The 54,265-nt window shown below is 65.7% G+C and carries 62 protein-coding genes and 1 tRNA gene (2 of these 63 cut by a window edge); 20 read left to right on the top strand and 43 right to left on the bottom strand.

The window, feature by feature from the left end; genetic code table 11:
* From mmsB to H536_RS0114065, 4 genes are all read right to left on the bottom strand, one after another.
* Window positions 1-274, bottom strand: the start of a protein-coding gene (gene mmsB / locus H536_RS0114080; RefSeq protein ID WP_024351089.1) for a multiple monosaccharide ABC transporter permease. It extends 938 nt beyond the left edge of the window; 274 of the gene's 1,212 nt are visible here — the first part of the coding sequence; it begins with the start codon at window positions 272-274; the stop codon falls past the left edge of the window.
* Window positions 267-1,817, bottom strand: a complete 1,551-nt coding sequence (mmsA, locus tag H536_RS0114075; protein ID WP_024351088.1) for a multiple monosaccharide ABC transporter ATP-binding protein — start codon at window positions 1,815-1,817, stop codon at window positions 267-269. The genes mmsB and mmsA overlap by 8 nt, the downstream gene beginning before the upstream one ends.
* Window positions 1,818-1,972: 155 nt before the next feature.
* Entirely contained in the window at window positions 1,973-3,046 is a 1,074-nt protein-coding gene (gene chvE, locus H536_RS0114070) for a multiple monosaccharide ABC transporter substrate-binding protein (RefSeq protein WP_024351087.1), read from the bottom strand.
* A 56-nt stretch (window positions 3,047-3,102) separates the two neighbouring features.
* The gene (locus tag H536_RS0114065; RefSeq protein WP_029703280.1) at window positions 3,103-3,915 is read right to left on the bottom strand and encodes a FadR/GntR family transcriptional regulator; all 813 of its coding nucleotides are present in this window, start codon (window positions 3,913-3,915) and stop codon (window positions 3,103-3,105) included.
* A 319-nt stretch (window positions 3,916-4,234) separates the two neighbouring features.
* Here H536_RS0114065 and H536_RS0114060 point away from each other — a divergent pair, with 319 nt between their 5' ends.
* Both H536_RS0114060 and H536_RS0114055 read left to right on the top strand, forming a co-directional pair.
* The gene (locus H536_RS0114060) at window positions 4,235-4,981 is read left to right on the top strand and encodes an SDR family NAD(P)-dependent oxidoreductase (RefSeq protein ID WP_024351085.1); all 747 of its coding nucleotides are present in this window, start codon (window positions 4,235-4,237) and stop codon (window positions 4,979-4,981) included.
* A 38-nt stretch (window positions 4,982-5,019) separates the two neighbouring features.
* Window positions 5,020-5,862, top strand: coding sequence for a fumarylacetoacetate hydrolase family protein (locus tag H536_RS0114055; RefSeq protein ID WP_024351084.1), 843 nt, complete (start codon window positions 5,020-5,022; stop codon window positions 5,860-5,862).
* 116 nt (window positions 5,863-5,978) lie between these two features.
* On the opposite strand, the gene H536_RS0114050 is transcribed toward H536_RS0114055, so the two are convergent.
* From H536_RS0114050 to H536_RS0114035, 4 genes are all read right to left on the bottom strand, one after another.
* On the bottom strand, window positions 5,979-6,563 hold the full coding sequence (locus tag H536_RS0114050) for an ABC-type transport auxiliary lipoprotein family protein (protein WP_024351083.1): 585 nt from the start codon (window positions 6,561-6,563) through the stop codon (window positions 5,979-5,981).
* A gap of 94 nt (window positions 6,564-6,657) precedes the next feature.
* On the bottom strand, window positions 6,658-8,607 hold the full coding sequence (locus tag H536_RS23345) for an MlaD family protein (RefSeq protein WP_024351082.1): 1,950 nt from the start codon (window positions 8,605-8,607) through the stop codon (window positions 6,658-6,660).
* Window positions 8,607-9,455, bottom strand: a complete 849-nt coding sequence (locus H536_RS0114040; protein ID WP_024351081.1) for an ABC transporter ATP-binding protein — start codon at window positions 9,453-9,455, stop codon at window positions 8,607-8,609. The genes H536_RS23345 and H536_RS0114040 overlap by 1 nt, the downstream gene beginning before the upstream one ends.
* The gene (locus tag H536_RS0114035) at window positions 9,436-10,569 is read right to left on the bottom strand and encodes an ABC transporter permease (RefSeq protein ID WP_035695022.1); all 1,134 of its coding nucleotides are present in this window, start codon (window positions 10,567-10,569) and stop codon (window positions 9,436-9,438) included. The genes H536_RS0114040 and H536_RS0114035 overlap by 20 nt, the downstream gene beginning before the upstream one ends.
* A 251-nt stretch (window positions 10,570-10,820) precedes the next feature.
* Here H536_RS0114035 and dgcA point away from each other — a divergent pair, with 251 nt between their 5' ends.
* Window positions 10,821-11,801, top strand: coding sequence for an N-acetyl-D-Glu racemase DgcA (dgcA, locus tag H536_RS0114030; protein ID WP_024351079.1), 981 nt, complete (start codon window positions 10,821-10,823; stop codon window positions 11,799-11,801).
* 54 nt (window positions 11,802-11,855) lie between these two features.
* Here dgcA and H536_RS0114025 read toward each other — a convergent pair whose 3' ends face one another.
* The gene (locus tag H536_RS0114025; RefSeq protein ID WP_024351078.1) at window positions 11,856-12,884 is read right to left on the bottom strand and encodes a glycosyltransferase family 4 protein; all 1,029 of its coding nucleotides are present in this window, start codon (window positions 12,882-12,884) and stop codon (window positions 11,856-11,858) included.
* Between the two features lies 1 nt (window position 12,885).
* Window positions 12,886-13,728, bottom strand: coding sequence for a UDP-2,3-diacylglucosamine diphosphatase (locus tag H536_RS0114020; RefSeq protein WP_024351077.1), 843 nt, complete (start codon window positions 13,726-13,728; stop codon window positions 12,886-12,888).
* A 203-nt stretch (window positions 13,729-13,931) separates the two neighbouring features.
* On the opposite strand from H536_RS0114020, the gene H536_RS0114015 reads away from it, so the two are divergent.
* Window positions 13,932-16,238: an NADP-dependent malic enzyme gene (locus H536_RS0114015; protein ID WP_024351076.1), complete on the top strand. Its 2,307-nt coding sequence runs from the start codon at window positions 13,932-13,934 to the stop codon at window positions 16,236-16,238.
* Between the two features lie 37 nt (window positions 16,239-16,275).
* Here H536_RS0114015 and gltX read toward each other — a convergent pair whose 3' ends face one another.
* The 4 genes from gltX to H536_RS0113995 form a co-directional block, all read right to left on the bottom strand.
* Window positions 16,276-17,649: a glutamate--tRNA ligase gene (gene gltX, locus H536_RS0114010; RefSeq protein WP_024351075.1), complete on the bottom strand. Its 1,374-nt coding sequence runs from the start codon at window positions 17,647-17,649 to the stop codon at window positions 16,276-16,278.
* A 59-nt stretch (window positions 17,650-17,708) separates the two neighbouring features.
* A complete protein-coding gene (locus H536_RS0114005) occupies window positions 17,709-18,989 on the bottom strand; it encodes an MFS transporter (RefSeq protein WP_024351074.1) in 1,281 nt (426 codons plus the stop codon).
* Between the two features lie 148 nt (window positions 18,990-19,137).
* A complete protein-coding gene (locus H536_RS0114000; RefSeq protein WP_024351073.1) occupies window positions 19,138-19,434 on the bottom strand; it encodes a hypothetical protein in 297 nt (98 codons plus the stop codon).
* Between the two features lie 38 nt (window positions 19,435-19,472).
* Window positions 19,473-21,089, bottom strand: a complete 1,617-nt coding sequence (locus H536_RS0113995) for a nitrilase-related carbon-nitrogen hydrolase (protein ID WP_024351072.1) — start codon at window positions 21,087-21,089, stop codon at window positions 19,473-19,475.
* 277 nt (window positions 21,090-21,366) lie between these two features.
* On the opposite strand from H536_RS0113995, the gene H536_RS0113990 reads away from it, so the two are divergent.
* Complete coding sequence (locus H536_RS0113990) at window positions 21,367-22,047, top strand: DedA family protein (protein ID WP_009209888.1); 681 nt, start codon at window positions 21,367-21,369, stop codon at window positions 22,045-22,047.
* On the opposite strand, the gene H536_RS0113985 is transcribed toward H536_RS0113990, so the two are convergent.
* The 4 genes from H536_RS0113985 to H536_RS0113970 form a co-directional block, all read right to left on the bottom strand.
* The gene (locus tag H536_RS0113985) at window positions 22,001-22,591 is read right to left on the bottom strand and encodes a hemerythrin domain-containing protein (protein WP_024351071.1); all 591 of its coding nucleotides are present in this window, start codon (window positions 22,589-22,591) and stop codon (window positions 22,001-22,003) included. The two genes, H536_RS0113990 and H536_RS0113985, sit on opposite strands and share 47 nt — an antisense overlap.
* A gap of 37 nt (window positions 22,592-22,628) precedes the next feature.
* On the bottom strand, window positions 22,629-23,426 hold the full coding sequence (locus tag H536_RS0113980) for a dioxygenase family protein (protein WP_024351070.1): 798 nt from the start codon (window positions 23,424-23,426) through the stop codon (window positions 22,629-22,631).
* 173 nt (window positions 23,427-23,599) lie between these two features.
* Window positions 23,600-24,979 (bottom strand): class II 3-deoxy-7-phosphoheptulonate synthase, encoded by a 1,380-nt coding sequence (locus tag H536_RS0113975; RefSeq protein WP_024351069.1) that lies wholly within the window; start codon window positions 24,977-24,979, stop codon window positions 23,600-23,602.
* 155 nt (window positions 24,980-25,134) lie between these two features.
* Entirely contained in the window at window positions 25,135-25,779 is a 645-nt protein-coding gene (locus H536_RS0113970; RefSeq protein ID WP_024351068.1) for a gamma-glutamylcyclotransferase family protein, read from the bottom strand.
* Window positions 25,780-25,913: 134 nt separating this feature from the next.
* Between H536_RS0113970 and H536_RS0113965 the strand changes: the two genes are divergently transcribed.
* Entirely contained in the window at window positions 25,914-26,828 is a 915-nt protein-coding gene (locus H536_RS0113965) for an alpha/beta hydrolase family protein (protein ID WP_024351067.1), read from the top strand.
* A gap of 10 nt (window positions 26,829-26,838) precedes the next feature.
* Here the strand turns inward: H536_RS0113965 and gor are convergent, their stop codons facing one another.
* From gor to rpiA, 3 genes are all read right to left on the bottom strand, one after another.
* The gene (gene gor, locus H536_RS0113960) at window positions 26,839-28,239 is read right to left on the bottom strand and encodes a glutathione-disulfide reductase (RefSeq protein ID WP_024351066.1); all 1,401 of its coding nucleotides are present in this window, start codon (window positions 28,237-28,239) and stop codon (window positions 26,839-26,841) included.
* 181 nt (window positions 28,240-28,420) lie between these two features.
* Entirely contained in the window at window positions 28,421-28,999 is a 579-nt protein-coding gene (locus tag H536_RS22670) for a DUF2059 domain-containing protein (protein ID WP_024351065.1), read from the bottom strand.
* 126 nt (window positions 29,000-29,125) lie between these two features.
* Window positions 29,126-29,821: a ribose-5-phosphate isomerase RpiA gene (gene rpiA, locus H536_RS0113950; RefSeq protein WP_024351064.1), complete on the bottom strand. Its 696-nt coding sequence runs from the start codon at window positions 29,819-29,821 to the stop codon at window positions 29,126-29,128.
* A gap of 172 nt (window positions 29,822-29,993) precedes the next feature.
* Between rpiA and H536_RS0113945 the strand changes: the two genes are divergently transcribed.
* Entirely contained in the window at window positions 29,994-30,692 is a 699-nt protein-coding gene (locus H536_RS0113945; protein WP_035695020.1) for an HAD-IA family hydrolase, read from the top strand.
* A gap of 71 nt (window positions 30,693-30,763) precedes the next feature.
* A tRNA-Val gene (locus H536_RS0113940) sits at window positions 30,764-30,838 on the top strand.
* Between the two features lie 89 nt (window positions 30,839-30,927).
* Here H536_RS0113940 and H536_RS0113935 read toward each other — a convergent pair.
* From H536_RS0113935 to H536_RS0113920, 5 genes are all read right to left on the bottom strand, one after another.
* The gene (locus tag H536_RS0113935; RefSeq protein ID WP_024351062.1) at window positions 30,928-31,824 is read right to left on the bottom strand and encodes a site-specific integrase; all 897 of its coding nucleotides are present in this window, start codon (window positions 31,822-31,824) and stop codon (window positions 30,928-30,930) included.
* A 65-nt stretch (window positions 31,825-31,889) separates the two neighbouring features.
* Window positions 31,890-32,297, bottom strand: a complete 408-nt coding sequence (locus tag H536_RS24785; RefSeq protein WP_024351061.1) for a MerR family transcriptional regulator — start codon at window positions 32,295-32,297, stop codon at window positions 31,890-31,892.
* Window positions 32,298-32,480: 183 nt separating this feature from the next.
* Window positions 32,481-33,074, bottom strand: a complete 594-nt coding sequence (locus H536_RS0113930; protein WP_024351060.1) for a GIY-YIG nuclease family protein — start codon at window positions 33,072-33,074, stop codon at window positions 32,481-32,483.
* Window positions 33,074-33,949: a hypothetical protein gene (locus tag H536_RS0113925; RefSeq protein ID WP_244495441.1), complete on the bottom strand. Its 876-nt coding sequence runs from the start codon at window positions 33,947-33,949 to the stop codon at window positions 33,074-33,076. Before H536_RS0113925 ends, H536_RS0113930 begins: the two co-directional genes overlap by 1 nt.
* Window positions 33,900-35,087: a DNA cytosine methyltransferase gene (locus tag H536_RS0113920; RefSeq protein ID WP_024351058.1), complete on the bottom strand. Its 1,188-nt coding sequence runs from the start codon at window positions 35,085-35,087 to the stop codon at window positions 33,900-33,902. Before H536_RS0113920 ends, H536_RS0113925 begins: the two co-directional genes overlap by 50 nt.
* Here H536_RS0113920 and H536_RS0113915 point away from each other — a divergent pair.
* The gene (locus H536_RS0113915) at window positions 35,086-35,580 is read left to right on the top strand and encodes a very short patch repair endonuclease (RefSeq protein ID WP_244877512.1); all 495 of its coding nucleotides are present in this window, start codon (window positions 35,086-35,088) and stop codon (window positions 35,578-35,580) included. The genes H536_RS0113920 and H536_RS0113915 overlap by 2 nt on opposite strands.
* Here the strand turns inward: H536_RS0113915 and H536_RS0113910 are convergent.
* The 15 genes from H536_RS0113910 to H536_RS0113830 form a co-directional block, all read right to left on the bottom strand.
* On the bottom strand, window positions 35,558-36,163 hold the full coding sequence (locus H536_RS0113910) for a hypothetical protein (RefSeq protein WP_024351056.1): 606 nt from the start codon (window positions 36,161-36,163) through the stop codon (window positions 35,558-35,560). The genes H536_RS0113915 and H536_RS0113910 overlap by 23 nt on opposite strands.
* Window positions 36,163-37,425, bottom strand: coding sequence for an HAD domain-containing protein (locus H536_RS24780; protein ID WP_024351055.1), 1,263 nt, complete (start codon window positions 37,423-37,425; stop codon window positions 36,163-36,165). Before H536_RS24780 ends, H536_RS0113910 begins: the two co-directional genes overlap by 1 nt.
* 3 nt (window positions 37,426-37,428) lie before the next feature.
* Window positions 37,429-37,617 carry a hypothetical protein gene (locus tag H536_RS0113900; protein WP_024351054.1) on the bottom strand — a complete coding sequence of 63 codons (189 nt, stop codon included), beginning with the start codon at window positions 37,615-37,617 and terminating at the stop codon, window positions 37,429-37,431.
* Window positions 37,617-37,958, bottom strand: a complete 342-nt coding sequence (locus H536_RS0113895; protein WP_024351053.1) for a hypothetical protein — start codon at window positions 37,956-37,958, stop codon at window positions 37,617-37,619. The genes H536_RS0113900 and H536_RS0113895 overlap by 1 nt, the downstream gene beginning before the upstream one ends.
* The gene (locus H536_RS0113890) at window positions 37,958-38,299 is read right to left on the bottom strand and encodes a hypothetical protein (RefSeq protein WP_024351052.1); all 342 of its coding nucleotides are present in this window, start codon (window positions 38,297-38,299) and stop codon (window positions 37,958-37,960) included. The genes H536_RS0113895 and H536_RS0113890 overlap by 1 nt, the downstream gene beginning before the upstream one ends.
* Window positions 38,296-38,598 (bottom strand): hypothetical protein, encoded by a 303-nt coding sequence (locus H536_RS0113885; RefSeq protein WP_024351051.1) that lies wholly within the window; start codon window positions 38,596-38,598, stop codon window positions 38,296-38,298. Before H536_RS0113885 ends, H536_RS0113890 begins: the two co-directional genes overlap by 4 nt.
* Window positions 38,599-38,727: 129 nt before the next feature.
* Window positions 38,728-39,018, bottom strand: coding sequence for a hypothetical protein (locus H536_RS0113880; RefSeq protein ID WP_024351050.1), 291 nt, complete (start codon window positions 39,016-39,018; stop codon window positions 38,728-38,730).
* A 27-nt stretch (window positions 39,019-39,045) separates the two neighbouring features.
* A complete protein-coding gene (locus H536_RS22665) occupies window positions 39,046-39,252 on the bottom strand; it encodes a helix-turn-helix domain-containing protein (protein WP_024351049.1) in 207 nt (68 codons plus the stop codon).
* The gene (locus tag H536_RS0113870) at window positions 39,249-39,470 is read right to left on the bottom strand and encodes a hypothetical protein (RefSeq protein WP_024351048.1); all 222 of its coding nucleotides are present in this window, start codon (window positions 39,468-39,470) and stop codon (window positions 39,249-39,251) included. Before H536_RS0113870 ends, H536_RS22665 begins: the two co-directional genes overlap by 4 nt.
* Window positions 39,471-39,669: 199 nt before the next feature.
* Entirely contained in the window at window positions 39,670-40,563 is an 894-nt protein-coding gene (locus tag H536_RS0113860) for a 3'-5' exonuclease family protein (protein WP_024351046.1), read from the bottom strand.
* Window positions 40,560-40,796, bottom strand: a complete 237-nt coding sequence (locus tag H536_RS0113855; protein ID WP_024351045.1) for a hypothetical protein — start codon at window positions 40,794-40,796, stop codon at window positions 40,560-40,562. Before H536_RS0113855 ends, H536_RS0113860 begins: the two co-directional genes overlap by 4 nt.
* Window positions 40,797-40,862: 66 nt before the next feature.
* Entirely contained in the window at window positions 40,863-41,114 is a 252-nt protein-coding gene (locus H536_RS0113850; protein ID WP_024351044.1) for a helix-turn-helix domain-containing protein, read from the bottom strand.
* On the bottom strand, window positions 41,111-41,590 hold the full coding sequence (locus H536_RS0113845) for a helix-turn-helix domain-containing protein (RefSeq protein ID WP_024351043.1): 480 nt from the start codon (window positions 41,588-41,590) through the stop codon (window positions 41,111-41,113). The genes H536_RS0113850 and H536_RS0113845 overlap by 4 nt, the downstream gene beginning before the upstream one ends.
* Window positions 41,587-41,976 (bottom strand): hypothetical protein, encoded by a 390-nt coding sequence (locus tag H536_RS0113840; protein WP_155898495.1) that lies wholly within the window; start codon window positions 41,974-41,976, stop codon window positions 41,587-41,589. The genes H536_RS0113845 and H536_RS0113840 overlap by 4 nt, the downstream gene beginning before the upstream one ends.
* A 239-nt stretch (window positions 41,977-42,215) precedes the next feature.
* The gene (locus tag H536_RS0113830) at window positions 42,216-42,404 is read right to left on the bottom strand and encodes a hypothetical protein (protein ID WP_155898494.1); all 189 of its coding nucleotides are present in this window, start codon (window positions 42,402-42,404) and stop codon (window positions 42,216-42,218) included.
* Window positions 42,405-42,449: 45 nt separating this feature from the next.
* Here H536_RS0113830 and H536_RS0113825 point away from each other — a divergent pair, with 45 nt between their 5' ends.
* Complete coding sequence (locus H536_RS0113825; protein WP_024351040.1) at window positions 42,450-43,127, top strand: hypothetical protein; 678 nt, start codon at window positions 42,450-42,452, stop codon at window positions 43,125-43,127.
* Here H536_RS0113825 and H536_RS0113820 read toward each other — a convergent pair.
* Entirely contained in the window at window positions 43,124-43,390 is a 267-nt protein-coding gene (locus H536_RS0113820; protein ID WP_155898493.1) for a hypothetical protein, read from the bottom strand. The genes H536_RS0113825 and H536_RS0113820 overlap by 4 nt on opposite strands.
* Window positions 43,391-43,553: 163 nt before the next feature.
* On the opposite strand from H536_RS0113820, the gene H536_RS0113815 reads away from it, so the two are divergent.
* Both H536_RS0113815 and H536_RS24430 read left to right on the top strand, forming a co-directional pair.
* Complete coding sequence (locus tag H536_RS0113815) at window positions 43,554-43,805, top strand: hypothetical protein (RefSeq protein WP_156421799.1); 252 nt, start codon at window positions 43,554-43,556, stop codon at window positions 43,803-43,805.
* Between the two features lie 214 nt (window positions 43,806-44,019).
* Window positions 44,020-44,445, top strand: a complete 426-nt coding sequence (locus H536_RS24430) for a hypothetical protein (RefSeq protein ID WP_155898492.1) — start codon at window positions 44,020-44,022, stop codon at window positions 44,443-44,445.
* Window positions 44,446-44,782: 337 nt separating this feature from the next.
* On the opposite strand, the gene H536_RS24425 is transcribed toward H536_RS24430, so the two are convergent.
* A complete protein-coding gene (locus tag H536_RS24425; protein ID WP_155898491.1) occupies window positions 44,783-44,941 on the bottom strand; it encodes a hypothetical protein in 159 nt (52 codons plus the stop codon).
* A 1,091-nt stretch (window positions 44,942-46,032) separates the two neighbouring features.
* On the opposite strand from H536_RS24425, the gene H536_RS0113795 reads away from it, so the two are divergent.
* The 8 genes from H536_RS0113795 to H536_RS0113760 form a co-directional block, all read left to right on the top strand.
* Window positions 46,033-47,070 (top strand): hypothetical protein, encoded by a 1,038-nt coding sequence (locus tag H536_RS0113795; RefSeq protein ID WP_024351035.1) that lies wholly within the window; start codon window positions 46,033-46,035, stop codon window positions 47,068-47,070.
* Complete coding sequence (locus tag H536_RS0113790) at window positions 47,067-47,477, top strand: hypothetical protein (protein WP_024351034.1); 411 nt, start codon at window positions 47,067-47,069, stop codon at window positions 47,475-47,477. Before H536_RS0113795 ends, H536_RS0113790 begins: the two co-directional genes overlap by 4 nt.
* Window positions 47,478-47,545: 68 nt before the next feature.
* Entirely contained in the window at window positions 47,546-48,499 is a 954-nt protein-coding gene (locus H536_RS0113785) for a hypothetical protein (protein ID WP_024351033.1), read from the top strand.
* Between the two features lie 237 nt (window positions 48,500-48,736).
* The gene (locus tag H536_RS0113780) at window positions 48,737-49,393 is read left to right on the top strand and encodes a terminase small subunit (protein ID WP_024351032.1); all 657 of its coding nucleotides are present in this window, start codon (window positions 48,737-48,739) and stop codon (window positions 49,391-49,393) included.
* Window positions 49,386-51,653 (top strand): terminase gpA endonuclease subunit, encoded by a 2,268-nt coding sequence (locus H536_RS0113775; protein ID WP_081651930.1) that lies wholly within the window; start codon window positions 49,386-49,388, stop codon window positions 51,651-51,653. Before H536_RS0113780 ends, H536_RS0113775 begins: the two co-directional genes overlap by 8 nt.
* A complete protein-coding gene (locus H536_RS0113770) occupies window positions 51,654-51,908 on the top strand; it encodes a hypothetical protein (RefSeq protein WP_024351030.1) in 255 nt (84 codons plus the stop codon).
* Window positions 51,908-53,452, top strand: coding sequence for a phage portal protein (locus tag H536_RS0113765; protein ID WP_024351029.1), 1,545 nt, complete (start codon window positions 51,908-51,910; stop codon window positions 53,450-53,452). The genes H536_RS0113770 and H536_RS0113765 overlap by 1 nt, the downstream gene beginning before the upstream one ends.
* A gap of 99 nt (window positions 53,453-53,551) precedes the next feature.
* Window positions 53,552-54,265 carry the 5' portion of an HK97 family phage prohead protease gene (locus H536_RS0113760; RefSeq protein ID WP_155898490.1) on the top strand. The gene runs 303 nt beyond the window's last position, so only the first 714 of its 1,017 coding nucleotides appear in the window; it begins with the start codon at window positions 53,552-53,554; its stop codon lies beyond the right edge, outside the window.

The raw sequence follows: 54,265 nt of genomic DNA, 5'->3' as shown, positions 1-54,265 counted from the left end.
CCGAACCGACCGACAGGTCGATGTTGCCGGAGACGATCACCAGCAGCATGCCCAGCGCCATGATGATGATGTAGCTGTTCTGCAGGACGAGGTTGGTCAGGTTGATCGGCTTCAGGAGAATGCCGTCGGTCATGATCTGGAAGAAGGCCATGATGACGACGAGCGCGACGAGAATGCCGTATTCGCGCATGTGCCGCCGCACGAAGCCCCAGGACGCGCCGGGTGCGGCCCGGTCCTTTTCCAGATCGATCTGCTGCGTCGCCTGATCAGACATCGCTGTTTCCTCGGTTTCGGTGCCCGGCGCGGATGATCATCGCCATGATCTTCTCCTGCGTGGCTTCTGACGTGGGGAGTTCGCCGACGAAGCGGCCCTCGTTCATGACGTAGACGCGGTCGGTGATGCCGAGCAGCTCGGGCATTTCCGACGAGATCACGATGATCGCCTTCCCGCTGGCGGCGAGCTGGGCGATGATCGCGTAGATTTCGTATTTGGCGCCGACATCAATGCCGCGCGTCGGCTCGTCGAGGATCAGCACCTCCGGGCCGGCGAACAGCCATTTCGACAGCACCACCTTCTGCTGGTTGCCGCCGGACAGGTTGATCACCTCCTGGCCGATGCTCGAACTCTTGATGCGGACCCGGTCGCGGTAGTCGCGCGCGACGGCCGTCTCCTTCTCGGAATCGAGCACGATGCCGTTGGCGACGCCCGGCAGATTGGCCAGCGGAATGTTGCGCCGGATCGTCTCCTCGAGGACGAGGCCGTAGGTCTTGCGGTCCTCGGTGACGTAGCAGAGGCCGTTGTCGATCGCCCGCGAGATGGTCGAGACGTCGACCTTGCGGCCGTCGATCTTCACCTCGCCGGAAATGTTGACGCCATAGGCACGGCCGAACAGGCTCATGGCGAGCTCGGTGCGCCCGGCCCCCATCAGACCGGCGATGCCGACAACCTCGCCGCGCTTCACATGCAGGCTGACGTCGTCGACCACCTTGCGGTCGGAATGGATCGGGTGGTGCGCCGTCCAGTTCGACACCTCCAGCACCGTCTCGCCGATCTTCGGCTCGCGCGGCGGAAAGCGGTCGGTCAGGCTGCGGCCGACCATGTCGCGGATGATGTCGTTCTCGCTGATCGTGCCGGTGCCGCAGTCGAGCGTCGAGACGGCGCTGCCGTCGCGCAGGACCGTGATGGTGTCGGCGACCTTGGCGATCTCGTTCAGCTTGTGGGAGATCAGGATCGAGGAGATGCCGCGCGCCTTGAACTCCAGGAGCAGCTTCAGCAGCGCCTCTGAATCGGTCTCGTTGAGGCTGGAGGTCGGCTCGTCGAGGATCAGGAGCTTGACCTCCTTGGACAGCGCCTTGGCGATCTCCACCAGCTGCTGCTTGCCGAGGCCGATATCGGTGACCAGCGTCGTCGGCGATTCCTTCAGCCCGACCTTGGCGAGCAGCTCGCGGGTCCGCGAGAAGGTCTCGTTCCAGTCGATGATGCCGTTCGTCGCCCGCTCGTTGCCGAGGAAGATGTTCTCGGCGATCGACAGGAGCGGCACCAGCGCCAGTTCCTGGTGGATGATGATGATGCCGAGGCGTTCGGAATCGGAAATGCCGGAGAAGCGGCACTCCTCGCCCTGATAGGTGATGGCGCCGTCATAGGAGCCGTGCGGATAGACCCCGGACAGCACCTTCATCAGCGTCGACTTGCCGGCGCCGTTCTCGCCGACGAGGGCGTGGATCTCGCCGGCCTCGACGCTCAGGCTGACATCGTCCAGCGCCTTCACACCCGGGAAGGTCTTGGTGATGTTGCGCATTTCCAGGATGGTCGTCATGGCGGCTCTTCCGGCAGATCGGCAGCCGCAAGCGGCGCCTCGATCCGAATGGATGGGTCACGGCGCTTCGGCCGTCCGTCAGGATGCCGCGGCCGCTCTGGTGAACGGCCACGGCATGGCGAGGGCGGACGCCGGCAGGCGCCCGCCGGATCGCCCTACTTGATCTGGTCTTCGGTGTAGTAACCGCCGCCGACCAGGACCTCTTCCCAGTTCTCCTCGGTGACCAGCACCGGCTTGAGCAGGTAGGACGGCACCACCTTGACGCCGTTGTCGTAGGTCTTGGTGTCGTTGACCTCGGGCTCGTTGCCCTGCAGCACGGCATCGACCATGTTCACGGTCACCTTGGCGAGCTCGCGGGTGTCCTTGAAGATGGTGGAATACTGCTCGCCGCGCAGGATCGCCTTGACCGAGGGGACCTCGGCGTCCTGACCGGAGACGATCGGCATCTTCTGGTCGCCCGAGCCGTAGCCGACGCCCTTCAGCGAGGAGATGATGCCGATGGACAGGCCGTCATAGGGCGACAGCACGCCATGCAGCTGCTGGTCGGTGTAGTTGGCCGACAGGAGGTTATCCATGCGGGCCTGCGCCACCGCGCCGTCCCAGCGCAGGGTGCCGACCGTGTCCATGCCCATCTGGCCGGAGACGATCTTGACGTTGCCCTCGTCGATCAGCGGCTGCAGCACGCTCATGCCACCGTCGTAGAAGAAGTAGGCGTTGTTGTCGTCCGGCGAGCCGCCGAACAGCTCGACGTTCCAGGCCTCGGCGTCGGGGAAGCGCTGCTCCAGCCCGGCGACGAGGGACTCGGCCTGCTGCACGCCGACCTGATAATTGTCGAAGGTCGCGTAGTAATCGACATTCTCGCTGTCACGGATCAGGCGGTCATAGGCGATCACCGGAATGTCCATCGCCGCGGCATTGGCCAGAACGTTGGAGAGCGTCGTGCCGTCGATCGACGCGATGACCAGCGCGTCGACGCCCTTGGTCACCATGTTCTCGATCTGGGCGAGCTGGTTGGGAATGTCGTCCTCGGCATATTGCAGGTCGGTGGCGTAGCCGGCCGCCTCGAACTGCTTGACCATGTTGTCGCCGTCGGCGATCCAGCGGGCCGAGGATTTCGTCGGCATGGAGATGCCCACGGTGCCCTTGTCCTGCGCGCTCGCACCGAGCGGCACCGACAGCGCCATGACCGTCGCGGCAAGCCCCGCGATCAGTGTCTTCGTCACGTTCATGATTGTCCTCCCTGGACCTTGGTTCGGCGCATGACGCGCCCTCTGCAATGCTCCCGTCACGGCGCGGACCTTGCGCCGTGATCCCGTTCGCGGTTGCCGGCATCGGTATCGCCGGCCTCGCCCGCATCGTCGCCCCGGCTGCCGTCATCGGCGTAGAGGGCGAGGATGACGTCGTTGAAGGCACTCTCGATGAGCCTTCGCATGAACAGTTCCGCCGCTTCCCGGTCGCCGGCGAGGATGGCGTCCATCACCCGGCCATGCTGGCGTAGCGTCTCCTCCTGCGGGTTCTGCCGCCAGGACAGGGAGAAGGAGATCGACAGGCTGCGCTCGATCATCGCGCCGAGCGACACCAGCATGGGGTTTCCGGTCGCCTCGAGGATGACCCGGTGAAAGGCGAGATCGGCGGCGATCAGCTCCGGCGAGCCGCGCGGGTTCTCGCGCATGCCGGCCATTGCCGCCTGGAGCCGCGCCGCCTGCTCCGGCGAGATCCGGTCGCAGGCGAGCCGCGCCGCCTGGGGCTCGTTGATCAGCCGCATCTCGTAGAGCGACTCGATGAAGGGGCGCCGGATCGCGGCGGTCAGGTGCCAGCCCATCACGTCCGGGTCGAGCATGTTCCACTCGATCCGCTCGCGCACCCGCGTGCCGACCTTCGGACCGACGCTGACCAGCCCCTTGGCGACCAGATGGCGGACGGCCTCGCGCACCACGGTCCGCGAGACTCCGTATTGCGTCTGCAACTCCTTTTCGGTCGGCAGTGCCTCGCCGCAGGCCAGGCGGCCGGACGCGATCCGGCGGCCGAACGTGGCCGCCAGGCTCATGGTGCGGCTGGCCCGCTCTCCATGCATCGTCCGCGCATTCGCCTGAAGCACCTTGCCGAGCCTCCCCTCTCTGCAATGGTCGGATGATTGCGTGAAGTACCGTCCGGAGGCAACCGCAAATTGCTTCGACTATGGTCTATAGTCGTACCTTACCCTGAAGGACGTTGATACGTGCCCGCCGACGCTGCCGCTGGACGCGCGACGCCGCGATCGCATCCCGATCGAGCGATCCCGTCGGCGGATCAACGTATACATTGCAACCGCCGGGTGGATATGGCATCCCGGCGGGAACGCGATGGCGGCGAAGCCGCGGGCACCGGCCTGGCGGGACGGCGCGAACGGCCATCGGCGCGACTTCTGGGGGGATGTCATGAACAAAATCGATCTCGAAGGCCGCATCGCGATCATCACCGGCGGGGCCCGTGGCATCGGCTACGCCACGGCCGAGCGGATCATCGAGAGCGGTGGATCCGTCGTCCTCTGGGACATCGACGGCGCGGCGGTCGACAAGGCGGTCGCGGATCTGGGCCCGCGCGCCAGCGGCACGGCCGTCGAACTGACCGACGAGGCGGCCGTCGCCGCTGCCACGCGGCAGGCGATGGACGCCGCCGGCAAGATCGACATCCTGGTCAACAATGCCGGGATCACCGGCGGCAACGGCAAGACCTGGGACCTGGCGCCGGACGTCTGGCGCAAGACCATCGAGGTCAACCTGATCGCGCCGTACATCACCAGCCGGGCGATCGTGCCGCTGATGATGGACGCCGGCTACGGCCGGATCATCAACGTCGCCTCCATCGCCGGCAAGGAAGGCAATCCCAACGCCTCGCATTATTCCGCGTCCAAGGCCGGCCTGATCGGGCTGACCAAGTCACTCGGCAAGGAGCTCGCCGGCACCGGCGTCCTCGTCAACTGCATCACCCCGGCCGCCGCGCGCACCTCGATCTTCGACCAGATGAGTCAGGAGCATATCGACTTCATGCTGTCGAAGATCCCGCTGCAGCGCTTTCTCGAGCCAGCCGAGGTCGCCGCGATGATCGCCTGGCTTGCTTCGGAAGACTGTTCCTTCACCACCGGTGCGGTGTTCGACATTTCGGGCGGCCGCGCCGTCTACTGATCCCTCCCCAACCCATCGACACAATGCGAAAGGACGCCATGAAACTCGTTCGCTACGGCCCCGCGGGCCAGGAAAAACCCGGCATGATCGACGCCGACGGCCAGCTGCGCGATCTCTCCGGCCAGATCGCCGACATCTCCGGCGATATCCTGTCCGACGCCGGCATCGCCAGGCTCGCCGCGCTCGATCCGGCCTCGCTGCCGGCGGTCGACGGTTCGCCGCGCTTCGGCCCCTGCGTCGGCCAGACCAGCAAGATCCTGTGCATCGGCCTGAACTATTCCGACCATGCCGCCGAGACCGGCGCCGAGCCGCCGACGGAGCCGATCGTCTTCGCCAAGGCGCTCAACGCGCTGTGCGGTCCGAATGACGCCGTCGAGATGCCGCGCAACTCCGAGGCCCTCGACTGGGAGGTCGAGCTGGCCGTCATCATCGGCACTAAGGCGAAATACGTCTCGGAAGCCGACGCGATGAACCATGTCGCCGGCTTCGCGGTGATGAACGACGTCTCCGAGCGCGACTTCCAGACCAAGCGCCAGGGCCAGTGGACCAAGGGCAAGAGCCACGACACCTTCGGCCCGCTCGGCCCCTGGCTGGTGACGCGCGACGCGGTCGCCGACCCGCACAACCTCGCCATGTGGCTCGACGTCAATGGCGAGCGCCGCCAGACGGGCAACACCAACACGCTGATCTTCAACGTGCCGCATGTGGTGTCGTACCTATCGCAGTTCATGACGCTGATGCCGGGCGACGTCATCTCCACCGGCACGCCTCCGGGTGTCGCCATGGGCATGAAGCCGCCGCAGTATCTGAAGGTCGGGGACGTCATGACGCTCGGCATCGAGGGTCTGGGCGAGCAGAAGCAGACCGTCATCGCCGCCTGACCGCCCATGCACTGACACCGAAAGGCCTCCGCCGCGATCCGCGGCGGAGGCCTTTTGCATTCGGGCTGTGAAATGCGGCCGCTGGCGCGGCTAACGCGCGGCCGGTGCTTTTCGAGCTAGACGAGCTGGATCGTCCAGGTGACGATCTCGGCCGAGACCTGTTCGAACGCCTTGTCCAGCGCCGCGACGAAGGCCGGGTTGCCGGCGCCGTTGACGGGGGCCTGGGCATTGAAGATGCGGGTGCGCACGACGGTGCCGTTGCGGTCGTTCAGCACTTTCACCGAGATCTGCACCTCGGCGGTCGGCGCCCCGGTGACGTCCACCTCGAAGCGGCGGATCTCCATCACCAGCTGGTAGTCGATCGCCAGCCCCTGCCCCGGCACGCCGATGGCGCCGATCGAACCGGTGTTCTCGAAGGCCTGCAGCAGGCGCAGCTGGACGAGCCGCGGCAGGCGGTCGCTCCACTGGCTGTCGCCGAGGAACTGGATCGAATTGGGCGACGGCTTGACGATGATCCGCTTGCTGTCGATCGTCTCGAGCGCGGTCGGCTCCGGAATGAGGAGCTGGCGCCGGGACTTGCCCTCGCGCACCTCGCTGAATGGCGGCGGCGAGATCTCGTAGGTGTCCGGCGGGGTCGACGCGCAGGCCGAAAGTCCGAGCGCCAGAAGCGCGACAAAGCTCGATTTCAGTGCTGCGCGCATAAAATTGGTACACCTTGACCCGGTCGCCGACAGCCCCGGTTGCTTGCATCCGCAACCCGGCCTGTCAACGAAAGCTTTCGTTTACCCACAGCCGCTAGCGGCGGGTGCGGCCGTCATACTGCTTCACATCCTCGCCGCCGTAGATCAGCCGGCTCGGATTGGTCGTGAAGTCCTCGACGGCACTGTCGATGCGATCGACCGTGCGATTGACGTTGCTGATCAGCCCCCGCACCTCGCGCAGGCCCTCGCCGGAGAAGCGCTGGAGATTGGCCGAGATGGGCGTCACCTGGGTCTGGATCGAATCCGCCGCCCCGCGCACCGAGCGCAGTGCCCGGGCCAGATCGACGCCCAGGCTGGTGCCGTCGCCGGCGCCCGCGAGCACCCGGTTGACCGAGTTCACGACGCTGTCGATGCGACCCGAGGCGGCCGAGAGCTGCTCGCTGGTCGTCTTGGCGTTGGTGATGATCGCGTCGATGTCCTCGCGCCGGGCACCGACATCATTGGCGACCTTGGCGATGGAATCGGCCGCGGCGGCGACATTGCCGGTGGCGGCGGAGACGTTCTCGACCGCCGTGTTGACCTTGCCCGGATCGATCGAGGCGAGCAGCGTGTCGAACTGGGTCCGCGTCTCGGTGAAGCCGGTCAGCGTCGTGTCCAGCGTCTGCACCGTACGGTCGACGCCGTCGATGATCGACTGGATCTGCTCGGTCTTGCCGCTGACGGCGCCTGTCACCCGCTGGACGTCGCCGATGGCCTGATTGACCGTGGCGGAATCGACCGAACCGATGAGCGCATTCGCCGAGGCGACGGCCTCGTTGAAGCCGGTGCTCGCCTGGGTGATGTTGTCGGTGATCGGGCCGAGGCTCGCCAGCAGCTTGTCCACGTCTTCGCTGCGCTCGACGATGGTGGTGGTGATCCGGTTGACGTTCTGCGCGGCGTTCGACGCGCCGGCGATCGCCGAATTGATCGCTTCCTTCTGGGCGCCGATGGTCTCGGCCAGCGAGGAGACGTTCTCGGCCGCCGAGGAAATGCCCTCGATGGTCTTGGACACCTGCGCCGGGTCGATCGCCGCGACGACCGTGTTGGCCGATTGCAGCGTCGTGTCGAGCCGGTCGGCCACCGCCGTTGCCTTCTCGGCCAGCGGACCGAGATTGCTGACGAAGCTGTCGATTCCGGTGGTGTTGCGGCGGATCACGTCGCCGACCTCGCCGACGCTGTCGGCAGCCGTCTGCACCGAGGCGAAGATGCTGTCGAGATTGTCCGACTGGGCGCGCAGCGTGTCGGAGACGGCGGCGACATTGTCGACCACCGTGGTGACCGACGTCGGATCGACCGCGTCGAGAATGTTCTTGGCTTGCTGGATGGCGCCCGGCAGCTCTTCAGCCACCGTGTTCGCCGAACTCGACAACTGGCTGAGGCTGGTGAGGAAATTGTCGATGTCGTCGGAATTCTTGGCAAGGCTCGCCGTGAAGGTCTCGATGTTGCGAGAGGTCTGGGCGACGTTCTCGACGGTCGTCTCGACCGACGGTCCGACGGTGCCCACGAGGCTCTCGAACTGGCCGAGAATGCTGTTGGCGCGGTCGGCGATGTCGCGCGCCGTCGCCAGGATGTCGGTGACGTCGGACGGATTGGCCTTGATGACGGGGACGGTCCCCTGCTCCGCGGCTTCGCCGATGATGTCGGCCTCGTCGGCCTGGCCGCCCTTCAGCTCGACGAAGGCGGCGCCGGTGAGGCCCTGGAAGCCGATATTGGCCTGGGTCGATGCCTTGATCGGCAGGTCGGGATCGACCTCGGTGGTCGCGATGACGACTTCGGGATTGTTGGAATCCAGCCGCAGCGCCTTCACCGAGCCGACCGGCAGGCCGTTGAACAGCACCTGGCTGCCCTGCTGCAGGCCGGTGACCGAGCCCTCGATGCGCACCAAAAGCCGCACGCGTTCGCTGCCGCTGGTGGCGAAGATCGCCCAGTAGACGAAGCCGAAGGACAGGGCGATGACCAGCATCGTGAACAGCCCCACCCGGACGTAATTGGCTTTGGTTTCCATCAGGCGGCTCCCACGGGGGCATTGGCGGTTTGGGTCGGCTGGACGATCGTGCGGGCGCGCTTGCCACGGAAATACGAATGCACCCAGGGATGGTCGAATTCCAGCATCATCGACAGCGGCCCTTCGACCAGCACCTTGCGTTCGCCAAGGACGGCGATCCGGTCGCAGGCCTGGAACAGGCTGTCGAGGTCGTGGGTTACCATGTAGACGGTGAGGCCCAGCGTATCGCGCAGGGTCATGATCAGCTGGTCGAAATCGGCGGCGCCGATCGGATCGAGACCCGAGGTCGGCTCGTCGAGAAAGACGATGTCGGGGTCGAGCGCCAGCGCCCGGGCCAGCGCCGCACGCTTGATCATGCCGCCCGACAGCTCGGACGGGAACTTGTCGGCCGCGTCCGGCGCAAGGCCGACGAGGTCGATCTTCAGCCGCGCCAGCTCTTCCATCAGGCCGGGCGACAGGTCGAGATATTCGCGCATCGGGACCTGGATGTTCTCCAGCACGGTCAGCGACGAGAACAGCGCACCGTGCTGGAACAAGACGCCCCAGCGACGCTCCACGGCCAGTCGCTCGGCGTCGTCGGCCCGCTCGTAGTCCGTGCCGAGGATCTCGATCGTGCCGGCCTGCTTGGGGTTCAGCCCGAGGATGGTGCGCAGCAGGACCGACTTGCCGGCGCCCGACGGCCCGACGAAGCCGAGGATCTCGCCGCGTCGCACGTCGAGGTCGAGATTGTCGAGAATGGTCTTCTCGCCGAAACTCACGGTCACGCCGGTGGCGCGGATGATGACGTCGTCATCGTCCGGCGTGGCGCGTCCGTTGGGCGAAGGCCTATCAGAGTCCGATGGATGCATAGAAAATCGCGAACAGGCCATCCATCAGGATGACGAGGAAAATGGATTTAACGACGGATGCGGTGACGCGCAGGCCGAGGCTCTCGGCGCTGCCGCCGACCTTCATGCCCTCGGCCGAGGCGATCAGGCCGATCATCACCGCCATGAAGGGCGCCTTGATGACGCCGGAGAACACGGTGAACATGTCGACAGAGTACTGCACGCCCTGACCGAAGCTGGCGAAGCTGATCCCCGAATACATGTTCAGCGTCAGCATCGCGCCGAGGAGGCCCGCCAGATTGGCGATGAAGGCCAGGAGCGGCAGCACGATGACCAGCGCCACGAGGCGCGGAAACACCAGGACGCCGATCGGGTTCAGGCCGATGACGTGTAGCGCATCGATCTCCTCGCGCATCTTCATCGAGCCGATCTCGGCGGTGATGGCGCTGCCGGACCGGCCGGCGATCATGATCGCGGTCAAAAGCACGCCGATCTCGCGCAGGATCAGGATCGCGGCGAGATTGACGGCGTAGAGCTCGCCGCCGAAGCGGCGCAGCTGGAAGGCGCCCTGCTGGGCGATGATGGCGCCGATGAGAAAGCTCATCAGGAAGATGATCGGCACCGCGCGCAGGCCCATCTGCTCGACCTGCGCGAAGATCGCGGCGGGGCGGATCTGGGTCTTGCCGGTCAGGCGCTGCACGCCGCCGACCATCGCACCGCCGATGATGTTCAGGGCGACGACCATCTCGTCCTTCACCGCGACCGATCCACGGCCCGTGGCCGCGACGAGATCGACGATGCGGTTGGTCTTCCGCTTTTCCGGCTGCGGCCGTTCCCGGTCGAGCGCCTTGCGCACGACGTCGAAGAGCGGCTGGTCGCGATCGCTGACCGCCTCCAGCCGGACGTCCCGGCCGTTCGCCTCGAGGTCGCGGACGAGCTTTTCCAGGAGCAGTGCGCCGGCCGTATCGATCCGCGCGACGTCGCCGCAATCGACGACGACCTGCCGGCCGAGATCGGCCGCGCCGGCCTCGGCAACGGTGTCCTCGACCGAGCCGACGGTGCGCGCCAGCCAGTCGCCCGACGCCCGCAGCACGAGCCCGCCGTCACGCTTCTCGCCTTCGAGAGCAGGCGCCACCGTGGAACGGCGGCCTCCGGCCGGACCGGAGGATGGGGCTACGGAGCCATCAAGCATCGATATGCGACTTCACTCCCTTGGAAGAACCTGCTCGAGGACCATGTCAGCGCCACAGGCGGTCACCACGCTTGACGCGGTGCCGATTCGCGGCGACGCAGAGCCGGGGCCTATCTGGCACCACCTTTAGGCGTCCAGTCACGTCTTGTCATGGAATGACCGCCGCAGCGGCGGCCGTTGAGGATGTTTTCACCATGCCGCGTCGTCTTTCAGTCACAGTCGAGCATTTCCCGCTGGCGCAGGAGTTCCGGATCGCCCGCGGCGCCAAGACCGAGGCGGTGGTCGTGACGACTCAGATCGGCGACGAGTTCGGCGAGGGACGCGGCGAATGCGTGCCCTATGCGCGCTACGGCGAGAGCATCGACAGTGTCCGCGAACAGATCGAGGAAGTGCGTGCGGCGATCGAGGCCGGCGCGTCGCGCGAACGGATTGGCGAGCTGCTCCCGGCGGGCGCCGCCCGCAACGCGGTGGACTGCGCCCTGTGGGACCTGGAAGCCAAGTCGAACAACCGGAGAGCCGCGTCGATCATCTGCGGCAGCGCCCCGCGGCCGGTGGAAACGGCCTATACGATCGGGCTCGGCGATGCCGACAGCATGGGGGCCGCCGCCCGCGTCGCCAACCGCTCGCTGTTGAAGGTGAAGGTCGGCACAGACAACGATGTCGGCCGCATCCGGGCCGTCCATGCCGCCTCGCGGCACTCGAAGCTGATCCTCGACGCCAATGAGGGCTGGAGCGCCGACAATATCCGCGAGCACATGCTGGCGGCAGCCGCGGCCAACGCCGTCCTCGTCGAGCAGCCGCTGCCGGCCGGCGACGACGCCATCCTCGCCGACATTCCGCATCCGGTGCCGATCTGCGCCGATGAATCGGTCCACACGGCGGATGATCTGGACAAGTTGGTCGGCCTCTACGACTTCGTGAACGTCAAGCTCGACAAGACCGGCGGCCTGACCGAGGGCCTGCGGCTGGTTGAGCGCGCCCACGAGATGGGGTTCGGCGTGATGATCGGCTGCATGGTCGGCACCTCTCTGGCGATGGCGCCGGCGGTGCTGCTTGCACAGGTGGCCGAGTTCGTCGATCTCGACGGGCCGCTGCTCCTGGCCAAGGACCGCAGTGGCGGCCTCGTCTATACGGATGCAACCGTCTCGCCGCCGAGTGCGAAGCTCTGGGGCTAGGCGATTTGTCTCTGCCGAGTTGATGCAACGCATTCAGCGCTCGCGCCGAATCGGTCAGCCGGCGAGCTGAAGTTCCGGCTGCACCTGCAGGGCCTCGGTCGCCGACAGGAAGATGTCGGCGCAGGCTTCCCAGCTATAGGCCAGCGAGCGCTCCAGCGCGTCGGCCCGCTCCAGGGTCAGCGCGGCAAGGCACGCCTCGCGCAGATCTGAGGAGATGCAGCCGGCCTTCGTATCCCCGACAACATCCAGCGGTCCGGGCTCCGGATAGGCCGCCACCGGTACGCCGCAAGCCAGCGCCTCGATCAGCACGATGCCGAAAGTGTCGGTGAGCGAGGGAAACACGAAGACGTCGGCCGCCGCGTAATAGCGGCTGAGTGCCTCGCCGGTCTGGCTGCCGGCGAAATGCACGTCGGAATAGCGCCGGCGCAATTCGGGCAGCATCGGCCCGTCGCCGACGACGACCTTGGAGCCCGGCAGGTCGAGATCGAGAAAGGTCTCGATGTTCTTTTCGGGCGCGACCCGCGAGACGGTGAGGAAGATCGGTCCCGGCAGTCCGAGATCGACCTTCGGCTGCGGCCGGAACAGGCTGCGATCGACGCCGCGGGTCCAGGTGACGAGATTGGCAAAGCCAAGCCCCGCCAGCGTCTGGCGCATCGATTCGGTCGGCACCAGGCAGGCGGTGGCCGGCGCATGGAAACGCCGCAGCAGCGCATAGGTCAGGTTCTCGGGGATCGGCGCCCGCTTGCTGAGATATTCGGGAAACCGCGTGTGGAAGCTGGTGGTGAAGGGACGGCCGGCCCGCAGGGCCGCGCGGCGCGCCGCATAGCCGATCGGGCCTTCGGTGGCGATGTGGATGACGTCGGGCTGGTAGTCGCGGATGATGCGGCCGAGCGCCTCGGCCGACGCCAGCGCCAGCCGGATTTCCGGATAGGTCGGACAGGCGACGGTGCGAAAGTCGGCGGGGCCGACGATGCGCACGTCCCTGCCCCGGCCGCGAAGCTCCTGGGCAAGGCTCGACAGGGTGCGCACGACGCCGTTGACCTGCGGCTCCCAGGCGTCGGTGGCTATCAGGATGCGGGTCATGTCAGGCCGCCTCGACGCGGGCCGCGTCCGGCTCGGCGGCCTCGCGCTCGGATGCCGCCTCGGGCGCCGCGGAGCGCTCGCCGGCCAGATGCGCCCAGTGGATGAGCTCGAAGGAGCCGTCGTGGCGCTCGGCCACGGCGGTGCAGCTTTCGACCCAGTCGCCGGTATTCACATATTCGACCGCGCCGTGACGGGTCATCTGGGCATGGTGGATATGGCCGCAGATGACGCCGTCGCAGCCGTGGCGAGCCGCCTCGTCGGCCAGCGCCGTCTCGAAGGCGCCGATGAAGTTGACGGCGTTCTTGACCTTCAGCTTGGCCCATTGCGAAATCGACCAATAGGGAAAGCCGAGCCGGCGGCGGACATAGTTGAAGACGACATTGATCGAGATCGCCATGTCGTAGGCCCAGTCGCCGAGATAGGCGAGCAGCCGGGCGTTGCGGACCACCACGTCGAATTCGTCGCCATGCATCACCAGGAAGCGGCGGCCGTCGGCGGTGGTGTGGATGTCGGTGCGCTTGACCTCGACGCCGCCGAAATGATGGCCGGGAAAGTCGCGCAGGAACTCGTCGTGATTGCCGGGCACATAGACGATGCGTGCGCCCTTGCGGGCCTTGCGCAGCAGCTTCTGCACCACGTCGTTGTGAGCCTGCGGCCAGTGCCAGGAGCGTTTCAGCCGCCAGCCGTCGATGATGTCGCCGACGAGATAGATCGTCTCGGCATCGTGCAGACGCAGGAAGTCGACCAGCATCTCGGCCTGGGCCGCCTTGGAGCCCAGATGCACGTCGGACAGGAACAATGTCCGGAAATGCCGCGCCGTCGTCAGCTTGTGCATGGTCGCCATCCCGTGCCTTGCCCCGGTTAAAGCCTTTGCGTTGCTCGGGAAATGCACGATTCTGATTGCAGTCGTGTGACGCTCCGGCAGCACGCTTCCGGCGGTGGACGAGCGGCGCGGTCCGGTTGCCTGCCGGGATCGATACGTTAGAAGAAGCGCGACACGTCGCCGCCGCCATCATCGCGCGGCGACGCCGGGATGGAGGAGCAGGAATGTCCGAACAGGAAACCGCCAAGGATCGGCCGAACATGGGCGATCTCGACGAACAGGCCCTCTTCTATCACCGCTATCCCAAGCCCGGAAAACTGGCGATCCAGGCGACCAAGACCCTGGGCAACCAGCGCGATCTGGCGCTGGCCTATTCGCCGGGCGTCGCCGCGCCGTGCCTTGCCATCGAGGCCGATCCGTCCCTGGCGGCGATCTATACCAGCCGTGCCAATCTCGTCGGCGTGGTCTCCAACGGCACCGCCGTCCTCGGTCTCGGCGACATCGGTCCCCTCGCTTCCAAGCCGGTGATGGAAGGCAAGGCGGTCCTGTTCAAGAAATTCGCTGACATCGACGTCTTCGACATCGAGATCGACGCCCATGAGATCGACCATATCTGCGACGTCGTCGCGGCGATGGAGCCGACCTTCGGCGGCATCAATCTCGAGGACATCAAGGCGCCGGAATGTTTCGAGGTCGAGTCGCGGGTGCGCGAACGCATGGCGATCCCGGTCTTCCACGACGACCAGCACGGCACCGCGATCATCGTCGCGGCGGCGATCCGCAACGGCCTGATGCTGGCGGGCAAGTCGCTGGAGAACGCCAAGATCGTCACCTCCGGCGCGGGCGCGGCAGCGATCGCCTGCCTCAATCTCCTGGTCGAGCTCGGCGCCAAGCGTGAGAACATCACCTGCACCGACATCGAGGGCGTGGTCTATGAGGGCCGCGAGAAGCGGATGGACCGCTGGATGGCGGTCTATGCAAAGAAGACCGACAAGCGCACCCTCGCCGAGGTCATCGACGGGGCCGACGTCTTTCTCGGCCTGTCGGCCGGCGGTGTCCTGAAGCCCGAGCTCCTGGAAAAGATGGCCGCCAAGCCGATGATCATGGCGCTGGCCAATCCGAAGCCGGAGATCATGCCGGATCTGGCCAAGCAGGTGCGGCCCGACGCGATGATCTGCACCGGGCGCTCGGACTTCCCGAACCAGGTCAACAACGTCCTGTGCTTCCCCTACATCTTCCGCGGCGCACTGGACTGCGGTGCCACCGGCATCACCGAGGGCATGAAGACCGCCGCGGTCGACGCCATCGCGGCGCTGGCCCGCGAGGAGGTCTCCGAGGTCGCGGCCAAGGCCTATGGGTCGGACACGCCGGTCTTCGGGCCGGACTATCTGATCCCCGCCCCCTTCGATCCGCGGCTGATCCTGAAGATCGCCCCGGCCGTCGCCCGGGCCGCCGAGGCCGACGGCGTCGCGGCGCGGCCGATCGAGGACATGCCGGCCTATCTCGACCGGCTGAACCGCTTCGTCTTCCGCTCCGGCCTGATCATGAAGCCGATCTTCCGCATCGCGACGGATTCCGGCAAGCGGGTGATCTTCTCCGACGGCGAGGACGAGCGGGTGCTGCGGGCCGCGCAGGTGCTTCTGGAAGAGAAGATTTGCGCGCCGATCCTGATCGGCCGGCCCAGCGTCATCGCCGCACGGCTTGAGCGCTATGGCCTGCGGATCCGGCCGAACGACGATTTCGAGGTCATCAACCCAGAGGACGATCCGCGCTACCGCGACTATGTCGACCATTATTTCTCGAAGGTCGGCCGCAAGGGCGTCAATCCGGACACGGCCCGCACGATCGTGCGCACCAACACCACGGTGATTGGTGCCGTCGCGGTGTCGCGCGGCGAGGCCGACGCGCTGGTCTGCGGGCTGGAAGGACGCTTCCCGCACCATGTCCGCGACATCAGCCAGGTCGTCGGCGTGCGCGACGAGGCGCACAAATTCGCCGCCATGAGCCTCCTGATCTCGCAGGAGGACACCAAGTTCTTCCTCGACACCTATGTCCAGCGCGATCCGTCGGCGGAAGATCTGGTGGAGATGACGCTTCTGGCGGCGGCCGAGATGCGCCGCTTCGGCATCGAGCCGAAAGTCGCCCTCGTGTCGCACTCCAATTTCGGCTCCGACGACACCAGCGCCACCCGCAAGATGCGCGACGCCGTGAAGATGCTGAAGGCGCGGGCGCCGGAGCTGGAGGTCGACGGCGAGATGCACGGCGATTCGGCGCTGAACACGACGATGCGCGAGCGCACCATGCCGCAGTCGACGCTGAAGGGCGAAGCCAACCTCCTGGTCTTCCCGAATATCGACGCCGCCAACATCACGCTGAACGTGGTCAAGGAAATGACCGGCGCCCTGCATGTCGGGCCGATCCTGCTCGGCGTGTCGTCACCGGCCCATGTGATGACGCCGTCGGTGACCTCGCGCGGCGTGGTCAACATGGCCGCCATCGCCACCGCCCAGGCGGTGCAGCTCAGCGACTGATCAGACGCGCCCGGCAGAGTCCCCGCCGGGCGTTCGCTTAGCCGAGGCGGGCCAACGTGCGCTGCCGGCCAATCAGCGGCAGCAGGGCGGCGAGTTCCGGCCCGTGGTCGCGGCCGGTCAGCGCCAGGCGCAGCGGCATGAACAGCGCCTTGCCCTTGCGCCCGGTCGCCTGCTTCAGGGCGCCGGTCCATTCGCGCCAGGCCTCGGGGCCGAACGCGCCCTCCGGCAGACTGCCGCGGGCCGCCGTCACGAACTGCCGGTCCTCGTCGGAGAGCTCCGGCGTCCGGTCGAGATCGCCGAAGGCCACCTCGACCCATTCCGCCGCATCGGCGACGCGGGCGCAGTTGGCCCGCACCGTCTGCCAGAACGCCTCGGCATCCGTTGACGGCACCCCCATGGCCGCGAGCCGATCCGCGACATCGGCGTAGGGCATGGCGTGGACAAGGTCGGCGTTGAGCCGGTCGAGCTCGGACGGATCGAATTTCGACGCCGATTGCGAGCTGCCCTCAAACTGCATCCGCTCGGCCAGCGCCGCCAGGTCCGGCATGGCGTCGATGGCGCCCGGCAGTCCCACCAGCACCGCGAGGGACGCCACGGCCATGGGTTCGAGGCCGGCTTCGCGCAGCGAGACCAGCGACAGGGCACCGGAACGCTTCGACAGCCCCTCGCCCGACACCGTCGTCAGCAGATTGTGGTGGCCGAAGACTGGCGGCGTCAGGCCCAGCGCCTGGAAGATGGCGATCTGGACGCCGGTATTGGTGACGTGGTCGTCGCCGCGGATGACATGGGTGACGCCGACATCGCCGTCATCGATGATGGACGGCAGGGTGTAGAGATAGCTGCCGTCGCCGCGTATCAGCACCGGGTCCGACAGCGAGGCGAGGTCGACGGTCTGGGGACCGCGCACCAGATCGTCCCAGTGGATCTCGGTACGCTGCGGCTGCAAGGGATCGTCGGCGAAGTTCGGCAGCAGGAACCGCCAATGCGGCCTGCGCCCCTCGGCCTCCAGTGCCTGCCGCTCGTCGTCGGTCAGGCGCAATGCTTCGCGGCCATAGACCGGTGGCAAATTGCGCGCGGCCAGCCGCTTTCGCTTGCGGTCGAGTTCGTCCGGCGTCTCGTAGCAGGGATAGAGCAGGCCCGCCGCCTTCAGCCGCTCGGCGGCGGCATCGTAGAGCGCCAGGCGCTCGGACTGGCGGATGACGCGATCGGGCGCGAGGCCGATCCAGGCGAGATCGACGGCGATCTGGTCGGCGAATTCGGTGCGCGAGCGCTCCTTGTCGGTGTCGTCGAAGCGCAGCACGAAGCGGCCGCCCTGCCGCTGCGCGAACAGCCAGTTGAACAGCGCGGTGCGCAGATTGCCGATATGCAGATGCCCTGTGGGCGACGGCGCGAAGCGGACGGTGACGGTCATGGCCTCGACCTAGCGAACGCCGCGCCGGGTGGCAATCGGCACAGGTGGCGACGGGCCGATCAGGTCTCGTGCGGCTGCGGGTCGATGCGGTCGACGGTGCGGCCTGCCCCCGGCACGGGCGCGTTGCCCAGATTCGCTTTCGGTGCCAGCCGGCCGGCAAGCAGCGCCATGGCGATGGTCATCACCAGGCAATAGACGCCCATTGCATCGATCTGCAGCGGGTACGGCACGCCCAGATCGATGAGAATGCCGGTCACGCCCGGCCCGAGGGCCGAGGCCAGCACCATCAAAGCCACGGTCAGCGAGCGGATCGCGCCCAGATGCTTGACGCCGTAGAGCTCCGGCCACAGGGCGCCGAGCAGCGTCGAGGAGAAGCCGTTGGACACGCCGAGGCAGATCATGAAAACGAAGATCGCCGCCTCGGCGGTGAAACTGGCCGCGATGAAACAGGCGATCGCCAGCGGGATCAGGAAATAGGGCAGCAGCCGGAGCGCGCTGTAGCGGTCGACCATCCAGCCGCAGACCAGCGCGAAAACGACAGTGACCGCCGACATCACAGCGAAGCCGGCGGCGAAGACCTCCAGGGACCAGCCGCGCAGTTCGGTCAGATAGACCTGATGGAAGAACAGGGTCGTGCCGATGAAGGGCGGCGCCAGAACGCTCATCGAGACGAGGTAGAAGCGCGGGCTGCGCAGGACCTCGGCCATGGTCCAGTCGGCAACGTTCGGGATCGGCGTCCCGGGCGGCTCGGACTGGGGATCGCGCTCGCGATGGACCAGCGCGACGATGGTCGGGAGCGCGACGAGGATGAGGATCGCAGCGCTCGCGACCCAGGTGCCGCGCCAGCCGAAGGCACCGGCGGCGAGCACGAAGATCAGCGGAAAGAACCCGGTACCGGCGTGATTGCCGAGGGTGACCAGCGCCATGGCCCGGCCGCGATTGGCGGCGAACCAGCGCCCCGTGGTGGTCATGGAGATCTCGGTCATCATGCCCTGGCCGAACAGGCGTAAAAGGTAGATGGCGAGGATCAGCAGCGGCACCGAGCTCGACACGGCCATGGCCAGCGTCGCGATGGCGAGGCAGACGACGGTGACCGCCGCGACCCGCCAGGCCGGATAGCGGTCGAGGGTCCAGCCGAGAAACGGCAGCGTCGCGGCGCTGGCAAGGGTCGCCAGCATGTAGATCATGCCGAACTCGCCATTCGTCAGGTCGTAGTCGCGGCGGATGTCACCGTTCGACAGCGACACGAAGAAGGTCTGTCCAAAGGACGAGAAGAAGCACAGGAGGAAGCCGCCGCCGAGCCAGCGCGCATTCGTGCCGATGAAGGTCAGAAACTGCATGGGACTCCGGGCCGTAGGCGGCATCGCCGGGCAGGCCCGAAGGCGGCGCGGCGGAAAAGACCGCCTCCCTTAGCATTTGCGAGGCCGCGCGCGCCAGAGCGCCCCGGCCGCGACATTGCAAAGCGTCAGTCGGGCATCTCCCCGAGGGTCAGACCGCGACGCGAATGGGCATGCCCGTCGCCAGCAACCAGCCGAAGAGCAGCAGGCCGGCGATGAGGAAGACGCCCCCGAGCACGAGCTGGCGCGCGGCATAGCGGCGTTCGGGCTCGAGCTCTGCGCCGAAGGCACCGGCCCGCAGGACCTGGAAATAGTCGCCGAACTGGAAGCTCGCGCGGTGCCCCGTCGCCTTCCAGATGCGGCGCATGACGAGGAAATACCGCAGCATGAACAGCGCCCCGACGGCAACGCCGACGGTGGCGAGCGTATCGGGCGGTGGTATCTCCATCGGGTCGTCTCCTTGCGTGTCGGCCGGCGAAGCGGCCGTCAGATGCGGCCGGTGCGCGGTCGGGTGGCTCTCGTATCCAGCCTGAGGCCGGGCGTGTTCGGCGGTTGGCGCAGCACAGTCCGGATCAGCTTCTGGGCGATCGCTCGTACCATTGCCCGGTCGAATCCCGCCGCCACGACCGCATCGACATCGCCGTCGCAGGCGGCAAGCCGCTCCGCGACCATCTCGGCATCCTGCGCGCCCGTGTCGTCTGTCGACGTTCCCAGCGGCGCGGCAACCGGCCATTCGGGAATCGCCATCCGGTCCGCGCCAAAACAGTCGGCAGGACGATGGCCGCGCCGCCACCGGGCAAGGTCGGCGAGATCAATGCGGGACAGATCGGCGATCGGGTTCAATCCTGCGGCCAGAACGCCATCGGCCTCGCCGTTGCCGAGGCGCAAAGCCGTCCGGCTTGTCGCCCCGAGCAAAGCCGCGCCGGTGCGCTCCGCCATGGCGACGAGCAACGCGCCGCGTATCCGCGCGCGCGCCGCTCTCGATGCTGGGATGTCAGACACGCCGTCGCCGGCGGCGATTGCCGCGAGGACAGGCGCGAAGGGCACCGCATGGCACGCAATCCCGAGCGCGGCAGCGGCAGTCCTCACCGCGTCCGTCGCGGCAGCGTCGCTGACCGCGTCCGGCGTCAGCAGGCCCTGCACGCGCGACGGACCCATCGCGTCCACGGCCATGGCGGCGACGATCGCCGTGTCGGCGTCGCCGTGCAGTGTGAGCGTGACCGTCTCTGCGCCCTCCGCTTCGGCATGGGCGCGGATGGCACTGACGCAGGCGCGCCATACCGCTTCCTCCGGCCCCGGCAGATCGACCACGTCCCGGGTCTCGCAGCGCCAGCCCGCCTCGGTCCGCTGCCAGTCGGACAGGAAGAGCCCGGCCTCGAATTGCGGGCATTGCAACGCCAGCGTCCGGTCGGCCTGGAAGGCGAAGCCGCCGCCATCCATGACGCCGTCGCCCTGCCCACCGACGCCATTGATGAACACCAGCGGCAGATCGGTCTCGATCACCTGCCGCAGCACCGCTTGGTGGCGCCGGTCGATCCCGTCGCGGCGGAACGGCATGGCGCTGGGCGCCAGCAGCATCTCCGCGCCGGATTCGGCCAGGGTCTCGCAGACGTCGAGATCGCCCCAGAGATCGTCACCGATGGGAATGCCGAGGCGCAGGCCGCGAAACGCCACCGGCCCGGGCATCGCTCCGGCCCGGTAGGCGGGCGGCGCCTCGAAACCGCGGGCGAGCGGCAGGTCGACCCGGTCGCGCCAGGTCAGGATGCGCCCGGCGTCGAGGACAGCGACCGAATCGTACACGCCGTCATTGCTGCGGCGCGGGCTGCCGATCGCAAGGCCGGGCCCGCCATCGCCGGTGTCGGCCGCCAATTGGTCGACCGCATCCATGCAGGCCGACACGAGGCCGGCGTCGAGCGGAATGTCGGGGTGTGGAGAGCCGGCCAGGAAGCCTGCGGGGAAGACGACGAGATGGGCCCCCGCGCGGGCCGCATCGTCGCGGGCCGCACGGGCCTTTGCGAGATTGCCGGTAATGTCGCCGGGGAACGGCGCGATCTGGGCAATGGCCAGCCGCAGCCGTCCGTTGAGATTGTCGTCGTGCGGCATCGTCCGCCTGTTCCGGTTGTCGCCGCGCCGCGCCTTGCGGGATGGCATTGCCGCCCCTTAGCAAGGCGGCCGGCCGCATGCGAGCCCACCCGGCATACGAGCGCTCCGGCTCGTTTCCGGGTCGCTGCGGACCGCACCTGTGCGACACCGTGCATAGCGAGAACGCACGAAGCCACTTTTTTGCGCCTCAAAACTCTGCAACAAGCGCCGCCAGACTGGAACGCGACGGGACGGTCGGCGGCTGCACGCCGTTTTCGCCGCGATGTTCGGAGCCCACGTGTACGAAATCCTGCGCCTCATTTCCGAATTCGGACCGATCATCGTCCTTGCCGGGACGTTCTTCGAAGGCGAGGTTTTTGCGATCATCGGCGGGTTTCTGGCCTATCGCGGCACCTATCCGTTCCAGATGATGATCGCGCTGGCCTTCGTCGGCTCCTTCATCGGCGACTTCGCCGTGTTCCTCTTCGCGCGCTATTCGTCGAATCACCGCTGGGTGGCGCGCTGGCGTAGCCGCAAGAAATTCGCCAAGGCGCTGCAGCTCGTCGAGCGCTACCAGGCGTTCTTCGTCATCGTGAACCGCTATATCTACGGGCTGCGCATGCCGGGGCTGATTGCCCTCGGCCTGTCGCGCATCTCGATCGCCCGCTTCGCCATCCTCAATCTGATCGGCGCGGCGCTCTGGGCCGGCATCTTCACCAGCGTCGGCTATGTCTTCGGCTATTCCATCGGCTCGGTCTTCGCGCGGCTGGAAGTCATGGAGCGCGGTCTCGGCATCACGCTGGCGGTCATCGCCGTCGCACTGACCCTGTGGTTTGCCTGGCGGCAATGGGGACCGGCCCTCATCAGCCGGGTGCGCAATGGCCGCGGCCCGGACGACGACCAGCGCCGGCTGCCCTCCAAGCTCGCCCGGATCAAATCCCGATCGCAGCCTCTCCGCGGTCCAGGATCAGAGGAATGATCAGGTCCTCCTCGTCGGCGAGATGCCGCACGAGGCGATCGAGCAGCCGTCCGCTCGACTCCGCATAGGCGTCGCCCGCATAGCGCGCCGCATCCGGCGGCACCGCCCCACCGCCTGTCTCCTCGGCCAGGAACCGGTTCGCCGTTTCGGCGACCGCCATCAGGTCCGCGTGGATCACCTCATGGTCGTTCTCCAGGAGCTCGAAGCCCGGCGCGAGGCGGGATTCAGCGCGAACGAAGACCGGAAAGTAATGGTGGTCCTCGATCTGGTGATGCTCTTCGAGCTGGGTCAGGAAGAACTGCAGCCGCGGCGCGAACCAGCGGCGGAACGGGTCGAGCGCCACTTCGCCCTCGCGGTGCTGCGACAGCGCCTCCTGCATGGCCGCACCGAGTTCGCGGAACATGTCGTGGCGCTGCAGCCAGAACCGGGCCGTCGCGCCGAGATTGGCATGATCGGTCCATGTCTCCCGCGGATATTTCCGCAGGAGTTCGGTCAGATCGGCCGGCAGGCCGGTGCGGGTGTCGAGGTCGAAACTCTGCTTCATCGCTGCTGAACCTGCGTCTTCATTCCGGTCTCCGCCGTCAGCGGAACGCGAAGGCGTCCATGGACAGGACGCCGAAATCCCGGCTGGCATGCAGCCATTCGCCTTTGGCGCCCGGCCCAGCCGCCCCGAGCGCGACATGCAACGGCACGAGATGCTCGTCGGTCGGATGGTTCTTCTCGGCAAACGGCGCCTGTCGGCGGTAGTCGGCCAGGGCCGCCCGGTCGCCGGCAACGAGCCGGTCGCCCATCCAGTCGACGAATTGCGTCACCCAGTCGGGCGTCGCATCCACCCTGATGCCCTGCCGGATCCGGTCGAACGCTTCGGGCAGGTTGTGGGTGAAGGACCCCGAGCCGATCACCAGCACGTCCTCGCCCCGCAGATCCGAGAGCGCTGCGCCGAGGTCCAGATGATAGGCGGCGTCGCGCGTCGGATCGACCGACACCTGCACGACAGGAATGTCGGCGCCCGGATAGGCCAACAGGAGCGGCACCCAGGTGCCGTGGTCGAAGCCACGCCCGGCGACGGCTTCCGCGACGAACCCCGCCTCCGCAAGAAGGGAGACGATCCGCTGCGCCAGTTCGGGATCGCCCGGCGCCGGATAGCGCATCTGGAATAGCCGCGGGTCGAAATTGCCGAAATCGTGGATCGTCTCCGGCGCCGCATCGCTCGTGACGCCGACGCGGCCGTCACGCTCGAAATGGGCGCTGGCGACGACGATCGCGCGCGGCACCGGCAGGTCGGCGGCGAGCCTTCGCAGGAAAGCGGCGGCCTGCGTATCGGCGACGGCGGTATCGGGGGCGCCGTGGGAGAGGAAGAGCGTCGGCATCGCGGACATGGCGGGAACTCCGTTCGTGCCTCCCAGCCTAACCCGTCACGGGCGCGGCGGCAGGCCCGCATATCCTGACAGACCGTCCACCCCTCAAACGAAAACCGGGCGCATCGCTGCGCCCGGTTCCCATCTTATCCTGTGCGCCGGCCATCACCGGACGGCGCGAAGCGGCATGGACTTCAGCCGGCCGCGACCTTGCGGGCCGCGTCCTCGGCATGGTCCTTCTTGACCAGCTCGGCGACGAGGAAGGCCAGTTCCAGCGCCTGGTTGGCGTTGAGGCGCGGATCGCAATGGGTGTGGTAGCGATCCGACAGATCCTCGGCCAGTACCGGCCGCGCTCCACCGGTGCACTCGGTCACGTCCTTGCCGGTCATCTCGATATGGATGCCGCCGGCATGGGTGCCTTCCGCCCGGTGGACGTCGAAGAAGGTCTGCACCTCCGACAGGATCCGGTCGAAGGGCCGGGTCTTGTAGTCGTTCAGCGTAATCGTGTTGCCATGCATCGGATCGCAGGACCATACGACCTTGCGGCCTTCCCGCTCGACGGCGCGGACGAGCTTGGGCAGATGCGCCTCGACCTTCTCGTGGCCGAAGCGGGTGATCAGCGTCAGCCGGCCGGCCTTGTTGTCCGGGTTCAGCTTGTCGATCAGGCGCAGCAGCGCATCCGGCTCCATGGACGGGCCGCATTTGAGGCCGATTGGGTTCTTGATGCCGCGGCAGAACTCGACATGGGCATGGTCTTCCTGGCGGGTGCGATCGCCGATCCAGATCATGTGGCCCGAGGTCGCGTACCAGTCGCCGGAGGTCGAATCGACCCGGGTCATGGCCTCTTCATAGCCAAGCAGCAGCGCTTCGTGGCTGGTGAAGAAATCCGTCTCGCGCAGCGAGGGATGGCTCTCCGCGTCGATGCCGATCGCCCGCATGAAGTTCATGGTCTCGGAGATGCGGTCGGCCAGCGCCCGGTAGCGCTCCGCCTCGGGGCTGCCGCCGACGAAGCCGAGCATCCACTGATGGACGTTGTCGAGATTGGCGTAGCCGCCCTGCGCGAAGGCACGCAACAGGTTCAGCGTCGCCGCCGACTGCCGGTAGGCCATCTCCTGGCGTTCCGGATTCGGGATGCGCGAAGCCTCGTCGAACTCGATGCCGTTGATGATGTCGCCGCGATAGGACGGCAGCGTCTTGCCGTCGCGCGTCTCGTTGTTGGACGAGCGCGGCTTGGCGAACTGACCGGCGATGCGGCCGACCTTCACCACCGGCTGGGACGCCGCGAAGGTCAGGACAACGGCCATCTGCAGGAAGGCGCGGAAGAAGTCGCGGATGTTGTCCGCGCCATGCTCGGCGAAGCTCTCGGCGCAGTCGCCGCCCTGCAGCAGGAATCCGCGGCCTTCTGCGACTTCGGCCAGCGAACGGGTCAGCTTGCGCGCCTCACCCGCAAAAACGAGCGGCGGATAGGTCGCCAGACGCTTCTCGGTGTCGGCGAGCGCCGCCGGATCCGGATAGTCCGGTACCTGCTCGATCGGCATGTTGCGCCAGCTCGACGGGGTCCAGTCCTTCGCCATCACATCACTCCTGACCGGTGCGCGCCGGCCGTTCTTCTCGTTGTTCGCTTTGCGAAATCGCGGCCGTGGACGTCACGATCTGACCATCCGCTCCGGCCGGGGCCGCGTTTAAGCATGTCCGGCCGAAATTGTCATCCTTCTCGGGTTCCGCCGCGTCAGATGGCCGGATCCGGATCGATCAGCCGGGCCCCGCGTGCCGCGACCAGCCGGTCGAAGAGCTCGGGTTCCCCGGGCTCCAGCGTCACCGGGCGCGGATAGCGCGGGGCGGCGCGGTCGCGCAGCACGCGGGTCTCGAAGCCTTCGGTCTCGTCGACGAAACGGCGCAGGCCGTCGTCGCCGTAAAGGGTCCGGAAGCCCTGCATCACCGCGTCGAGATAGCTCTGCAGGATCGCGGCCTGCAGGTCGCCGGCATCGGCCGCGCCGCGATGCGCCTCATAGATATAGATCGGAATGTCGGCAACGGGCGGTCCGTCCACCGTCAGCTTCGACAAATCGACGATCCGCCGGGCATAGCCGGCCTCGCGCTCGTCCACCGACGGCAGATGGTCGGCGAGATCGTAAACGACGACGCCGTCGATGGCATGGGTGTCGTTCGGCTTGACCGACAGGAGCGCCATCTCGGCGGCGGCGTCGCGCGGCAGCCAGAAGCGCTGCCAGCCGGCTACGCTGGCACGGCGAATGCCGAGGAACTTGGTGCGCAGCGTCCGCCGGTTGACCAGCGAGCCATAGCCGAAATAGGCGACGACCCGCCCCTCGGCGGCCAGCCGCGGCAGGTCCGGGTGATCGTCGTGAATATCCATGGCGCGGCTCTAACGGAATGGGCGCGCAGATCAAGAGCGGCGGCCCCCTCGTCGCGGCGGTGTGACCGACGGTGCGGTGTGCCCCGTCTCGATTTAAACGTTGACGTAAACGGAAGACTGGACACATTGGCGGCATGGATATCGCCGCGACTGCTCCCGCCTCCGCCCGCCCCGTTGCTGGGCGCGACCTCACCCTGACGACAGCCGATGGCGTGTCGCTGCCAGCGACGCTGTTTCGCGCCGAACCGGCCGGCGACGGACCGGCCGTGCTGATTTCGGCGGCTGCGGCGGTCGAGCGCCGCTTCTATCGCGGCTTCGCCCAGCATCTGGTCGACCAGGGCGCCCGCGCCGTTCTCACCTATGATTATCGCGGCATCGGCGCTTCCGCCCGCGATCGGGGCGCCGCCGCATACCGCATGCAGCACTGGGGCACGCAGGACTTTCCGGCTGCCCTCGCCGCGCTGGAAGCGGCCGCCGGCCCCGGGCCGGTCGTCGGCATCGGCCATTCCTTCGGCGGGCTCGCCATCGGCCTCAGCGGCCTCTCGGCGCGGTTCGACCGGTACGTGATGATCGCCTCGCTCAATGGCTGGTACGGGCGCACCCGCGAGCCCCTGTCGGTGTTCGCCCGGATGAACCTTCTCGGCGTGCCGATGTCGCGGCTGACCGGTCGCATTCCCGGTTCGATCGGCTTCGGTACGGCGCTGGCCGGTCCGGTCTTTCGCGACTGGGCGCGCTGGTGCCGCCGACGCGATTTCTTCTTCGGCGATCCGGCCGTTCCGGAAGCCGCCCGCTTCGCCGATGTCCGGCTGCCATTGCTGTCGGTGGGGATCGAGGACGATCCATGGGGCACGCCGGCCGCCGTCGGGGCGCTGCTCCAGCGCTTCGAGAATGCCGAGCTATCGGAGATCTGGCTGTCGCCGCGCGACGCTGGCGGCCCGATCGGCCACAACGGCTTCTTCCGGCGCGACATGCAGGCGAGCCTCTGGCCGGTCGTGGCCGACTACCTGCTGACCGGCGTGGAGCCGGTCCGGCCCCCCTCGCCGGCCTGAGGGTCTCGCTTCAGCCGGTGATCTTCTCGCCGCCGCGGACCCGGTAGCTCGGCTCGTACATGGTCACCAGTTCCTCGGCGGCTGTCGGATGCACCGCCATGGTCGCGTCGAACTGGTCCTTGGTGACGCCCGCCTTCAGCGCGATGCCGAGCGCCTGGCTGAGTTCGCCGGCATCCGCCCCGAGAACGTGGGCACCGACGACCTTGCGGGACGCCGCGTCGACGATCAGTTTCATCATCATCTTGCCGCTGCGCCCCGACAGCGTGTTCTTCATCGGCCGGAACGAGGTCCGGTAGATCTCGATCTCGTCATAGGTCTTGCAGGCCTCGGCCTCGGTGATCCCGACCGTGCCGATCTCGGGCTGCGAGAACACCGCCGTCGGGATCGTCGCATAGTCCGGCTTCGTCGGATTGTTCCGGAACGCCGTCTCGACGAAGCACATGGCCTCGTGGATCGCCACCGGGGTCAGCTGCACCCGGTGGGTGACGTCGCCCAAGGCCCAGATATTGTCGACGCTGGTACGCGAATAATCGTCGACGACGATGCCGCCGCGGGAATCGAGCTCGATGCCGGCCGCCTCGCAGCCGAGATTCTCGGTGTTCGCCTTGCGCCCGATGGCCAGCATCACCTGGTCAACCACCCGCACTTCGCCGCTGTCGCAGCGCGCCTCCATGCGGCCGTCGTCGAGCTGCTTCACCTCCACAAGCGTATCCTGGCAGATGACGTTGAGCCCCTTGTCGACCATCGCCTGGTGCAGCTCGTGGCGCAGATCGTCGTCGAAACTGTTGAGGATTTCCTTGCCGCGATAGACCAGCGTCGTCTCGACATCGAGCCCGTGGAAGATGTTGGCGAATTCGACCGCGATGTAGCCGCCGCCCAGGATCAGGATCGACTTCGGCAGCTCCGTCAGGTGGAACGCTTCCTCGGAAGTGATGCAGTGTTCGGCGCCGGGCAGGCCCGGATGCGGGTTCGGCCGGCCGCCAACGGCAATGAGGATCTGGTCGGCGGTGACGACACGATCGTCGGCCAGAAGCCGGATCTCGTGCTGGCCCTCGAGCACGGCGCGGCTGTTGAAGATCTCCGCCCCGGTCTTGGCGACATTGGCCGCATAGAGGTTTTCCAGCCGCTCGATCTCGCGATCCTTGTTGGCCATCAGGGTCGGCCAGTCGAAGGAGCGTTCGCCGAAGGACCAGCCGTAGCCGGCCGCATCCTCATGCGCCTCGGAGAATTGCGAGGCGTAGACGAAGAGCTTCTTGGGCACGCAGCCGCGGATCACGCAGGTGCCGCCGAAGCGGTATTCCTCGGCGATGGCGACCCGCTTGCCGAGCATGGCCGCGCGGCGTGCGGCGCGCACGCCGCCCGAACCGCCGCCGATGACGAAGAGGTCGTAGTCGTAGCTGTTGCCGCTCACGCTGGCGCTCCCGCTGCTGTCGCCGCCGTCATCCGGACCGCCGTCGAAACGGTCGCGCTTGCGGCGCATCGTCGTCTGTCGCCAAAGCGTGCGGCGAGCGCCGCAGGATCGACGGACGTCATATTGGCACGATGACGGACGGCCGCTCCGGCCGACCCCGCCCTTCCGTGCCGCCGCATCTTTACTGCGCGGCGTCGGCCGGCGTCATCGGCTCGATCGGCGCCTGGGCCTCGCCGTTCAACGGCGCGTCGCCGGCGGTGCCGTAGAGCTCGTTCATGCCCTGGAAGGCGCTTTGGCGCAGATCGCGGACGATGCCGTTGCTCCAGACCTGCGCCGCCGCCATCATCTCGCGGGTGGCCGTCGGGCCCTGCGCCAGAAGCTTCTTGCCGGGCTCGGACTGGTAGAAATCGGCGATGGCGCGCAGCTCCTCCTCGGTGAACAGCTTGGCGTAGACGCGGGCGACCTCGTTCTCCAGCGCCGCCCGGCGCGACGCAAGCGCCAGCGCCCGGTCGTCGACCATGGCGGAGATCTTCTCTTCCATGTCGGGATTGTTCGGGATCAGCTCCGACTTGGTCTGCGTCGCCGCATTCATCAGGATATTGTCGAACTGGTCCGTCGCGTCGATGGCCTCGATCGTGTCGCGGGCCGCGGCGAGATGGGATTCGGTGTATTCCTGGGCGATGGCGTTGGCCGGCAGCACCAGAAGCAGCGCTGCGGCCGCTGCGATGCGGCCCTGGCGTGTCACTCGACTAAACATCATGAACGTCTGTCTCCGTTCGGTTCGCTCCGACGCTGGTCGGATGCGTTCGGCGCTTGAGTATTGGAACTGGCAGCATGCTGGCAAGGGGAAGCCGGTCGCAGGCACGGCGCGAGGCGCCCGCCCTGCTCAGGCTTCGAGCGTTTCCAGCCCGTCGTCCCCGGCCAGGATCACGGTGTTCGCCATGCCGAGGAACAGCCCGTGCTCGACCACGCCGGGCACCGCGAACAATGCCTGCGAGAGGGCTTCTGGATCGCCAATGCGGCCAAAAGATGCGTCGAGAATCAGGTGGCCGTTGTCGGTGATGAAGGGCTCGTCGCCGCTGCGCCGCAGGATCATGACGCCTTCCAGCCCGAGCCCGGCCGCCGCCTTGCGGATGGCCAGATAGGTGGCGATCATGCCGAAACCGTTGATCTCGATCGGCAGCGGAAAGGCGCCCAGCGTCTCGACCTTCTTGGAGGCGTCGGCGATCACCAGGAAGCGCTCGGACGCGGCCGCGACGATCTTCTCGCGCAGGAGCGCCCCGCCCCCGCCCTTGATCAGCCGCAGCGAAGCGTCGACCTCGTCGGCGCCGTCGATGGTGAGATCGAGCTCCGGCACGGTCTCCAGCGTCTCGGTCGGCACGCCCAGCTCGGCGCACAGCGCCTCGGTGCGGTTCGAGGTCGTCACGCCGACGATCTTCATGCCGTCGCGGACCCGCTCGGCGAGCACCCGCACGAAGGCTTCGGCAGTCGAGCCGGTGCCGATGCCGAGGCGCATGCCGTCCTCGACATGGGCCAGCGCAGCCTCGCCGGCCATGGTCTTCAGTGTCGCCGAATCCGTCATGGGCGTTCAATCCTCCGCTTGCGCCTTCGAAGCGTCTAGACGGTCCGGCCGGGACTGTCGATGTCACGGCCCGGCCGGCTGCCCGCCAGGCTTGACCTTGCAGACGCGGATTGCGAAGCAAACGCCGATCCGCGGCGCCAGCGCCAGTTCCCGTCACCCGCAAGGACAGATCATGACCGGCATCGCCGTCTTCGACCTCGACGGCACGCTCGTCGACACCGCCCCCGATCTCGCCGCGAGCCTCAACCATTGCCTCGCCGCCGCGGGCATGGCGCCGATGCCGCTCGACGTCGTGCGCCCGCATGCCGGCCATGGCGCCAAGGTGATGCTGCGCGAGGCCTATCGCCGCGACGGCCGCGACCTCGGCGAGGCCGAGATGCGCGATCAGGTGACGCGCTTCATCGCCTATTACCAGGACCATATCGCCGACCAGTCGCGGCTGTTTCCCGGCGTCCTCGAATCGATGGACCGGCTGGAAGCCGCCGGCATGCGGCTGGCGGTCTGCACCAACAAATACGAGCGGCTCGCCGGCCTGCTGCTGAATGCGCTGGCCGTCGCCGATCGCTTCGCCGCGATCTGCGGCGCCGACACATTTGCCCGGCGCAAGCCCGACCCGCTGCATCTCCGCGAGACGATCGCGCTGGCCGGCGGGCGCTCCGACCTGTCGGTGATGGTCGGCGACACGGTGACCGACATCGACACCGCGGTGGCCGCGGGCGTGCCCTCGGTGCTGGTGGATTTCGGCTATGCGCCGGACGCGGCGGCAAGAGCCCGCGCCAGCGTCATCATCGAGGATTATGCCAGCCTCGATATCGGCCTCGTGGAACGGCTCGTCGCCAATGCGGGTGAGGCAACGCGAACGAAGCCGTGAATGGCGGTTGACGCGGGCCAAGAAGCGGCACTATATCGCGGCGTCCCCGACGCGGCTCACCGCGCCGGCTGGGGCGCGTAGCTCAGCGGGAGAGCACCTCGTTCACACCGAGGGGGTCACAGGTTCAATCCCTGTCGCGCCCACCATACACAGCAGGGGTTTGCGGCCTCTGGTACCAGTCACCCAAAATCCACGACGACCGTTACGACGACGGAAACGTGCCCGGCGATGACCTTCACGCCACCTTTTTCCGTCGTCCTGCCTGCCGGGTGAACATCTCCCCGACCTCTTTATTGGCGTCGGGATGGTGGTGCCCGTAGACCTTGATCAGCGTCTCACGAGACATCGACAGGAAATGCGCGATCTCGCCGATATCCCCGCCCGTCCACATCAGCCAGGTCGCCGCAGTGTGTCTGAACGTATGCCGGACGAACGGGTGATCGGGGCCGAACACCGCGATCATTGCCCTCGACAACGCCTGCTTCGGATCGGAGGGTTTCCCTCGGTACTGGACGAGGTAGTTCCTGGACTTTGCCCACCGGCGGAGATGCAAAAGAAGCCGAGGCGGGATTCGGACGGATCCGGCCCGTTTCGTCGGTGAGACCTTCTCCCCCTGCGCGGCGCGGTAGAAGACGCCGTCGTCGACATCGATCCACGGCAGCCCCTCTTCCCGATGGAACGATGCCTGCCAGACCCGCTTTGAGCGCGTCCCTGTGTAGATCGCCATCAACACGAACGGCACGATATGCCGCAAGGCATATGCCTTCGTATCCTTGTTCCCCTGACGCACTCGGGTCCGGTAGAGGTACCAGATCAACGCAGCAGCCTGATCACGGGTGAAATAATCAACCCTCGCCTCGGACGGGTTTGGCAGCGACACCTTGACGTGATCACGGCACAAGGCGTCCGCGGCGTACATATTGACGGCCGATCGCAGGTCTTCCAGTTCACGCCGGGCCGCACTTTCGGAACCCCGATGCTCGACGTACTCAGCGCACGTCGCCCGGCTGATGTCGGCCAGCGTCTTGTCGCCCCAGAACTCTGTCAGGAAGCGCAGCCGGGCGGCCAGTTCGTTCGGGCGAGCGACATCGCCCTTGTGCTTGAAATAGTGGACCAGGACGTCCGGGATCAAACACTCCTCGGACGTCCGCTTCAGGACTGGCTTGGCCTTCGACCGTCGCTCGAGGAGATAGTCCTCTAGGGCCTGCTCGGCGCCTCGAACATCCGCAACGCGGCAGCCCGTGCTAGTGCGGCGTCCGCCGTCTTTGATGTACCAAGTGGCGTGCTGCCGGATCGTGCCGTCATCGTTTCGCTTTTCGGGCATGAGCCAGAGATGGGCGGGCTTGGCCGGACGCGGCATGTATTTCTCCACTCAATGATGCCGCGACGGGTGACGAAGATGGTTCGCCCGATCCGCTCGGCCGGCAACTCGCCTCGGTTGATCGCGCCCCGCAGGACCTTCTCGCTCCAGGCCATGCCGATCTCCGGCAGATACGGCGCCATGGCGAGCTTCACCGGCTCGTCGAGACCAGCGTCCTCGAGATCAGCGATGTCCTGGAGATTCGGGAGTTTCTCGATCCCGACGATCAATTCGAATCGTGCCATGCCTCCAGTTTCCTCATCGTCAGGAAAGTCGCAACTGCGGCAGCATCATAAGGTTAAGAAATCGGGGACTTGCGGATCGCGGCCTGAACTTTCGACCCTGAAATCCGATGTTTCGACCCAAGGTTTCGTCGATGTTGGGTCGAAAGGTTGTGCAAAACAGGGGTGCGGCTGGGTCGAAACCCCTCAGTCCTCGGTAGCCCCGTCATCGGTCGCCTTGCCCAGGAGGCTGGCGTGGTACTTCTTCAGCCGATCGAAGTGCGCGTCCATGGCCCGGGCGATCTGCTTCGAGCTTTTGACCGTCAGAAAATGATCGACGATCCTGGCGTAGTGGTTCGCCTGTCGAGGAAGGCGTTGGGCGGGATCTAGCCGCTCCTTCAGATCGTCGTCTGACAAGACCTGAACGACCTGAGACGGCGTAGGGACGTCGCCTGCGCTCTTGGTCTTCACCGGAGTCGTGCCGTTCACCAGCTGTGACTTCGGGTCGTAGTGATGGATCAGCCTGCTTTCCAGCGGACCGATCTCGCTCCTGGCGCTGACAGGGAACGCCCAGACGTAGGCGACTTCCCATACGTCCAGCTGCCGGTTCCCGATAATATCCGACCTGGCAGACGTCAGATGGCGATTGACGCGGGCGCGGATGCCGTCGGTGGACTGACCGACATAGATCGGCACGTTGTCCAGGTCCGCGAGGATGTAGACGCCGATCTGGTTCGTCAGGTTCTTGAGCGCCTTCGCCCGGTAGGCGATCGCTGGAACGGCGGATGCGGCCTTGGCCACTACGATCTCTGCAACGGCGTGGGACGATCGTTCCGCTGCACGACGATCCCGCCTCGCTTGACGGTCGTCGTCCGCGTCAGCTCCGCGCCCGTGTATGCGACTTCGAAGGCGACGGAATGAAGGTAGGCGTCAGATCCGCCAAAGCATTCGTGGAACGCCTTCAGGATGCCGACGTCCTCGATGCCCTGCGGGGCCGGAGCAGGATTGTTCCGTGGGCTGGGGATGGTGCCGGGGAAGAGGTAGATGCACGGGGGCGGCAATTCGAACGGCCCCACCTGGGTCAGCGGAGCCCCGTTCGCGGCCTTCGGACACGGGCGACTGATGGTCCCGCAAAGCCAGTCCCAGATGATCAGCCCGTCGACCACCTGGTTCCTGGAGACGATCTCGGCCCCGAGTCTCGTATGAATTCCCGACCAGGCGTTGTGGCGGGGATCCGCCCCCTGGTTCGAGCAGACGGACCACAGGATGAACTCCTGGACGTGCGGTGGCCGCTCGAAAATGTTCGTGTTGTTGCCGTCCAGACAGCCCTTCAGCTCGATTGCCGACTTCCGTCCGTTGTTCAGGGTGACGACGTAATCGTGCCGGTTCGCCTCGCCCGCCGATTCCCAGTCCTGGATGTGGTGGGTGTCCTGCATGTGGTTCAGGACGCGTTGGACGAAATCCCGCTTCTCCCGCATCGTCGCCGAGAACTGCCCGCGGATGCGTTCGATCGCCCCACGGAACAGCCCGCCCTGATAGAAGTCCTTCTCGTCCAGGCCGTGGCTGCCCAGGTTGTGGGATTCCGTCTTCAGGACTTCCGAGAATTCCTCGATCAGCTTTCCGAGCCTAGCGTTGCGCTCGCAGGGTATCGATGGGGGCTTCACGCTTGGCGGCAACACCGGCCTCCGCATTCAACAGCGGTTCGAAGAGGTGCCTGGCGAGATGCCTGACGACGGGAACCGCGACTCCGTCACCGGTCAGGTGATAAGCCTCGTTGTACCGCTTCGGCAACCGGTAGCTGTCGGGAAGCCCCATCAGTCGCGCCGTTTCCCGCGACGAGATCAGCCGCGACCGCACCAGATCGCCATCGACGACGACGATGACCTGACGGCTAGATCCGCCGGCCGGCGTCCGCAGGCATCCCGACACGTCGTCGAACCGGATCTCGGCGCGCTGGACCTTCACTCCGTTCTCGTCGAGGCGGGTGCGCTTGTAGACGCCGCCGACCATCCGACGCCCGGAGCGCCTCGCGGCATCCATCTTGGCCGCATTGCCTGCGGACATCATCCGCAGCAGCTTGGCCGTCTCCTCCACGGTGTGCCACGGCACGTCGGCCGGCTCGTCCTCGATGAGGTCGGCGAAGGTCGATGAGCGGATCGGCGGCGTCGGCAGGTTCCACCAGATCCAGCGGTCGGCAGCTTCGCCGGACAGCAGCGACTGCGACGAGACGATCTTCTTCGTGTGGAAGGGGCCGACGGGCACGGGCGACGTCAGCGAAGGATCGATCTCGATATCTTCCCGGACGCCCACAACGAACAGCCGGGGCCGCGACTGGGGCACGAAGAGCGATGCGTCGATGACGACCGCGCCGTAGCGATATCCCGCCGCAGCGAATGTCTCGCAGATCGCCTCGAAGTCCTTGCCGCCGTGCGAGGTCAAGGTGCCGACGACGTTCTCCAGGGCGACGACCCGGGGTGCCCGACCCTCGGCCCGGAGCAGGTTCATCTTCTCCCAGAACGGATAGAAGGTCCCGGAACGCTCGCCCCGAAGGCCAGCGCCGCCGCCGGCGAGAGAGAGGTCCTGGCAAGGGAAGGATGCCCAGGCGAGATCGGCCTCGCCAGGCAGTAGGTCAGGACTGACTGACCGCACGTCGCCGACGAACAGCTCGTTCTCGGCGCCCCAGTTGTGCTGGTACGTCATGCCCTTGCGGGCGTCGAAGTCGTTCGCGAAGGTGCACTGCCAGCCATCGCCGAGTCCGGCCCGGGCCATCCCCGCCCCGGCGAAGAACTCATAGAAGGTCGGCTTGTGCGACATGCGGGGCATCCTGCGTTTACGATTCGTTTTCATTGGAAGATACGCCACGTTCGTTGTGATGAAAGCATTTCAGGAAAAGATTCATGACCCGTTGCCATCGCGCAGCGAAATCATGCGGCGTGTCGGTTCCAAGGACACCACGCCCGAGATCGCGGTCCGGAAGGCGCTCTGGGCCGCCGGCCTTCGGTACCGGCTGCACCGGGCCGACCTGCCGGGCAAGCCGGACATCGTCCTGCCGTCCCGCCGTATCGCGATCTTCGTCCACGGCTGCTTCTGGCATCGGCACGAAGGGTGCCGGCGTGCCCGGATGCCGGCGACCAGGCAGGAATACTGGGTGCCGAAGTTCGAGCGGAACGTGGCCCGGGATATCGCCAACGAGACCGCCTTGCGTGACCTGGGGTGGGACGTCCGGATCGTCTGGGAGTGCGAGACGAAGCCGGGCCAGCTCGCGGAATTCGTGCAGGACATCATCAGTCGAACAAAGCTTCGATAGCGTCCAGGTCACCCTCATCAGCCTCCACTACCGGCCCCAGCGCCCTCTCCTCCTCCCAGGCCCGCCGCCGAACCGGGATCGCATGCTCGTTCACCTGTGCCGCGACCTGACCTCGGATCGACGCCTTCACCGCCTGCGCCAGTGTGTCGTGCTCCCACACCACCAGCCGGTCATCGCTGACTTCGACGACGACGCCGTAGTTCCGGCCGGAATCCGTCGACCTTCGCTTGTAGTGGACCCAGCCCCATTCGAGGGCATCGTAGACCCTGATGCCGGAAGCGTCCCACGTCCATGCATGCGCGGATGCGATGTCGAGGTAAGCGATATTCCGCTTCGCCTCAGCGCCGTTCTTGCCACGACAGACCGCCTGCCATGTTCGGAGATTGCTTCCCGGCTGGTGGAATGGGCGAAACCGCCGGCCGGCACCGGCCAGGACGATGCCATCGTCGGGGTAGATGTCGCCGTCCCGGGACCAGGCCAGCGGATCGACGATGACAGGGCGGTCGCATGCCTCGCGATCGGCGTCGAGGTAGCCGGAGTCGGACTGCGCCGGCAGGAGGCGGAGTTCGTAGATGTCGGCCATCAGGCGGCATCCTTCTTGACCAGCTCGTTGACCTCCTTCTCGAGTAGGTCCGCAGCCTCGTCCTCGCCCCGCAGACGATTGACCACCGACCAGAGGGCATTGCTGCATCGGTTGTAGCGATCCAGGTCCGGCATCGAGACGCCAGCCCAGTTGGCGAGTTCGACGGCATGGTCCATCATATTGAGGGCGCGCCTCTGATCGACCGAGATAGTACCCCATCCCATCTCGGTCGGCGTCTCTTCCTCAGCCTTGGTATCGGCCACGCACCCCTCGGCCAGCGCCGACCGGATCATTTCCGCGGACGCATTCTGTGCCGCAAGAGCGCCGGCCCGGTCGATCACCGCCCGCAGCCTGTCGATCTCGCGCCTGGCCGCCACCCTCTCCTCGGCCTTGGCGAACGCCTGCCGATACATCGCGCCGTCCTCCACCACGTCGGCGATCGGCGGCGACAGCTCTTTCTCGATCGCTTCTACGAAATCCGGGATCGCATCGGGCGACGCCGTAGCGATCTCGACTGGAAGGAACTTGACGACGAACCCCGAGGACACGTTCCACCCCGGCTTCCCGTCGATGATGGTCCGTCCAAGCGTATATTCGTCGAGACGGACTTCGGCTTCCTCGATGAGCCATTCTTCGCTCTGTTTGACCCGGTCGTCATCGAAAGCTTCGAAGCCGCCCGTTCCGAGAAAGGCATCGAGGATGGCGCGAGCCATCTCTTCGGGCGTGTGCGATCTGTCCTGATCTTCGAGACCGAACACCGCCAGCGTCGCGTCCCTGATCTCCTCATCGGACGCCGCCTTATCCCGGTCGTCGGCCCGTCGGCGTTGAGCACCGGTTCTTTTGTTCCACGGCAGGAAGGCCGCTAGCCTATCCAAGGCCGGCCACGTCCCGTCGAACATGATCGCCCGATCGTCGATGGTGACGACGGCCGGCGGCTTCTTGTCGACGACCCGGATGGCCTCGAAGATCGCCCGACTGTCGAATTCTCCGTCCTGGACGAGGAAGTCGCCGTCGATCCGGCTCGGTGCCGACCCCATGATGTGCTTCGCGAGCCACTTCTTGATCGCCTCGATCCCCGCCGGATCGGAGCACCTCGAAGAATGAACCACGACGTCGAACCGACCGTCCTCGACGAGGCGGCGCAGGAACGCCATCGCGCCCGGCACCGGGCCGTCGGCGATCTTGTCGCAGCCCTGCCAGCCACTGCTGTAGGAATGAAGGACGCCGTCGAAATCGAGGCAGATCAGCTTCTTGTGTGCCATGTGTCAGGCCTCCTTCGCCTGTCGAGTTTCCATGAGATGTTGGCGTTCGGCTTCGAACCGGGCGAGCTTCTCCTGCCCGCGCTGGACGGTTTCGAACGCAGCGATGAGCCCGTCCTTCGTTGCTGCGATCCTGTTGTCCAGATCACGGATGCGAGGGTTCAGGGGCGTCGGCTCCCTTCGCTTCATCGCCATCAGGCAGCCCTCCCCGCCGACGCGCCGCCGGTCTCGGTGTCCCCGGCCTCGCCGAACCTCTGCCGCCCACGATCAAGAAGATCCGCGACCGCCTGGCGATACCCGTCGCGCCGACCTTCCTTGTAGTGGTCGTTGATCTCGCCGGCGGCGGCGATCGACTTCACCACGGCGCACGGCAGGCACTGATACGATCGCTTGTCCCCATTGAATCTGCGAGCGCAGCTCCTGCACACGACGTTGTACCGCCCCGGTGAGAAGCCTCCCAAAGGGAATTCGACGCCCCTCTTCCGGAGTTCGTCGACCATCGATGCTGCAGAGGTGTCGGGGATGATGTCGCTCATTATGCCCTCTTTACTGGATAAAGGGGCGCAGGACCGCCCTTCGGCTGATGTCCGCCTACCACCTTGGCTTCCGGCCCTCCGGAGCGCAGGAACCGCATGACGTCCGACCGGATCTCCCGAGGCGTCGTCGGACGGATGCCGATGAGCTGGCAAGTCAGCCAGTAAATCGGGTAGCCAGCGATGAAGATGCCCGCGGCGATCGTGGCGAGCCCGAGGAAGGCCGGCCACCCGATCGCGAGGATCATCGCGAACACCAAATCGGTCTTCGTCTTCTGACAGATGGCCGTGGCGACGGCGCCGACGACGAGGTGGGCGGTGGCGAGATAGAGGAAGCCGGTCATGCCGCCTTCCCGGCATTATACGCGGACCGGAGGGTTAGGAGCATCGACCACCTGTGCTCGCTGTGGCACTCGCTCTCAGTATCGAGAGTGCCGTCCACCGGCAGGAGTTTCTGCGGGATGAAGAGGTGGCCATTGGCAACAAACCAGCCGCAGACTCCGCCAGTGGGATCATTGGCGCGGGAGATCGTGCCCAGCTTGCCGAAGGTGTGCTGGATATCCTCCTCGACGAGTTCGATCTCGCGGGCGTCGAGGCGGGAAGCGATCTCGGCTTCGGCCAGGGGCTTCGTTTCGGTGGTCATAAGGATTCCTTCTCCTGTCTGATCTGTGCCGCCCAGGGGCCTTCGTCGCCCGCGGTTTCGGCATGTGCGTTGTCAGTTTCCCAGATCGCATGAAAGCTGCAAGCGATCGGAGCGATCTGGGAGGTTGGGTCAGGCGGCGGCTTCGTCGATGGCCCGCACATCGTACGTCTCCACCAGCTCGACGATGTCGTCATCGGTGATCGTCTCGGCATCGAGCGGAAGATCGTCGGTGACCCGAGCGACGCAATCGTAGACCTCGAGGTCGTTCGGGTCCGTCTTGGCGAGACGGAGATCGGGGCGCTGCTCCTTCATGTTGGCTTCGAACGCAGCGATTGCCGCCCTGTCATTCGCGTGGTCGCTAATGTCGTAGAGTTCGTAGCCCGAGCCGGCCTCTGCAGTTCCTGTCGCGTAGCGTGGCATGCTTCTCTCCTTGGGTTTCGCCGCCGTCTATCGGTCGGCAGTTTCGATGGGGCGGTAAGTGACGACCCGGCGGAGGCCGAGACCGTCGAGGATCCTGTCGCCGGGATCGCGGCGGCCAAGGATAACGTCGCCCACGTACTGGGGCGAGACGCCGTGTTCCCGAGCCCAGGACTGCTGCGATCCGGCGTCGGCGCAGGCCTGGCGGAGGAGGTTGCGGACGCCGGCGGCGGTCATGCGGCCTCCTCTTCGTCTTCGGGTTCATCGCAGAGCCGCAGCCAATCCGCGTATCCGGTGTCGAGGACGACCCACTCCGTCCGCCCGTCCCGAGCCCTGACGCGGGCGGTGTATTCGCCGCATGCTGGGCATCGCCAGACTGCGCCAACATTCATCTGGTCGGCATCGACGGTCTCTTCCCGGCCGCAGCGGCAGGCCATGATGTGCTGGATGTTCATGCCGCGAGCCCCCGTCCCCGAACATCGTACGTGATCTCCACATCCCCATCGCGAGGGACCAAGACAACGCCGTCCCTGACCGGGACGTCCAAGACCTCGCCGTCGGAATATCGGAGACGGGCCATCCCGGCCGGAGCGGGATTCTGAAGGTGGTGGATGTTGATCGCTGCCGTCGAAGACTTCAGTGCGTTCCGCATCTTCATGCCGCGAGCCCCCGTTCCCGCAAGAACCGGGGCACCACCCGTCCCTTCCTCGTCGGCTTCTCCACCGGCGCGGCGATCGCCACCTCGACCTGGGCGGCCTCCTCGGCTTCGATCTCGTCGTCGTCCAAGAATCTGGCCGACTCCTTCACCGGCACAGGCTTCTCCTCGACCGCAATAGGCGCCTCGATGGCCGGCTCGATCGGGCCATCGTGTTGAGTAATGCGCGCCCACATTTTGCGGCATTTCGAGACGTCGTCGGCGTTGTAGGTGAGGATGTCGTCGTACCTGCCAGCGTCCCAGATTTCCGCGACCTGGGAGCCATCGATGTCCGCTTTGCCACCGAGGCCGAGGATGCGTCCCAGGCGGTCTTGAGAGATGAACTTCGTCGGCCCTTCCCAGGCGGTCATCGTATCGAAGACTTCGGGGCTCCAAGGCCTGGCGTGGATCGGCCACCAGTGGGGGACGGGGATGCCGAGGACGATTGCTCGCTTCCAGAGCCATCTCAGGTCGAAACCAAGGATATTGTGTCCCGTCAGGACCGCGCCTGCGACCTCTTTGTAGAAGCTGTCGGCTTCGGCGAAGAATCCCGAAATCAGCTCGCGTTCGATCTCGATGTCCCAGCCGGCCGGGCCAGCAGTGTGGGAGCCGACAACTTCCCCGTCCGCTTTCGCCCAACAGATCGATGCAAGCCGTCCGAGGCCGCCGTCCAGGCTGGTTTTGCGGACCACCTCGAGGATGGCGGCCGGCTTTTCGTTGGCTTCCCAGGCCGCGATCGTCTCGGGCTTCTTCATCGTCGCCGGATGCGTCACCCCGGCGGTGATGTCGGCGATGATGTCGGGGTCGAGCGTGGGAAGGGTCTCGAGATCGAAGAAAAGTTTGTCGTCGATCATGCTGCCAGCTCCTGGTCAGCAGCGATTTCGCGCCAATGCGTCGGCCCGAATCCCCGGCTCTCATCCCAAGTGAACAGATTGCCCCGGGCGACCCACATTCCGCGGTGAGTGCCTACGATGAAATTACGGAATGCCGGGTCCCACCTCATTTCGAACGGCCCTTCCCCGTTGGCCAGCACTTCGATGTATGTGCCGTCCCGCGGCGCGGTAGCGATGTCTCGAAAATCGTTCATTTGTCGGCCTTTCTTCGCCCCGGCCGGCTCTCTGCCTTACCGGTAATGGAATGCTGTGATTGATAATCAGGCGGCTTCCTGCAGCCGGCGGACGGATGGACGGACGCGGATCGCGCAGCAGATCGTCGAGTGATCGCGCTGAAAAAGCCTGGCGATCTTTTCGTACGACCAGCCGAGAGACCGGAGGCGGAGGTATGCCTGCTGCCGGGCTGGGTAGTGCAGCTTGCGCCCGCGGCGGGAGAGCAGGGTCCGGGTGTCGATGCCGTGATCAGCTGCGACGGGCGCCAGCAGCTGCAGAGTGCGGTCGCGAGGAGTCATGCTGCCGACCTTCTGCCCGCCCGGCTCCAGGGCGACACAGCACCGATCGCGGCGCGCCGGTTATCTACAGCAGAGGGCGTCCGGTAGAGCATCGCTGCGATCTGACGCGATGTAGCGCCCTCTTCGACCAGCTCTTTGATCAGGGCGTCGTCCTCATCTGTCCATCGAGTGTCGCTCTTGAGATCCAGTCCGGCGGCAGCAATCTCGATCTGCTGCACGATGACGTCCTCGTCGAGGCCGACCTGCCGCGAGATTCTGGAAACTCGCCAGCCCTGGCGGTGGAGTTCGGCAATGCGGTCGCGCTGATTCCAAGTGAGATGCGGGCGGACCCGGATACGGCTCATCCGTGTCGACGCCGCCAGCGACGAGATGCCGAGCGCTTTGCCGATTGCCGCCGGAGACGCTCCCGTGGCAGCGAGGCGGCGCAGCTCTTCGTCGAGTTCAGGTGTCCATTCGACTTTGATCGGGGTCATCATGCCACCACCTCATTCGACTTCGTAACGATGTCGATGATCGCGAAACGAATGTTGTCCCAATCCAAATCATCGAGTTCGTTGGCGAAGGTCGCGATCATCGCCGCTGCCTTGTGCCCCGCGGTGCTGCCAGGGCGGACTTCGTAACGGACGGGGTGGCCGTCAGCACCGGCCTCGGCCCACCCATGAGCCAGTCGGCAGCGCTCTTCGATGGTGAGGACGCAAGGCTCGACGAGTGCGGTGACGAGATCGATCGTCACTGGCGTCTTCCCCGACTCGGCGAAGAACAAGCTGCGCTTCCCGATCCCGGTTTCGGCTTCCCAGTCGTTTGCAGTCATGCCGCGCCCCGCTCTGACAGACGCGTGTGCTTTTCCGAATGCTGTTTTCATCTCCAGGCCTCTCTTCGCCTTACCCGAGATCACCAACCGCGCTTTTCGCGACGCTTCATCATGAGATTGCCGATCGCATGCGCTGTCTGCGTCAGAGTTGGTGCGTCATCGAGGAACGCCGGCCGCCGGGGCGACGGACGCTCGCCATCGCCCTTCTTGGCGTCCTTTTCGGTGTTCTGATTGCTGTCGTTTTCTGTCGTCATCGCTACGCGCGCCGCTCGCTATCGTGAATGTTGTATTCACAGATTGCCTGATTCGCTGGCCGGTTCAATAGCACGCCTTAAGACGATCTCCTTTTGACCCGCCTTTTTGAGCGCCTCTATGCTCACCGGCTCAACAAACATTGGGGCTGAGAGCAAGCAAACTTTTTTTTCGTCATACTCCCCGTTGCGGCTTTCATAAGCGGACTTCACGATCTGGGATGTCAAGATCCGGGACTTCATTAGAAAACTGGAATAAATTCGGAGGTAGGAATGGGAAAGATCGGGAGTTTCCTCAAGGCGATCATGAGGGCACTGCGGGCGACAGTGCTCGTTCCGGTCGCGGTCGCCGGCGGTGTCGAATGGATCTGGAGGTCGGTGTTCGGTGGCCCCGCACCAGAATTCGACACTGAGATTGTCGAGGTGCCGGACGCCAAGGAGGCGATGGCGGTGTCTTCCCTCACTGACGATCAACGAGACAGAGAGAGGTCGGCCCGGCAAACGGCTATCGCGCATGCGGCGCTGACCAGACTCGTGAAGCAGGCCTGCGACCTCATCGACGACGGGCGGGAACTCGACGATGCCTTCTTCGACGAAACCCACGACAGCACTTGGATCCTGCCTTGGGTCCGGAGCCTGACGGATGGCGACAGGCGCACGATCCGGCATATGCCGGAGGCAACGCTGCTAGGTCACCTGTCCGGACACCGCGAGCTGCAGTGCCTGCCGTCGTACCAAAACATCGATCTAGCAGCCGCCCAGGAACGGCTCGAGGCGATGCGGGAGGCGGAGAGGACACGCGGCTGGACTACTTGGGATCACTACTGCGAGCTGGTCGACGAGGCAGTCGAAAGGGACGACATCCACCTGATCGATCGCCGTGCGCTGTGGGTCGAGGCGCAGCGTCGGGCCGGCGTGCCGGAAGACGAGATCGACGACTATGGAATCTAGCGCTTGCTGGACTGCAGTGCGGTCAGTGCCGCCCGGTTCGCCGCGGCCAGTCGCCGGCGCAGGACCTCGTTCTCGTCGGCCAGGTCGTTTGCGCGCGTGGTCTCGCTCCGCAGGGCTGCGATCAGGCGGTCGATGCTGCCACGCGAAGTCTGGCGGATGACACGGATGCGCTCCGGCTGCCGCTGACGGCTCCCGGTCGCATTCGCGGCACCGACCAGCGCCGAGAAAATCCCTGCTTCCATTCCGTGGATGAAATTACGCATTCCCAGGCCTCCATCGCCGTGTGTGCCCACATCGGAGCATGAAATCATGAACAATTCGATAAAGAGGAAATCCCCTTCCCAGCGCCGGGCGGACGCCGCAGCCAGGACGGAGAGGTGGCGGCAGCAGAATCCAGGCCGGCCTGACCCGCGGCTGGTCGACAGGATGATTCTGGAAGCGCTCTTCCATGTCCTGAGTGAGGCTCCTGGCATGACGCTGGATGCCGGTAGTCTTATCACGGAGACCGTCGATGCGGCCGTTGCGGGTCTGAAGCGGAAGGGGGTGCGCGGTCGCGATGCCCGCCAGGCGGTCGGCCGGCGGATCGGCGATCATCAGGACGGGCGATGTGTCCGTGCCGCACTGAGTGAGAAAGCCATGTGGCGGGATTTGGAGGCGACCCGGATGGATACGGTGTGACACCACAACCCTGCCGACCGCTACGTTAGTCCGACGCACGGGGTGACACGAGATAGCACTTGACACCCGTCACAAAATGTTGGAGTGTAGCGTCAGACGCGACGGAGAGCACTGGCGATGAGGCCTACCGCCCCTCGCGTTCGTTGAACCAGCCCAGGCCCTCGGCAACCCCTTGCCGGGGGCCTTTTTCATCAGCGACGAAAGGAGATGATCGATGCCATCACACAATGTCCTTGCAGCCACTCGCGGCGACTTAAATCTCACCGGGGGACGGGCCGCGATCGGCGACGGCCGGTTCGTGTCCGCAGCTACTCTCACGACCGTCACTGGCAAAGACGATCGGTGCCGGCCGACGCTGGAAGCGATGGTGCACGATCCGGCCGCCGGTCGTGTCTTCCGCGCCTCGATCACCTATCTCGAGGATGGATTGCAGATCCCAACGCCCGGCTATCCTGACGATGCGGCGTTCGAAGCGTGGGTTGATCGTCATGGCGAGGTCGCGAACCGCCTGACCAAGGCCCGCGAAGCAGTCCGTCGGGCCATCGCAAGTGGCGTGGTGGTCCCTCGTCCTCGCGAGGCGGTCTATGACACCGCGAGCCGGGTGCCGGCGGCGGCCGAGGGTGGCGATGACAACGCCTGATCCACTGATACTCTTTCGGTCATTGATATCGCTGTGTGGCCTGACCCAGGCAGAAGTCGGCGAGGTTCTCGGTAGAGACCACAATACCGTGAGGCAGAAAGCATCGGGTCACAGGCCGGTGGTCGAACGGGATCTGCAAGTCCTGGCGGATTTGTGGCGTCGCATCGACTCCGGCGACCCGGGACTCGACGGGCGGCCGGCGGACCAGGCGGCGACCATCGCCTGGGTCAGGGCGAGGACGCCGTCGACCGAATGACGCCAGATGACATCGACGAGATGCAGAAGCCGCCCGGTCTCCCCTGGGCGGCCTCCTTGATTCTCGGGGTCACCCGACCGGTCAGGGGCCGTCGTGTTTGATCACGTCGGGGTCCGTCGCCGACCGGTCGAAATCAGGGACACCGCTCTTGCCGTCCTTCTTCCTCTGGTCCTGTTCCTTGTCGTCCGTGTCGGCAGCAGCCGGCTCGTCGCCATCCCATTTCCTGCGTTCTTCTGGCATGCCTACCTCCTCTTTCTCGGGAGGGAAGGCCGAGGACGGGGCGATCGTTCCCCATCGTCCATTTTGGCGTCCAACCGTCCAACGAAATGGACGTCCATTAAATGGAGAATGGATGGCGCGATGGAGGTCATTTGGACGCTCCATGACCCTCCATCAGCCCCTACAATTACTGGGTTTCTCCAACGGGATTTCCATCGACGACGATGGACGGATGGAGCGTCCAAATTCGTTGTTTAGAGAGCCTCTAAAGTGGCGTTTTTCGCCGTCCATGGTTGGACCGCCGCCGTTGGACGGATGGATGCCGATTTGGACGCTCCATCGTGCTCCAAGAACCCCTGTGGCGCAGGGGCTGCACCATCTTCGGGAATGGTCGTGGATGGAGGATTTGGAGCAAATACGGGGTATGCCGATGCAGGGATACGGGGTGACGTGGCAGATGACTTAAGAGATCGGATGACCATGCGATCACCTATAGCTGACGGGATCGACCGAAACGCCTCGAAGCTGCCATCCGATCACTTAAGCGATGCGACATACGCGCGTACGGGATTTATCTACTACGGAGTAGTAGATGACTAATACCTATCTATGATTCTTGATTCTGACAGTTGGTCTCGCCTCCGGCGAGCCCAGGGTGCGCCTACCACTCTACCGTGGCGGAGGCTGAGACGGGGGACATCGTGGGCGCTGCGCGCCAATCCCATTCGCTCTCACTCCTGGTCGAGGTTTATCACCGAACGTCGCCTGGAGATAGTCCGGAGAGGCAGAGGCGGTTCAGACGAACCCAATCCTCCCACCCTGGCCGGGGATAGCCGGAGAGATCTGTCGTCGGCGCTCCCCGAAAATAAATTTCGTCCCGCCTAACCGTCAGAACCGCCCCGTGTGGCGCTTAGTCCGCTCGGATGGCTCCGCACTCGCCGACGGCCCGACCTTGCCACCAGAGACCCCAAATTTCGCGTCTCAGGTGGTCATGGCAATCGCATCGCGGTTCCGTCCCGTCCCGACCACCGCCCGAAATCGATGAGCTTGATCAATGCGTTAAGAGGTCTCATCTTTGTCGTGTCGGACAGGAACGACGGACAGGAGACCAGATGCGACCGAAGCGATACGACCCTACGCCCAACCACGTTCTCGTCGATGAGAACGACGCGGCGACGATTCCCCAGGACGTCCTCGAAGGACTCACCGAGAACGGCGTCGAGTGGCTGGAAGCCGGCACCGATGACCTGCGCGTCGGCGACGTCATCCGCGTCCGCCAGTGCCTGCCCGTCGTCGCCGGACGGGGGTCGCACGGGCAGCCCGTCTTCGAGAAGACGGCCGGCTACAACCATAGGCAGGTGAAGGTCCGGCGCGAGTATCTGGCGGTCGGAGAGGTCCAGAGGGTCTACAGGAAAGCGACCAGGACGCCTGGCAAGACGGTCTTGATGGTGCAGTACGGCTTGGTCTGGGACTGCGATCACGACAAGCTGTCGAGGGTCTCGAACGGGTTCGCACAGAAGACCGTTATCGAGGGGAATGCCAAACCGATCGGCAAGCGGCAGTTGGAGGTCCGCCGGCTGCGCGGATCCGGTCCGACGAGAGAGGAGCGGGCAGAGATCGACGCAGAGACCCACAGCCGGCTGGCTAGGGCTGGCATGTTCGCGAATCTCTGGGAGACGGTCCCGACTTCGGCGATCGTCCTCTCTGGCAATCCGTACATCGACGAAGACAAGCGCACGGTGGTCACCATGACCGACATCGAGGCCTGGCTTGACGGGTCTGTCGAACCACCGGCCTGGGCGATGAACGTCCTGATCAAGCAGCGTGAGAAGCACGACGATGGCGATCTCCCCGCCGGTCTGGCTGCTGCCGTCGATGCGACCCCGACCGAGGTTCCGCCAGCGGCCAAGGTCGAGACGCCTCAGGAGCCGGTGGTGGAAGCCCATCCCGCCCCAGTCGCGGATGTCGAGGATGCCCCGGCGATCGACGAGGACGTGCAGGATCCCCTTCGGGACGACGATATCCAGGCACCGCCGGAGGGCGATGAATTCGGCATTCCGGCGACTGTCTCCCTTCCTGACGAGTACCCGGTCAACCCCGATGAGGATGACAGCGAGGACAGCGACGACGATATGGAGAAAGCGGCATGACTGACGATCGACAGCTGCCGCTTTTCCCTACGGAACAGCCCTCGCCTCACGCGTGCGGCCGTGCTATATCTGGCACACGCGCCGCATGCGGCGTCTATCAGAACCTGACTGCGCCGGCCGAGGACACCCCTCGCGCCGGCGATCTTTTTGCGTTGTCCCCTTATTACCAGTCGCTCTATCGCTTCCATGCCCAGTTCGGGGAGACCGAGGGACTGTGGGAGGAGCTGGTGGAGGAGCAGCGAGCAGCGGAAGCATACGAAGCCCAGAAGGCCGAAAAGGCCGCCGCCCGGGCCGAGGCAGACCGCATTGCCGGCGAAGCAGAGGCCAAGCGTCAGGCGGCTAGCCAAGCCGCATGGGCCGAGTACGCAGTCTTCCGCGAGGATGCCGTCGCCTACCTCTACAAATAATCTCACGACACCCCGTGAAAAGGGGCCACTGCACATGATCGGATCCCCGCTACACAGGCGGGGACGGCATGATCCGGGACGACACCTTAATCGACATTTCTGGGCTGGACGAGCTGGAACTTCGGTTCCAGGCGCTCGGGAAATATGCTTTTGCGGACGCCTTGCAGACCGCCGTCAACGATGTCGCAACGGCGTCCGTCCGCCAGATGGAAGGGCGCTTCGAGCGGAATATCGAGGGCGGCCCTTCCAGATTCACGAAAATCCGTCCGGGCAAGAAGTCGTCGTCCGTTGTGGCGAACACAAGGAAGGGCGCGACCAAAGGCGTTGCCGAGGCCAGCGTCAGTGTCCGCCCCCTCCAGGCGAAATATCTGCAGTTCATGCTCGGCGAGCGCGACGAGAGAGAGCCCGGCATCGCTGGTGTGGCTGACTCCTACAATTTCATTCCGGTCTTCGAGCACCTGAAGGCCTTTGGCATCAGGAAGACGAAGGCCGGCGGCCTGCCCCGCAATGCTCTCTCCAAGCTTGTGGCGAAGGCCAAGCAAGGCCAGGTCGGCGATGTTGAGAGAGAGCGTGGGCCGGACGGAAAGCTCCTGGCGACAGAGACAGGCGATCGGACGGCCGGCGCTCCCTTCTTCGGTCGTCCTCGTCGTAAGGACGGATCGCTCGGCCCCCTCGCCTTTTGGCGGCGCGGCAAGGACCGGGGGCACAGGCCCCTGCCCCTCGCATTCGCTGTCGAGGAGAGCGATTACGGCAGGAAGGATTATCTCGTCCCCTCCTGGAACAAGTCGGTCTCCCTCGCCACCGATGGACTGCAGGACAGGCTGAGAGAACGTCTCGAAGAGATCCTGGCCGACATGAGGCTGGAGAGGACGGCACGGGCTGCGAGGAAGAACGCCAATGCCCGTGGCGAACGCAAGAGACTGCAGGAGTGGAAGGCTCAGGAAATAGCCGCCGGCAGGTTGCAACCGTCCAAGAAGGGACGGAAGAAGGGATCGAAGAACAAACCCAAGGTGACGCCATGAACGCCCACAAACGAGGGGCTGGAGGGGCGTCGAGAGGCCGGGGGACCCCACGACCTATACAACCATGCGGGGAAGTTCGCGCCTATTTCCTGTCGCTACTTATAGAACAAAAATTTTTCACCCCGCAGCACCCACAGGTTTCGACCGGCATTTGGCGACCTCCCCTCTCCGTAGGAGAGGGCTGTCCCGGATTCGCGATCGCCGACCTGCGGGATCGACACCCCATGGAGCCCAGTCATGACCCGGAAGTTTCGCCCAGTCGGGTCGTCGAAGCGATCGACCGCCGATGCCGTCGAGGCGGCTGCCGAGCGATCGGAGAAATCTGCCCGGGTGGTCTCCATCGCCGAGTTCTCCAGGATCACGGGTTTCGATCGGGGAACGCTTCGGGGGTGGATCGACAAGGGCTGCCCGACGGAGTCCGCTGCGACCGCCAGGGGCGAGGCCATCCTCGTCGATGTCCGGGCGGTCTGGAAATGGAGGGAGGAACAGGTCGCCCGGGACGAGCGCCGGAAGTTCGAGATGCCCGACGGCGAACATCCGGCGGACGGCGCCATGGGCAAGCTCGACATCAAGGACCGCAAGGATCTCGCAGCGGCACGGACGGCCGAGATGAAGCTGGCCCAGACCGCGAAGATCCTGATCCATCGCGAGCCACTGGAGTTCGCCTACGTCGAGGGCCTGTCCAAGATCCGGCAGTCCATCATGTCGATTCCCGACAGGATATTCCGCGACATGGCCGGGTTCGACGACGACCGCTGCCAGCAGTGGCGCCTCGACGCCTTGAAGACGTGTCGGGCCGGTCTCGTCGAATGCGCGAAATCCATGAACGACATGTTCTCGGCGCTGGCCGACGACGTCGGTCCGGCCGTCATCGAGGCGGATCCCGATGCCTGACATGATCGAGATCGAGGATGCCGCCAAGGATCCGGCGCTGATCCGCGAGGCTCGCCGCCTGGCGCGTCTCGGCGAGGTGGCGTTCTTCCGGTCCCTCGCAGAACTCTCCGAGGCGTTGATCGCGAACGAGCCCGAGGACATCCCGGCCTGGTGCGCGAAGAACCTCTTCGTCCCGGCCGAGAAGTCCACCCGTGGCGGGCCGATGGTCCTGACGCCGATCCAGGCGGCAATCTCGAGGTTCTGGCAGGATCCGTTCGTCTCGCAGGTGACCTTCCTGAAGCCACCCCGGATCGGCTCGTCGTTCCTGAACGCGGCCGGTATGCTGTATTACGGCTGCCACGAAAGCTCCGACACGATCTTCTACGAACGTTCCGAGGGAGCGGCGCAGGATTTCCACAACGACCGCCTGATGCCGGTGTTCGAGAACTCCATCTCGATCGCCCACCTGATCCGGAAGGCGACGAAGTCCGGCATCCAGGATCGCTGGACCGACAAGATGCTGATGAACGGCGCCGGCATGAAGCACCGTTCCGCCGAGAACAATGGTTCGTTCCGCGCCATCCGGGGCAGGTTCATCATCGCCGACGAGGCCGGCGACAAGGCATACCGGGCATCGGGAAAGAATTCGGAGGGGTCGAAGGTCGACCTCATCAAGCGCCGTGGACAAGAGTTCGCCGACTTCACCCTCTACCTGGGCGGCACACCGACCCGCGCCGGCGAGTGCACCGTATCCGAGGAATTCGAGAAGTCGGACAAGCGGGATTTCGTCATGACGGCGACATGCTGCGGCCATCGCCAGGCGTTCCTTCCCGACGTCCGGCGCGCCAAGGACGAGACGACGCCCTACGGGCCGGGCATGCGCTATCTCACCGACGACCGTGGTGTCCCGATCCCCGGGAAGGTCTGGTACGAATGCGCGAGTTGCGGCCACCATATCCCGGAGACCGAGAAGGTCCCGATGATGGAGACCGGGGTCTTCGAGCCGACGACGATCGGTGACCGCGGCCATGTCGGCGTCTTCGTCTGGGCAGCCCACTCGACCGACCCGAAGTCGCGCTGGATCGATATCGCCGACGCCCATGCCCGGTCGGAGAAGGACCTGTCGCTCCAGCAGACCTTCACGAACGTCTGGCTCGCCAAGCCCTGGGAGGAGCCAATCCAGCGGGACGCCGACCCGAGCGAACTCGAGAACCGGGCTGAGGCGTTCCCCGAGGGCATCGATTGCCCGGAGTGGACCGAATACCTGTTCACCGGTGTCGATCTCCAGGAAGGCAATCTGCATCGTCCGGACAAGCCGCCCCGGGTCGAGATCGTCACCTATGCGGCCGGTCGCAACCGGCGGCGCTTCGTCATCGATCGCACGGTGATTTCCCACTACGACATGTACGACCCCATCTCAGGCGAGACGGTCCGCATGCCTTGCGAGCCCATGTCGCCGATGTCCTGTCAGCTCATCGAGGAATATCTCGATCGCGACTGGGTCGGAGCCGACGGCCAGATCCACAAGATCCACTCGATGTTCGTCGATTCCGGCTGGCGAAATTCCGAGGTCCTGGACTTCTGCAACCTTCCGAAGAACCGCCGCCGGGGCGTGAAGGCGATCCGGGGCGCCAGGGAGTTCTCCGGAAGGCGCCCGGTGATCCCGAACAAGGAGTCGTTCTCGCAGCGCCTGAAGCGCCCGTACCTGTTTCTCGGGACGCAGTCGGCGAAGGACACCCTGTCTCGGACGATGAAGATCCCGACGCCGGCACCGGAATCATGGGGCTTCTCGGCGAAGTTCGACCGGGACTTCTACGAATCCCTGCTCGCCGAGCATCAGGTCAAGCTCGACAACGGCTCCACGATGTGGCGGCGGATATCCGCAGAGGAGACAGGCGAAGTCTGGGACTGCCTCGTCTATGCCTACGCCGCCGAATGCTATGCCCGGCAGAACTCGCGCAAGGTCGATGCGGCGATCGCCAGGCTAGATGCCCTCGCCCTCGAGGAGGCGATGTCGCGCCAGGCGGAAACCCAGGCAGAGGCCGCAGAACCGAAGATCCGGCCGGCCCCTGAAAAAAATTCAGGACACCCCGTGAAAAGGGGCCAGGAGACGCCGCAGACTCCCACGGATACGACTGCGCCGGCGATCGGCGAGCGCCCGCGTTTCCGTCTGAAAGTCCTCGATCCGGGCAAGACGAGGGACGCAGGTGCCGCCGTGGCCGGCGTGAAAGAGAAGCCGCGGTCCCAAGGGCCCGTCGCTCGCGCCGAAGGGATCTGGTGAATGTTCCACTTTTGGTCAGCCGACCAGGTGAAGACGGCGATCATGCGCATGGAAGAGCAGCTGACGACTGGCGCCAGCCAGATCGCGTCCCCGACCGAAGGCTCCGCAACGCTGCTCTCGCGGAATCAGGCCTTGAGAACCCTCGACGACCTGTTCTGGGCCTACGAAGCCAAGACCGGCGAGAAGATCGTCCGCCGGCCGTCGCCCGGCATGAAGGTCTACCAAATCACGGTTGATAAGGATCGGCACTACTGATGTCCGAAATCATTGCCGAGAAGCCCCGTGTCCGCATCCCGGCCGGCCGTTCCGCATTCCGTGGGTCGATGTCCGTTCCCCGACCCTATGACGTCGTCGGCCACCCGGCAGCTCCCAAGGCTCCGACCCTCGGCCCGATCCAGTCGGCAAGCTATCTGCGCGACATGCAGAAGCTCGCCAGGCACCTGTATCGCAACGACGCTTGGGTCCGAAGCTTGGTCCGGACTCTCTGCGATATCCATGTCGGCGTCGGGCCGGAGCCGGTCTCGAAATTCCGGGATCTCGAGGTCTTGTGGCGGCAGGCTTCCCGAGACTTCGACAACCGTGGCGTCCGGAGTTTCGGCTCCTGGCTCCGCGAAGACGTCTATCGGAACCGGATCGTCGACGGCGAGGCATTCATCCGCCGGCGTCTCCGGATCGGTCGGCCGGCCGCATCCCGCCTGACGGTACCGCTCCAGTTCCAAGCCCTGACGTCGGAGTACGTCCCCGTCGACCACGACCCGGCGGGATTCGGGGACTATCGGTTCCGCGCCGGCGTCCTGACGCAGCTGGATCGCCCGGTCGCATATGCGATGTGGCCGTCCAATCCCCTGGACCCCGACAGCATCGGCATCAACACGCGACCGATGCAGATCCCTGCGGACGAGGTCTTCCACGTCTTCGATCCGATGACCGGCGGCGTCCGCGGCGAGGTCCTCCTCGCTGTCGCCCTCCTCAGAGCGTTGGCGATCGCCACGATGGAGGACGCCGAGCGCCGACGGAAGCAGATCGCCTCGATCTTCAACGTGTTCTTCAAGCGCACCGTGGATGCGGCCGCTGGCGACAATGCCGACGCCCTCCCGGATGCCGCCCGCGTCGACGAGATGATCCGGTCGGTCACCCTGGGCTCCGGCCTGGCATTCGAACTTCCGCCGGGATTCGAGGTTGAGACCACGCAGCCGAAGGACGAACCCGCCCTGTTCGAGAAGGCGCTTCGCTTCCAGATCCTGGCGATCTGCGCCGGCGTCGGCGCGCCTGTTTGGGAAGTGACCGGCGATTACAACGATGCCCCGGAACGCGCCATGCGTCTGGCCGGCGCCGCCGTGAAGCGCCGGGCCGAGATCGAGAGAGATGGCTTGGAGCATCAGGCGATCAATCCGGCCTGGCGCGCATTCGTCGATACCTGTCAGGCGACCGGTCTCTGGTCACCGCCGGCCGGGACGAAGCCTTGGGAACCGTATGAGGTCACCTGGAACTGGCCGGTCGTCCAGAGCGCCGCGCTGACGCAGGAACTGAATGTGATGCTGAACGCCGCCGATCGTGGTGTCGTCCCGCACAGCTACGTCACCAGGGCGTATTTCGGCATGCGTCCCGAGGAAGTAGCCCGGCAGCAGGCGAAGGATCTGGCGAGGGCTCGCGAGAATGGTCTCCAGTGGACGGAGCCGCTCTGGAATGCGGAAGCGTCAGACACGACGGCGTCGATCGCCGCGGAGGCAGCGGCCGAAGAATCGTCGGAGCGCAAGACGGTCGACCAGGCCGCGAAAGACGCATCCGTCCTCGACTGAAAAAAGTTCGCGGACACCCCGTGAAAAGGGGCCACCTGATGCGTCAGAATCCCGGAAATTAAGGCGTTCCGGGGTTTAAGTTTTTTGTCGGACAAGGTCGTGAAGATCGCAGATGTGAAGGCCGAGGGGCAGTTCGCGCCGGAGACCGCCCGGGGTCTGCGTTCGGCCGAGCTGACCCCTTCGAGTCTGACGGAAGACGGCAAGATCACGTTCGTTCTCGCCACTCCCCAGCCCGTCATCCGCTGGTATCGCGACCTGGACACCTATGAGCGGTTCCAGGCCGAGGAAGTCCTGCCGACAGAGACCGCGATCCTCATGGACGAGTCCGGCCGGTCGATCCCGCTCCTGAATTCGCATCGCGCATGGGACGCAGATCACGTCATCGGCGTCGTCACCAAGATGTGGCGCGAGTCCGGTGTCGTGATGTGCGAGGCGCAGCTTTCCGGACGCGAGTCCGTGAAGGACCTCGTCGACGGCATCCGCGAGGGCGTCCTGCGCAATTTCTCCGTCGGCTACGACATTCTCGAGACCGAGCTTGTCACCGATACCGCCACCGGCAAGCGCACCATGCGTGCGAAGCGGTGGCTGATCCTTGAGGCCAGCCTCGTCCCCGTCCCGGCCGACGCCAATGCCCAGATCCGGTCCGCCACGGACCTCGTCGTCGATTGGCGGCGCTCCCAGACCAACACCGAGGAAACCGACATGACCGAAGAGCAGATCCGCTCGCTCGTCACCGACGCCGTTCGCACCGCGCTGGAGGCTGAGAAGACCGCCCGCGAGGCAGCCGAAGCCGAGAAGCGCTCCAAGGAAAGC

The sequence above is a fragment of the Aurantimonas coralicida DSM 14790 genome (assembly GCF_000421645.1).
GTDB classification, from domain to species: domain Bacteria; phylum Pseudomonadota; class Alphaproteobacteria; order Rhizobiales; family Rhizobiaceae; genus Aurantimonas; species Aurantimonas coralicida.
This window is presented reverse-complemented; position numbering and strand designations above follow the sequence as displayed.

What these genes read in the sequence shown, in the direction of transcription:
- mmsA (WP_024351088.1), bottom strand. Translation starts at nt 1,817, where the DNA reads ATGACGACCATCCTGGAAATGCGCAACATCACCAAGACCTTCCCGGGT.
- chvE (WP_024351087.1), bottom strand. Translation starts at nt 3,046, where the DNA reads ATGAACGTGACGAAGACACTGATCGCGGGGCTTGCCGCGACGGTCATG.
- H536_RS0114060 (WP_024351085.1), top strand. Translation starts at nt 4,235, where the DNA reads ATGAACAAAATCGATCTCGAAGGCCGCATCGCGATCATCACCGGCGGG.
- H536_RS0114055 (WP_024351084.1), top strand. Translation starts at nt 5,020, where the DNA reads ATGAAACTCGTTCGCTACGGCCCCGCGGGCCAGGAAAAACCCGGCATG.
- H536_RS0114050 (WP_024351083.1), bottom strand. Translation starts at nt 6,563, where the DNA reads ATGCGCGCAGCACTGAAATCGAGCTTTGTCGCGCTTCTGGCGCTCGGA.
- H536_RS23345 (WP_024351082.1), bottom strand. Translation starts at nt 8,607, where the DNA reads ATGGAAACCAAAGCCAATTACGTCCGGGTGGGGCTGTTCACGATGCTG.
- H536_RS0114040 (WP_024351081.1), bottom strand. Translation starts at nt 9,455, where the DNA reads ATGCATCCATCGGACTCTGATAGGCCTTCGCCCAACGGACGCGCCACG.
- dgcA (WP_024351079.1), top strand. Translation starts at nt 10,821, where the DNA reads ATGCCGCGTCGTCTTTCAGTCACAGTCGAGCATTTCCCGCTGGCGCAG.
- H536_RS0114025 (WP_024351078.1), bottom strand. Translation starts at nt 12,884, where the DNA reads ATGACCCGCATCCTGATAGCCACCGACGCCTGGGAGCCGCAGGTCAAC.
- H536_RS0114020 (WP_024351077.1), bottom strand. Translation starts at nt 13,728, where the DNA reads ATGGCGACCATGCACAAGCTGACGACGGCGCGGCATTTCCGGACATTG.
- H536_RS0114015 (WP_024351076.1), top strand. Translation starts at nt 13,932, where the DNA reads ATGTCCGAACAGGAAACCGCCAAGGATCGGCCGAACATGGGCGATCTC.
- gltX (WP_024351075.1), bottom strand. Translation starts at nt 17,649, where the DNA reads ATGACCGTCACCGTCCGCTTCGCGCCGTCGCCCACAGGGCATCTGCAT.
- H536_RS0114005 (WP_024351074.1), bottom strand. Translation starts at nt 18,989, where the DNA reads ATGCAGTTTCTGACCTTCATCGGCACGAATGCGCGCTGGCTCGGCGGC.
- H536_RS0114000 (WP_024351073.1), bottom strand. Translation starts at nt 19,434, where the DNA reads ATGGAGATACCACCGCCCGATACGCTCGCCACCGTCGGCGTTGCCGTC.
- H536_RS0113995 (WP_024351072.1), bottom strand. Translation starts at nt 21,089, where the DNA reads ATGCCGCACGACGACAATCTCAACGGACGGCTGCGGCTGGCCATTGCC.
- H536_RS0113985 (WP_024351071.1), bottom strand. Translation starts at nt 22,591, where the DNA reads ATGAAGCAGAGTTTCGACCTCGACACCCGCACCGGCCTGCCGGCCGAT.
- H536_RS0113980 (WP_024351070.1), bottom strand. Translation starts at nt 23,426, where the DNA reads ATGTCCGCGATGCCGACGCTCTTCCTCTCCCACGGCGCCCCCGATACC.
- H536_RS0113975 (WP_024351069.1), bottom strand. Translation starts at nt 24,979, where the DNA reads ATGGCGAAGGACTGGACCCCGTCGAGCTGGCGCAACATGCCGATCGAG.
- H536_RS0113970 (WP_024351068.1), bottom strand. Translation starts at nt 25,779, where the DNA reads ATGGATATTCACGACGATCACCCGGACCTGCCGCGGCTGGCCGCCGAG.
- H536_RS0113965 (WP_024351067.1), top strand. Translation starts at nt 25,914, where the DNA reads ATGGATATCGCCGCGACTGCTCCCGCCTCCGCCCGCCCCGTTGCTGGG.
- H536_RS22670 (WP_024351065.1), bottom strand. Translation starts at nt 28,999, where the DNA reads ATGATGTTTAGTCGAGTGACACGCCAGGGCCGCATCGCAGCGGCCGCA.
- rpiA (WP_024351064.1), bottom strand. Translation starts at nt 29,821, where the DNA reads ATGACGGATTCGGCGACACTGAAGACCATGGCCGGCGAGGCTGCGCTG.
- H536_RS0113945 (WP_035695020.1), top strand. Translation starts at nt 29,994, where the DNA reads ATGACCGGCATCGCCGTCTTCGACCTCGACGGCACGCTCGTCGACACC.
- H536_RS24785 (WP_024351061.1), bottom strand. Translation starts at nt 32,297, where the DNA reads ATGGCACGATTCGAATTGATCGTCGGGATCGAGAAACTCCCGAATCTC.
- H536_RS0113915 (WP_244877512.1), top strand. Translation starts at nt 35,086, where the DNA reads ATGCGGGGCATCCTGCGTTTACGATTCGTTTTCATTGGAAGATACGCC.
- H536_RS0113920 (WP_024351058.1), bottom strand. Translation starts at nt 35,087, where the DNA reads ATGTCGCACAAGCCGACCTTCTATGAGTTCTTCGCCGGGGCGGGGATG.
- H536_RS0113910 (WP_024351056.1), bottom strand. Translation starts at nt 36,163, where the DNA reads ATGGCCGACATCTACGAACTCCGCCTCCTGCCGGCGCAGTCCGACTCC.
- H536_RS24780 (WP_024351055.1), bottom strand. Translation starts at nt 37,425, where the DNA reads ATGGCACACAAGAAGCTGATCTGCCTCGATTTCGACGGCGTCCTTCAT.
- H536_RS0113900 (WP_024351054.1), bottom strand. Translation starts at nt 37,617, where the DNA reads ATGGCGATGAAGCGAAGGGAGCCGACGCCCCTGAACCCTCGCATCCGT.
- H536_RS0113895 (WP_024351053.1), bottom strand. Translation starts at nt 37,958, where the DNA reads ATGAGCGACATCATCCCCGACACCTCTGCAGCATCGATGGTCGACGAA.
- H536_RS0113890 (WP_024351052.1), bottom strand. Translation starts at nt 38,299, where the DNA reads ATGACCGGCTTCCTCTATCTCGCCACCGCCCACCTCGTCGTCGGCGCC.
- H536_RS0113885 (WP_024351051.1), bottom strand. Translation starts at nt 38,598, where the DNA reads ATGACCACCGAAACGAAGCCCCTGGCCGAAGCCGAGATCGCTTCCCGC.
- H536_RS0113880 (WP_024351050.1), bottom strand. Translation starts at nt 39,018, where the DNA reads ATGCCACGCTACGCGACAGGAACTGCAGAGGCCGGCTCGGGCTACGAA.
- H536_RS22665 (WP_024351049.1), bottom strand. Translation starts at nt 39,252, where the DNA reads ATGACCGCCGCCGGCGTCCGCAACCTCCTCCGCCAGGCCTGCGCCGAC.
- H536_RS0113870 (WP_024351048.1), bottom strand. Translation starts at nt 39,470, where the DNA reads ATGAACATCCAGCACATCATGGCCTGCCGCTGCGGCCGGGAAGAGACC.
- H536_RS0113860 (WP_024351046.1), bottom strand. Translation starts at nt 40,563, where the DNA reads ATGATCGACGACAAACTTTTCTTCGATCTCGAGACCCTTCCCACGCTC.
- H536_RS0113855 (WP_024351045.1), bottom strand. Translation starts at nt 40,796, where the DNA reads ATGAACGATTTTCGAGACATCGCTACCGCGCCGCGGGACGGCACATAC.
- H536_RS0113850 (WP_024351044.1), bottom strand. Translation starts at nt 41,114, where the DNA reads ATGACTCCTCGCGACCGCACTCTGCAGCTGCTGGCGCCCGTCGCAGCT.
- H536_RS0113845 (WP_024351043.1), bottom strand. Translation starts at nt 41,590, where the DNA reads ATGATGACCCCGATCAAAGTCGAATGGACACCTGAACTCGACGAAGAG.
- H536_RS0113840 (WP_155898495.1), bottom strand. Translation starts at nt 41,976, where the DNA reads ATGAAAACAGCATTCGGAAAAGCACACGCGTCTGTCAGAGCGGGGCGC.
- H536_RS0113825 (WP_024351040.1), top strand. Translation starts at nt 42,450, where the DNA reads ATGGGAAAGATCGGGAGTTTCCTCAAGGCGATCATGAGGGCACTGCGG.
- H536_RS0113820 (WP_155898493.1), bottom strand. Translation starts at nt 43,390, where the DNA reads ATGCGTAATTTCATCCACGGAATGGAAGCAGGGATTTTCTCGGCGCTG.
- H536_RS0113815 (WP_156421799.1), top strand. Translation starts at nt 43,554, where the DNA reads ATGATTCTGGAAGCGCTCTTCCATGTCCTGAGTGAGGCTCCTGGCATG.
- H536_RS24430 (WP_155898492.1), top strand. Translation starts at nt 44,020, where the DNA reads ATGCCATCACACAATGTCCTTGCAGCCACTCGCGGCGACTTAAATCTC.
- H536_RS24425 (WP_155898491.1), bottom strand. Translation starts at nt 44,941, where the DNA reads ATGCCAGAAGAACGCAGGAAATGGGATGGCGACGAGCCGGCTGCTGCC.
- H536_RS0113795 (WP_024351035.1), top strand. Translation starts at nt 46,033, where the DNA reads ATGCGACCGAAGCGATACGACCCTACGCCCAACCACGTTCTCGTCGAT.
- H536_RS0113790 (WP_024351034.1), top strand. Translation starts at nt 47,067, where the DNA reads ATGACTGACGATCGACAGCTGCCGCTTTTCCCTACGGAACAGCCCTCG.
- H536_RS0113785 (WP_024351033.1), top strand. Translation starts at nt 47,546, where the DNA reads ATGATCCGGGACGACACCTTAATCGACATTTCTGGGCTGGACGAGCTG.
- H536_RS0113780 (WP_024351032.1), top strand. Translation starts at nt 48,737, where the DNA reads ATGACCCGGAAGTTTCGCCCAGTCGGGTCGTCGAAGCGATCGACCGCC.
- H536_RS0113775 (WP_081651930.1), top strand. Translation starts at nt 49,386, where the DNA reads ATGCCTGACATGATCGAGATCGAGGATGCCGCCAAGGATCCGGCGCTG.
- H536_RS0113770 (WP_024351030.1), top strand. Translation starts at nt 51,654, where the DNA reads ATGTTCCACTTTTGGTCAGCCGACCAGGTGAAGACGGCGATCATGCGC.
- H536_RS0113765 (WP_024351029.1), top strand. Translation starts at nt 51,908, where the DNA reads ATGTCCGAAATCATTGCCGAGAAGCCCCGTGTCCGCATCCCGGCCGGC.